At 69.8% G+C, this 56,427-nt stretch carries 51 protein-coding genes, 3 tRNA genes, 1 other RNA gene and 3 pseudogenes (1 of these 58 only partly in view); 26 read left to right on the top strand and 32 right to left on the bottom strand.

Features of this window, described 5'->3' with window-relative positions; all coding sequences use genetic code 11:
- Positions 1 to 44: 44 nt before the first annotated feature.
- Genes ACFFIA_RS36365 through bagB form a run of 3 tightly spaced genes read left to right on the top strand, consistent with a single transcriptional unit; the run spans position 45 to position 3,436 of the window.
- A complete protein-coding gene (locus tag ACFFIA_RS36365) occupies positions 45 to 1,253 on the top strand; it encodes an Rv0361 family membrane protein (protein ID WP_377260265.1) in 1,209 nt (402 codons plus the stop codon).
- A 33-nt stretch (positions 1,254 to 1,286) separates the two neighbouring features.
- Positions 1,287 to 2,264, top strand: coding sequence for an ATPase BagA (gene bagA / locus ACFFIA_RS36360; RefSeq protein WP_377260263.1), 978 nt, complete (start codon positions 1,287 to 1,289; stop codon positions 2,262 to 2,264).
- A gap of 23 nt (positions 2,265 to 2,287) precedes the next feature.
- Positions 2,288 to 3,436, top strand: coding sequence for an ArsA family ATPase (gene bagB, locus ACFFIA_RS36355; protein WP_377260261.1), 1,149 nt, complete (start codon positions 2,288 to 2,290; stop codon positions 3,434 to 3,436).
- On the opposite strand, the gene ACFFIA_RS36350 is transcribed toward bagB, so the two are convergent.
- Positions 3,423 to 3,719, bottom strand: a complete 297-nt coding sequence (locus ACFFIA_RS36350) for a WhiB family transcriptional regulator (protein WP_173078090.1) — start codon at positions 3,717 to 3,719, stop codon at positions 3,423 to 3,425. The two genes, bagB and ACFFIA_RS36350, sit on opposite strands and share 14 nt — an antisense overlap.
- A gap of 434 nt (positions 3,720 to 4,153) precedes the next feature.
- Between ACFFIA_RS36350 and ACFFIA_RS36345 the strand changes: the two genes are divergently transcribed.
- Positions 4,154 to 6,598 (top strand): penicillin-binding protein, encoded by a 2,445-nt coding sequence (locus ACFFIA_RS36345; protein WP_377260259.1) that lies wholly within the window; start codon positions 4,154 to 4,156, stop codon positions 6,596 to 6,598.
- 69 nt (positions 6,599 to 6,667) lie between these two features.
- Here the strand turns inward: ACFFIA_RS36345 and ACFFIA_RS36340 are convergent, their stop codons facing one another.
- Complete coding sequence (locus ACFFIA_RS36340) at positions 6,668 to 7,123, bottom strand: GatB/YqeY domain-containing protein (protein WP_377260257.1); 456 nt, start codon at positions 7,121 to 7,123, stop codon at positions 6,668 to 6,670.
- A gap of 25 nt (positions 7,124 to 7,148) precedes the next feature.
- On the opposite strand from ACFFIA_RS36340, the gene ACFFIA_RS36335 reads away from it, so the two are divergent.
- The 3 genes from ACFFIA_RS36335 to ACFFIA_RS36325 all read left to right on the top strand — a co-directional run bounded on the left by ACFFIA_RS36335 (position 7,149) and on the right by ACFFIA_RS36325 (position 9,442).
- Positions 7,149 to 8,051: a metallophosphoesterase gene (locus ACFFIA_RS36335; RefSeq protein WP_377260255.1), complete on the top strand. Its 903-nt coding sequence runs from the start codon at positions 7,149 to 7,151 to the stop codon at positions 8,049 to 8,051.
- A gap of 58 nt (positions 8,052 to 8,109) precedes the next feature.
- Positions 8,110 to 8,186, top strand: a tRNA-Pro gene (locus ACFFIA_RS36330).
- A gap of 737 nt (positions 8,187 to 8,923) precedes the next feature.
- Entirely contained in the window at positions 8,924 to 9,442 is a 519-nt protein-coding gene (locus ACFFIA_RS36325) for a hypothetical protein (protein ID WP_377260253.1), read from the top strand.
- A 99-nt stretch (positions 9,443 to 9,541) separates the two neighbouring features.
- Here the strand turns inward: ACFFIA_RS36325 and ACFFIA_RS36320 are convergent, their stop codons facing one another.
- Positions 9,542 to 9,991, bottom strand: coding sequence for a hypothetical protein (locus ACFFIA_RS36320; protein WP_377260251.1), 450 nt, complete (start codon positions 9,989 to 9,991; stop codon positions 9,542 to 9,544).
- On the opposite strand from ACFFIA_RS36320, the gene ACFFIA_RS36315 reads away from it, so the two are divergent.
- Positions 9,980 to 10,351: a hypothetical protein gene (locus ACFFIA_RS36315; protein WP_377260250.1), complete on the top strand. Its 372-nt coding sequence runs from the start codon at positions 9,980 to 9,982 to the stop codon at positions 10,349 to 10,351. The genes ACFFIA_RS36320 and ACFFIA_RS36315 overlap by 12 nt on opposite strands.
- A gap of 18 nt (positions 10,352 to 10,369) precedes the next feature.
- Here ACFFIA_RS36315 and ACFFIA_RS36310 read toward each other — a convergent pair whose 3' ends face one another.
- On the bottom strand, positions 10,370 to 11,428 hold the full coding sequence (locus tag ACFFIA_RS36310) for an aspartate-semialdehyde dehydrogenase (protein ID WP_377260248.1): 1,059 nt from the start codon (positions 11,426 to 11,428) through the stop codon (positions 10,370 to 10,372).
- A gap of 2 nt (positions 11,429 to 11,430) precedes the next feature.
- Positions 11,431 to 12,711, bottom strand: coding sequence for an aspartate kinase (locus tag ACFFIA_RS36305; protein ID WP_377260246.1), 1,281 nt, complete (start codon positions 12,709 to 12,711; stop codon positions 11,431 to 11,433).
- A 206-nt stretch (positions 12,712 to 12,917) separates the two neighbouring features.
- Here ACFFIA_RS36305 and ACFFIA_RS36300 point away from each other — a divergent pair, with 206 nt between their 5' ends.
- The 5 genes and pseudogenes from ACFFIA_RS36300 to ACFFIA_RS36280 all read left to right on the top strand — a co-directional run.
- The gene (locus tag ACFFIA_RS36300; RefSeq protein WP_377260244.1) at positions 12,918 to 13,709 is read left to right on the top strand and encodes a hypothetical protein; all 792 of its coding nucleotides are present in this window, start codon (positions 12,918 to 12,920) and stop codon (positions 13,707 to 13,709) included.
- Positions 13,710 to 13,784: 75 nt separating this feature from the next.
- Complete coding sequence (locus ACFFIA_RS36295) at positions 13,785 to 14,333, top strand: nitroreductase family protein (protein ID WP_377260242.1); 549 nt, start codon at positions 13,785 to 13,787, stop codon at positions 14,331 to 14,333.
- 141 nt (positions 14,334 to 14,474) lie between these two features.
- On the top strand, positions 14,475 to 16,220 hold the full coding sequence (leuA, locus tag ACFFIA_RS36290; RefSeq protein WP_377260240.1) for a 2-isopropylmalate synthase: 1,746 nt from the start codon (positions 14,475 to 14,477) through the stop codon (positions 16,218 to 16,220).
- A 31-nt stretch (positions 16,221 to 16,251) separates the two neighbouring features.
- The gene (locus ACFFIA_RS36285) at positions 16,252 to 16,926 is read left to right on the top strand and encodes an HNH endonuclease family protein (protein WP_377260238.1); all 675 of its coding nucleotides are present in this window, start codon (positions 16,252 to 16,254) and stop codon (positions 16,924 to 16,926) included.
- A 30-nt stretch (positions 16,927 to 16,956) separates the two neighbouring features.
- Positions 16,957 to 17,193: pseudogene (locus tag ACFFIA_RS36280) on the top strand (hypothetical protein); the annotation flags it as partial.
- 3 nt (positions 17,194 to 17,196) lie between these two features.
- Here ACFFIA_RS36280 and ACFFIA_RS36275 read toward each other — a convergent pair.
- The 11 genes from ACFFIA_RS36275 to ACFFIA_RS36225 all read right to left on the bottom strand — a co-directional run bounded on the left by ACFFIA_RS36275 (position 17,197) and on the right by ACFFIA_RS36225 (position 29,464).
- Positions 17,197 to 18,282 carry an ABC transporter ATP-binding protein gene (locus ACFFIA_RS36275; protein WP_377260236.1) on the bottom strand — a complete coding sequence of 362 codons (1,086 nt, stop codon included), beginning with the start codon at positions 18,280 to 18,282 and terminating at the stop codon, positions 17,197 to 17,199.
- A 158-nt stretch (positions 18,283 to 18,440) separates the two neighbouring features.
- Positions 18,441 to 19,448: an ABC transporter ATP-binding protein gene (locus tag ACFFIA_RS36270; RefSeq protein ID WP_377260234.1), complete on the bottom strand. Its 1,008-nt coding sequence runs from the start codon at positions 19,446 to 19,448 to the stop codon at positions 18,441 to 18,443.
- Between the two features lie 186 nt (positions 19,449 to 19,634).
- Complete coding sequence (locus ACFFIA_RS36265) at positions 19,635 to 20,606, bottom strand: ABC transporter permease (protein ID WP_377260232.1); 972 nt, start codon at positions 20,604 to 20,606, stop codon at positions 19,635 to 19,637.
- 25 nt (positions 20,607 to 20,631) lie between these two features.
- Positions 20,632 to 21,636 (bottom strand): ABC transporter permease, encoded by a 1,005-nt coding sequence (locus tag ACFFIA_RS36260; RefSeq protein WP_377260230.1) that lies wholly within the window; start codon positions 21,634 to 21,636, stop codon positions 20,632 to 20,634.
- Positions 21,637 to 21,718: 82 nt separating this feature from the next.
- The gene (locus tag ACFFIA_RS36255; protein WP_377260228.1) at positions 21,719 to 23,386 is read right to left on the bottom strand and encodes an ABC transporter substrate-binding protein; all 1,668 of its coding nucleotides are present in this window, start codon (positions 23,384 to 23,386) and stop codon (positions 21,719 to 21,721) included.
- Positions 23,387 to 23,667: 281 nt separating this feature from the next.
- Positions 23,668 to 24,261: a recombination mediator RecR gene (recR, locus tag ACFFIA_RS36250; protein ID WP_377260226.1), complete on the bottom strand. Its 594-nt coding sequence runs from the start codon at positions 24,259 to 24,261 to the stop codon at positions 23,668 to 23,670.
- A gap of 145 nt (positions 24,262 to 24,406) precedes the next feature.
- Positions 24,407 to 24,739, bottom strand: a complete 333-nt coding sequence (locus tag ACFFIA_RS36245; RefSeq protein ID WP_377260224.1) for a YbaB/EbfC family nucleoid-associated protein — start codon at positions 24,737 to 24,739, stop codon at positions 24,407 to 24,409.
- A 33-nt stretch (positions 24,740 to 24,772) separates the two neighbouring features.
- Positions 24,773 to 27,052 (bottom strand): DNA polymerase III subunit gamma and tau, encoded by a 2,280-nt coding sequence (locus ACFFIA_RS36240; RefSeq protein WP_377260222.1) that lies wholly within the window; start codon positions 27,050 to 27,052, stop codon positions 24,773 to 24,775.
- Positions 27,053 to 27,178: 126 nt separating this feature from the next.
- An RNA gene (gene ffs, locus ACFFIA_RS36235) (signal recognition particle sRNA small type) lies at positions 27,179 to 27,273 on the bottom strand.
- A 155-nt stretch (positions 27,274 to 27,428) separates the two neighbouring features.
- Positions 27,429 to 27,809 carry a very short patch repair endonuclease gene (locus ACFFIA_RS36230; RefSeq protein ID WP_377260315.1) on the bottom strand — a complete coding sequence of 127 codons (381 nt, stop codon included), beginning with the start codon at positions 27,807 to 27,809 and terminating at the stop codon, positions 27,429 to 27,431.
- Between the two features lie 392 nt (positions 27,810 to 28,201).
- Positions 28,202 to 29,464, bottom strand: a complete 1,263-nt coding sequence (locus ACFFIA_RS36225; protein WP_377260220.1) for a DNA cytosine methyltransferase — start codon at positions 29,462 to 29,464, stop codon at positions 28,202 to 28,204.
- A 131-nt stretch (positions 29,465 to 29,595) separates the two neighbouring features.
- Between ACFFIA_RS36225 and ACFFIA_RS36220 the strand changes: the two genes are divergently transcribed.
- A complete protein-coding gene (locus ACFFIA_RS36220; protein ID WP_377260218.1) occupies positions 29,596 to 30,015 on the top strand; it encodes a DUF4259 domain-containing protein in 420 nt (139 codons plus the stop codon).
- A gap of 386 nt (positions 30,016 to 30,401) precedes the next feature.
- On the opposite strand, the gene ACFFIA_RS36215 is transcribed toward ACFFIA_RS36220, so the two are convergent.
- Positions 30,402 to 31,169, bottom strand: coding sequence for an Eco29kI family restriction endonuclease (locus ACFFIA_RS36215; RefSeq protein WP_377260216.1), 768 nt, complete (start codon positions 31,167 to 31,169; stop codon positions 30,402 to 30,404).
- Positions 31,170 to 31,501: 332 nt separating this feature from the next.
- Positions 31,502 to 31,741 (bottom strand): annotated as a pseudogene (locus tag ACFFIA_RS36210) (IS1380 family transposase); the annotation flags it as partial.
- A gap of 275 nt (positions 31,742 to 32,016) precedes the next feature.
- Here ACFFIA_RS36210 and ACFFIA_RS36205 point away from each other — a divergent pair.
- A complete protein-coding gene (locus ACFFIA_RS36205) occupies positions 32,017 to 32,865 on the top strand; it encodes a hypothetical protein (protein WP_377260212.1) in 849 nt (282 codons plus the stop codon).
- A gap of 377 nt (positions 32,866 to 33,242) precedes the next feature.
- Positions 33,243 to 33,327: transfer RNA gene (locus tag ACFFIA_RS36200), tRNA-Ser, on the top strand.
- A 311-nt stretch (positions 33,328 to 33,638) separates the two neighbouring features.
- On the opposite strand, the gene ACFFIA_RS36195 is transcribed toward ACFFIA_RS36200, so the two are convergent.
- A tRNA-Ser gene (locus tag ACFFIA_RS36195) sits at positions 33,639 to 33,725 on the bottom strand.
- A gap of 67 nt (positions 33,726 to 33,792) precedes the next feature.
- Between ACFFIA_RS36195 and deoD the strand changes: the two genes are divergently transcribed.
- Positions 33,793 to 34,500, top strand: a complete 708-nt coding sequence (deoD, locus tag ACFFIA_RS36190; protein ID WP_377260210.1) for a purine-nucleoside phosphorylase — start codon at positions 33,793 to 33,795, stop codon at positions 34,498 to 34,500.
- Positions 34,501 to 34,529: 29 nt separating this feature from the next.
- On the opposite strand, the gene ACFFIA_RS36185 is transcribed toward deoD, so the two are convergent.
- From ACFFIA_RS36185 to ACFFIA_RS36170, 4 genes are read right to left on the bottom strand one after another with little or no spacing between them, the layout of a single operon-like run.
- Positions 34,530 to 35,717, bottom strand: a complete 1,188-nt coding sequence (locus ACFFIA_RS36185; protein WP_377260208.1) for an ABC transporter permease — start codon at positions 35,715 to 35,717, stop codon at positions 34,530 to 34,532.
- Positions 35,714 to 36,367: an ABC transporter ATP-binding protein gene (locus tag ACFFIA_RS36180; protein ID WP_377260206.1), complete on the bottom strand. Its 654-nt coding sequence runs from the start codon at positions 36,365 to 36,367 to the stop codon at positions 35,714 to 35,716. Before ACFFIA_RS36180 ends, ACFFIA_RS36185 begins: the two co-directional genes overlap by 4 nt.
- Positions 36,364 to 37,419, bottom strand: coding sequence for a peptidoglycan-binding protein (locus ACFFIA_RS36175; RefSeq protein ID WP_377260204.1), 1,056 nt, complete (start codon positions 37,417 to 37,419; stop codon positions 36,364 to 36,366). The genes ACFFIA_RS36180 and ACFFIA_RS36175 overlap by 4 nt, the downstream gene beginning before the upstream one ends.
- A complete protein-coding gene (locus tag ACFFIA_RS36170) occupies positions 37,416 to 37,949 on the bottom strand; it encodes a hypothetical protein (RefSeq protein ID WP_377260202.1) in 534 nt (177 codons plus the stop codon). Before ACFFIA_RS36170 ends, ACFFIA_RS36175 begins: the two co-directional genes overlap by 4 nt.
- Before the next feature lie 113 nt (positions 37,950 to 38,062).
- Between ACFFIA_RS36170 and ACFFIA_RS36165 the strand changes: the two genes are divergently transcribed.
- From ACFFIA_RS36165 to ACFFIA_RS36150, 4 genes are read left to right on the top strand one after another with little or no spacing between them, the layout of a single operon-like run.
- Positions 38,063 to 38,719 (top strand): response regulator transcription factor, encoded by a 657-nt coding sequence (locus ACFFIA_RS36165; protein WP_377260200.1) that lies wholly within the window; start codon positions 38,063 to 38,065, stop codon positions 38,717 to 38,719.
- Complete coding sequence (locus ACFFIA_RS36160) at positions 38,716 to 39,870, top strand: sensor histidine kinase (RefSeq protein ID WP_377260198.1); 1,155 nt, start codon at positions 38,716 to 38,718, stop codon at positions 39,868 to 39,870. Before ACFFIA_RS36165 ends, ACFFIA_RS36160 begins: the two co-directional genes overlap by 4 nt.
- 40 nt (positions 39,871 to 39,910) lie before the next feature.
- The gene (locus ACFFIA_RS36155) at positions 39,911 to 40,540 is read left to right on the top strand and encodes a TetR/AcrR family transcriptional regulator (RefSeq protein ID WP_377260313.1); all 630 of its coding nucleotides are present in this window, start codon (positions 39,911 to 39,913) and stop codon (positions 40,538 to 40,540) included.
- Positions 40,540 to 41,004, top strand: a complete 465-nt coding sequence (locus tag ACFFIA_RS36150; RefSeq protein ID WP_377260196.1) for an acyl-CoA thioesterase — start codon at positions 40,540 to 40,542, stop codon at positions 41,002 to 41,004. The genes ACFFIA_RS36155 and ACFFIA_RS36150 overlap by 1 nt, the downstream gene beginning before the upstream one ends.
- Here ACFFIA_RS36150 and tadA read toward each other — a convergent pair.
- From tadA to ACFFIA_RS36130, 4 genes are all read right to left on the bottom strand, one after another.
- Positions 40,978 to 41,433 carry a tRNA adenosine(34) deaminase TadA gene (gene tadA / locus ACFFIA_RS36145; RefSeq protein ID WP_377260194.1) on the bottom strand — a complete coding sequence of 152 codons (456 nt, stop codon included), beginning with the start codon at positions 41,431 to 41,433 and terminating at the stop codon, positions 40,978 to 40,980. The genes ACFFIA_RS36150 and tadA overlap by 27 nt on opposite strands.
- On the bottom strand, positions 41,426 to 41,944 hold the full coding sequence (locus ACFFIA_RS36140; protein ID WP_377260192.1) for a tRNA adenosine deaminase-associated protein: 519 nt from the start codon (positions 41,942 to 41,944) through the stop codon (positions 41,426 to 41,428). Before ACFFIA_RS36140 ends, tadA begins: the two co-directional genes overlap by 8 nt.
- A 105-nt stretch (positions 41,945 to 42,049) precedes the next feature.
- Positions 42,050 to 42,217 (bottom strand): hypothetical protein, encoded by a 168-nt coding sequence (locus tag ACFFIA_RS36135; protein WP_377260190.1) that lies wholly within the window; start codon positions 42,215 to 42,217, stop codon positions 42,050 to 42,052.
- A gap of 74 nt (positions 42,218 to 42,291) precedes the next feature.
- Positions 42,292 to 42,558: a hypothetical protein gene (locus tag ACFFIA_RS36130; RefSeq protein ID WP_377260188.1), complete on the bottom strand. Its 267-nt coding sequence runs from the start codon at positions 42,556 to 42,558 to the stop codon at positions 42,292 to 42,294.
- A gap of 281 nt (positions 42,559 to 42,839) precedes the next feature.
- Between ACFFIA_RS36130 and ACFFIA_RS36125 the strand changes: the two genes are divergently transcribed.
- The 3 genes from ACFFIA_RS36125 to ACFFIA_RS36115 all read left to right on the top strand — a co-directional run bounded on the left by ACFFIA_RS36125 (position 42,840) and on the right by ACFFIA_RS36115 (position 45,789).
- Positions 42,840 to 43,574 (top strand): M23 family metallopeptidase, encoded by a 735-nt coding sequence (locus ACFFIA_RS36125; RefSeq protein WP_377260186.1) that lies wholly within the window; start codon positions 42,840 to 42,842, stop codon positions 43,572 to 43,574.
- Between the two features lie 111 nt (positions 43,575 to 43,685).
- Positions 43,686 to 44,666 (top strand): prephenate dehydrogenase, encoded by a 981-nt coding sequence (locus ACFFIA_RS36120; RefSeq protein WP_377260184.1) that lies wholly within the window; start codon positions 43,686 to 43,688, stop codon positions 44,664 to 44,666.
- Positions 44,667 to 44,709: 43 nt separating this feature from the next.
- Positions 44,710 to 45,789 (top strand): PHP domain-containing protein, encoded by a 1,080-nt coding sequence (locus ACFFIA_RS36115; protein ID WP_377260182.1) that lies wholly within the window; start codon positions 44,710 to 44,712, stop codon positions 45,787 to 45,789.
- On the opposite strand, the gene ACFFIA_RS36110 is transcribed toward ACFFIA_RS36115, so the two are convergent.
- Complete coding sequence (locus tag ACFFIA_RS36110; protein ID WP_377260180.1) at positions 45,737 to 46,711, bottom strand: DMT family transporter; 975 nt, start codon at positions 46,709 to 46,711, stop codon at positions 45,737 to 45,739. The two genes, ACFFIA_RS36115 and ACFFIA_RS36110, sit on opposite strands and share 53 nt — an antisense overlap.
- A 133-nt stretch (positions 46,712 to 46,844) precedes the next feature.
- On the opposite strand from ACFFIA_RS36110, the gene ACFFIA_RS36105 reads away from it, so the two are divergent.
- Positions 46,845 to 48,515: a DUF885 domain-containing protein gene (locus ACFFIA_RS36105; RefSeq protein ID WP_377260178.1), complete on the top strand. Its 1,671-nt coding sequence runs from the start codon at positions 46,845 to 46,847 to the stop codon at positions 48,513 to 48,515.
- A 53-nt stretch (positions 48,516 to 48,568) separates the two neighbouring features.
- On the opposite strand, the gene ACFFIA_RS36100 is transcribed toward ACFFIA_RS36105, so the two are convergent.
- The 4 genes and pseudogenes from ACFFIA_RS36100 to ACFFIA_RS36085 all read right to left on the bottom strand — a co-directional run.
- Positions 48,569 to 50,029 carry a DUF6114 domain-containing protein gene (locus ACFFIA_RS36100; RefSeq protein ID WP_377260176.1) on the bottom strand — a complete coding sequence of 487 codons (1,461 nt, stop codon included), beginning with the start codon at positions 50,027 to 50,029 and terminating at the stop codon, positions 48,569 to 48,571.
- A 9-nt stretch (positions 50,030 to 50,038) separates the two neighbouring features.
- Positions 50,039 to 50,581 (bottom strand): DUF6230 family protein, encoded by a 543-nt coding sequence (locus ACFFIA_RS36095; protein ID WP_377260311.1) that lies wholly within the window; start codon positions 50,579 to 50,581, stop codon positions 50,039 to 50,041.
- Positions 50,582 to 51,029: 448 nt separating this feature from the next.
- On the bottom strand, positions 51,030 to 53,351 hold the full coding sequence (lon, locus tag ACFFIA_RS36090) for an endopeptidase La (RefSeq protein ID WP_377260174.1): 2,322 nt from the start codon (positions 53,349 to 53,351) through the stop codon (positions 51,030 to 51,032).
- A 301-nt stretch (positions 53,352 to 53,652) separates the two neighbouring features.
- Positions 53,653 to 53,997 (bottom strand): annotated as a pseudogene (locus tag ACFFIA_RS36085) (DedA family protein); the annotation flags it as partial.
- A 200-nt stretch (positions 53,998 to 54,197) separates the two neighbouring features.
- Between ACFFIA_RS36085 and ACFFIA_RS36080 the strand changes: the two are divergent.
- Positions 54,198 to 56,427 carry the 5' portion of an SWIM zinc finger family protein gene (locus ACFFIA_RS36080; protein WP_377260172.1) on the top strand. The gene runs 629 nt beyond the window's last position, so 2,230 of the gene's 2,859 nt are visible here — the first part of the coding sequence; the start codon lies at positions 54,198 to 54,200; the stop codon falls past the right edge of the window.

The following is a 56,427-nucleotide window of genomic DNA, read 5'->3' as shown; positions in this document are numbered from 1 at the left end:
CTACCCTGACGTGCACACTGCGACCTGCGGGCCTGGGGGAGACCATGACGCAACCGCCAAACGGTGGCGCCGGCGAGCAGCAGGAAGGCCAGGCGCCCGGCTATCCGGCACCGGTCGACCCGTTCGCCTCACCGACCGATCCGTCGCCACCGGAGCAGCCGGCCGTGCCACCGCCGCCGGCGCACCCGATCGTGCCGCCGCCTCCGGCGCAGCCGGTCGTGCCGCCGCAGCAGCCGACGGGCTATGGGCCCCCGGCCTACCCCGCTGCCGGTGCCACGCCGGGCTACCCGCCGGCGCCCGGTTACCAGCCGCCCGCGCAGCCCGGCTACCAGGCGCAGCAGCCCGGCTACGCGGCTCCCCAGCCAGGGGGCTACCCCGCACCTCAGTACGGCGTGCCCGCGCAGCCGGTCTCCGGCCAGCCGACCTCGGGCCAGCCGGTCAGCGGCCAGCCTGGCTACGCCGCGCCCGGCCAGTCGCCTTACGCGGCTCCAGGACAGCCGTCCTATGGCACGCCAGGGCAGCCGTCCTACGCGGCGCCCTACCCCGAGCAGCAGCCGTCGGCGTACCCGCCGGAGCAGCCGGCCGCCTACCCGCCGCCAGCGCCCGAGCAGCCCGGATACGCCGTGCCCGGCCAGCCCTACGGCGCGCCGGTCTCCGGTGGGCCGTACGCGCATCCGACCTCTGGGCAGCCCTTCGCGCCACCGACATCGGCACAGCCCAGCTCAGCCCAGCCGTACGCGCCGACCAGCGGATATCCGCAGGCCGCGCCGGGCTACCCGGCCTACCCCGGTGCCCCGGTCCCGCCGAAGAAGTCCAAGACGCCGGTGCTCATCGCCGGCGTGGTGGCCGCCGCCGTGCTGCTCTGCGGCGGTGGCGTGACCGCGGCGCTGCTGCTCCTGCGCAACACCGAGCCCAATGACGGCGCCGCCGAGCCGGTCGCCGCGGTGCAAGGCTTCCTCAAGGCGGTCTACGAGGAGCAGGACGTCACCAAGGCCAACGATCTGGTGTGCGCCGAGGCCCGCGACGAGGCGGCGCTGACCAAGAAGGTCGACGAGGTCAAGGCCAACGCCACCACGTACAAGAGCCCGCGCTACAAGTGGGACGAGCCGAAGGTCGACAACCAGGACTCGGAGAGCGCCGACGTCTCGGTCAAAGTGACCATGACCACAAGCGACGAAAAGGTCTCCGAGCAGGAGCTCAAGTTCACCGTCGTGCAGAAGACCGGCTGGTTCGTCTGCGAGATCGGCAGCTGACCATCCGTTAGGCGTGCCGACTACGCTCGGAGCGTGCGGGCGAGTGAGCAGGTCCCCGGCCAGGTCAATCCGGCCTGGCCGGCGCGTCTCCATGTCGTGACTGGCAAGGGCGGCACCGGCAAGACCTCGGTGGCCGCCGCGTTGGCCCTCGGGCTGGCCGCCGGCGGGCATCGCACGCTGCTCGTCGAGGTGGAGGGGCGGCAGGGCATCGCCGAGCTGTTCGGGCTCGGCCCGCTCCCCTACGAGGAGCGCCGCGTCGCTGCGACGGTCGACGGTGGCGAGGTGCGCGCGCTCGCCGTCGACCCCGAGCTGGCCCTGCTCGAATACCTCGACATGTTCTACAAGCTCGGTGCGGCCGGGCGGGCGCTGCGCAAGCTCGGCGCGATCGACTTCGCCACCACCATCGCCCCCGGGCTCCGCGATGTGCTGCTCACCGGCAAGGTCAAGGAAGCGACGACGCGTACGGCCGACCACCGCCGGGTCTACCACGCGGTCGTGCTCGACGCCCCGCCCACCGGTCGGATCGGCCGCTTCCTCAACGTGACCGCCGAGACCGCCCGCCTGGCCAAGGTCGGCCCGATCAAGACGCAGAGCGAAAACGTCGCCGCACTCCTCCGCTCGCCGATGACGTCCGTACACGTGGTGACGCTGCTGGAGGAGATGCCGGTCCAGGAGACGGTGGACGCGATCGCCGACCTCACCGGCCTTGGCATCCCGATCGGCAAGGTGATCGTCAACGCGACCCGCGCGCCCCTGCTCACCAGCACCAAGGTGAGCCAGGCGGAGCTGCGCCGCGGGCTCGCCGCCGCCGGGCTGCCCACCGACCGTGCCACCGTCTCCGGGCTGTACGCCGAGGCGAAGGCCCACCTCACCCGCCGCGAGCTGGAGGAGTCGCTGCGGCTGGAGCTGGCCGAGCTGGGTCAGCCGATGGTGGAGCTACCCCTGCTGCCCAGTGGAGTCGACCGCGTCGCGCTGGACACCCTCGCGGCTGAGTTAATGGCCACGCATTGAGGGGTCCCGGATACGCTCGGTCGGTGTCTTCTGATCACGCGGGCCGGCGGCTGGATGTGGATCGCATCCTCGCCGATCCCGGCGTGCGGATCGTCGTCTGCTGCGGTTCGGGCGGGGTCGGCAAGACCACCACGGCGGCGGCACTCGCGCTCCGGGCTGCCGAGCGACACGGGCGCCGCACGGTCGTGCTCACGATCGACCCGGCCCGCCGGCTCGCCCAGTCGCTCGGGCTGACCGAGCTCGACAACACGCCGCGGCAGGTCAAGGGCATCGAAGCGGACGAGAGCGGCGGCGAGCTGCACGCCATGATGCTCGACATGAAGCGGACCTTCGACGAGGTCGTGCTCGCCCACACCGACCCGGCCCGCGCCACCGAGATCTTCGCCAACCCCTTCTACCAGGCCATGAGCTCGACCTTCGCCGGCACGCAGGAGTACATGGCGATGGAGAAGCTGGGCCAGTTGCACGCCAAGGGCGAGTGGGACCTGATCGTGGTGGACACGCCGCCGTCCCGCTCCGCGCTCGACTTCCTGGACGCGCCGGCCCGCCTGTCCCGCTTCCTCGACGGGCGGATGCTGCGCCTGCTGCTGGCGCCCGCCCGAGCCGGTGGGCGGAGCATGTTCAGCCTGGTCACGGCCTCGTTCGGAATGTTCTCCAGGGTCGTCCAGAAGGTGCTCGGCGCACAGCTTCTGACTGATTTGTCCGGATTCGTCGCGGCGCTCGACTCGATGTTCGGCGGCTTCCGGCAGCGCGCCGAGCAGACATACCGCATCCTCCAGGCCCGGGAGACGGCGTTTCTACTGGTCGCGGCGCCGGAGCCAGACGCGGTCCGGGAGGCCGCCTACTTCGCCGGACGCCTGGGCGAGGAGCGCATGCCGCTCGTCGGGCTGGTGCTCAACCGGGTGCACCGCACCACCGTCGACGGGCTCTCCGCCGAGCGCAGCCGCGCGGCGGCCGAGGAGTTGGAACGCACCGGCGGCCACCAGGCGACCGCCGACGCCCTGCGCGTGCACGCCACGCTGGCCGAGCAGGCGACCCGCGAGCGGCGCGTGGCCACCGTCTTCACCGACGCCTACCCCACTGTGCCGACGGTGGAAGTTGCGGCGCAGCCCGCCGACGTACATGACGTCGACGGGCTGCGAACGGTAGGTGACGCTCTCAGCCAGCCGTGACCAAGACCTTCTCCTTGTCGCGCAGCGCCGCTTCGAACATCTTCCGCCAGCTGTCCACATGCGGATGCCGGCGCAACAACGCCCGCCGCTCGCGCTCGGTCATGCCACCCCACACACCGAACTCGATACGGTTGTCGAGTGCGTCGGCGAGGCACTCGTAGCGCACTGGGCAGCTGCGGCAAATCCGCTTCGCCACGTTCTGCTCGGCACCCTGCACAAAGAGTGCGTCAGGGTCGCCGCTCTGACACGCGGCCATGCTCGGCCAGTCTGTGATCATCCCCATCTGTTCACGTCCCCCCTTGCAGTCCGCTTCCCCGACCCGTGCCTGGCCGGATTCCCCCCGGCCACTCGTCGGCACTCCCCCCGAGCCCCAACGAGTGACGTGCAGTACTCGCCGGACCATCATGCTCTGTAGTCATCTGATTACGCAACGTTGTCTGGCAAATCTGGTCAAAACAAAGATGGTCGGCCTGTTCCGGGCGATCCGGATGAGGCTTACCCAGCGACGATCTGCGAAAACGCGCTAAGTGTCCCGCACGTGGGTCAACCTCAACATCGGCAGAACGCATCCGCACGCAGGGGGTCATGCGTCTAGCACAACGAGGCCAGTGCCCGCAGGACATGCCCGAAAGTCCGACAAGTTTCCACGTCGGTCGACCTGTACCACGCGGGACGGCCGATCGTTGCGAGGTCCCGTACCCTGGCGAGGTGACCTGGATGCGGAAGCGTGATCACAACATATTTGCGAACGCCGCATCGCTGCTGATATGCGGGCTCCTGGCGGGCGTGGTGGTGGCCGCCGCGGCCTTTCCCGCGGTTGCGATGTCGGGCCTGGCAGCCAAAGCGGGGGCGGAAACCTTCGACCGGCTGCCCAGCGAGCTGACCGTCAAGCGGTCGCCGCAGATGACCTATGTCTACGCCTCTGATGGCAAGACCCTGATCGCCACGATGTACGACGAGAACCGGCGGGATGTCCCGCTCAAGGACGTCTCGCCACTCATGCAGGAAGCGATCATCGCGGCGGAGGACCACACCTTCCGTACTCACAATGGTGTCGACGCCAAGGGCATCGCCCGCGCGTTCATCGCCAACAACCAGGCCGGCACCACGACCCAGGGCGCCTCCACGCTGACCATGCAGCTCGTCCGCATGCTGATCGCGTACTCGGCGACCCACCCCCAAGACGTCGTCGCCGCCACCGAGGACACCAACGCGCGCAAGATGCGCGAGATGAAGTACGCGCTCCAGCTCGACAAGGAGATGACCAAGGACGAGATCCTGGAGCGCTACCTCAACATCGCACCGTTCGGACGCGGGGCCTACGGCGTCTTCGCCGCCAGCCAGGTCTACTTCGGCAAGCACCCCCGCGACCTCAAGATCGAAGAGGCCGCCCTGCTCGCCGGCATGGTCAAGGCGCCCTCGGCGTTCGACCCGACCACCCCGGCCGGCAAGCCGCAGGCCGAGGTTCGCCGGTCGTACGTCATCGACAACATGGTCGAGATCGGCGCGATCACCGCCGAGCAGGCCGCCGAGGCCAAGAAGGTGCCGCTGAAGGTCAAGGACAAGCGCACCCCCAACGGCTGCGTCGCCACGGCGAAAAACCACTGGGGCTTCTTCTGCGACTACTTCTACCGCTGGTGGATGGAGCAGGAGACCTTCGGCGCCACGTCGTACGACCGGGAGCGGCGGCTCAAGAGCGGCGGCTACCGCATCGTCACGACGATGGACGTGAAGACCCAGCAGGTGGCCCAGGCCAATATCGACAAGCACCTCAAGGCCACCAACAAGAACGCGCTGATGCTCGCCGCCGTCGAGCCTGGCAGCGGGCGGGTGCGCGGCCTCGCGGTCAACCGAGTGTTCAAGCTCGACGACCCGGCCAAGCCGGCAAACCGGATCTCGTCCAACCCCGCGAAGGCGGCGAAGGGCATCCGTGGCACGTACCCCAACACCACCAACCCGCTGCTCACCGGCGGTGGTGACATCCACGGCTACCAGTTCGGCTCGACTTTCAAGATGTTTACGATGGTCGCCGCTCTGGAGCGGGGCTATCCGCTCGACTACCCGATCAACACGGTCTCGCCCTACCAGTCGAAGTACATCATCCAGGCCGGCTCGCCCGCGGCCTGCAAGGGCACCAACAAGTACTGCCCGGAAAACGCGGGTCGCAAGGGCTACGGCGTCATGAACATGTGGAGTGCCTTCGGGCAGTCCATCAACACCTACTTCGTGCCACTCCAGGAGCGCGCCGGCGCGGCCAACGTGGTCGATGCCGCCAAGAAGATGGGCATCCAGTTCCGCGCCAGCGAAGACGCGAAGTTCGCCAACAACAAGGTCGCGGCTGACCAGTGGGGCGCCTTCACGCTCGGCGTCTCCTCGGCCACCCCGCTCGAGATGGCCAACGCGTACGCCACGCTCGCGGCCGACGGCAAGTACTGCGAGCCGATCCCGGTGCAGGAGATCGTCGACCAGGATGGCAACAAGCTCGACATCGCCAACCCCCGCTGTGAGCAGCGGATCAAGACGGAGGCGGCGCGGGCGGCGGTCGACGCGGCGCGGTGCCCGGTGGGCGACAGATCCTCGACCACCAAGTGCAGGGGCGCCACCGCGGGCCGGGCGCACGACATCGTCGACAAGCCGATCATGGGTAAGAGCGGCACCACCGACGGCGCCAAGACCGCCTCGCTGATCGTCGGCACCAAGCAGCTCATGGTCGCCGGCATCATCGCCGACCCCGACTGGGCGCAGACCACGACCAGCTTCACGCACAACGAGGTCAACGACGCCGTCTGGAGCACCGTCCGCGACGCGATGAAGGGCAAACCTTCACAGCAGTTCACACCGCCGACCGGCAAGATCGTCCTTGGCGACCAGCGCTCGATCCCCGACGTCAAGTGCCGGACGATCGACGAGGCCCGCTCGCGCCTTCGCGGAGCCGGCTTCGAGGTGACGGTCGACTCCGTACCCGTCAACTCCACCTGCCCAGCCGGCACCGCTGCCGGCACGAGCCCGAGCGGTCGCACCATCAAGGGCGGCATCGTGGGCATCCAGGTCAGCAACGGCAGAGGTGCCACTCCGCCCGGCAATCCCGGCGGCGGCGACGGGGGCGATACACCGGGCCGAGGCCCAGGCAACCGACCCGGCTTACCGCCACCGCCTGACTAGCGCAGGGCGGGCGCCGTGGGGCTCAGACCCCGCGGCGCCCGCTTTCGTTGTGCGGCTGTTCGCCTGCCGTCAGCCGGCCAGCTGGCGGCGTACCTCAGCGGCCACCCGACCGCCCTCGGCCCGGCCCGCCACCGCGGCCTGGGCCGCCTTCATGGCCGGGCCCATCTGGCCCATCCCGCTGAACCCACCCCCGGCGAGCGCCCCCGCGACCAGATCGGTCAGCTCCGCGTCGCTGAGCTGCTTCGGCAGGTAGCGCGCGAGCACGTCACCCTCGGCGGTCTCCTTGGCGGCCTGGTCGGCGCGCCCCGCGTCGGCGAACGCCACGGCGGCCTCGCGGCGCTTCTTCGCCTCCTTGGTGAGCACCGCGAGCACCTCCTCGTCGGAGAGCTCGCGCTTGGTGTCGCCAGCGACCTCGGCGTTACCGACGGCGGCCAGCGCCATCCGGAGCGTGGAGGTGGTGACCTCGTCGCGCGCCTTCAGCGCGGTTCGCATGTCGGTGGTGAGGGTGTCCTTGAGCGTGCCCATGGTGGGTCAAACTACCCTGGGCGGCATGCGGAAGCGCACATTGTTCGGACTCGCCGCGGGTACGGCCGCCGCCGGCGCCGCCACGCTTGCATACGCCTCGCTCATCGAGCGCAACATGTTCACCCTTCGGCGGTACGACGTGCCGGTGCTCGCGCTCGACGCCGAGCCGCTTCGCGTCCTGCACATCTCCGACCTGCACATGATGCCCAACCAGCGGCGCAAGCAGGAGTGGGTCGCCGCCCTCGCCGGGACCGACCCCGACCTGGTGGTGGTGACCGGCGACAACATGGCCCACCCCGACGCCGTGCCGGGCGTGTTCCGCGCATTGGAGCCGCTGCTCGTCTACCCGGGCGCCTTCGTGTTCGGCTCCAACGACTACACCGGGCCGGTGCTGAAGAGCCCGTTCACGTACTTCGCCAGGCACGAACGCACCGCCGACCGCCGCCACGGCGTCGAACTCCCCACCGAAGACCTACGCGAGGTGCTGGCGGGCGCCGGCTGGGCCGACCTCAACAACGCCCGTACCACCGTCAAGGCCGGTGGCCGCCTCGTCGAGATGGTGGGCGTCGACGACCCCCATGTCGAGCGCGACGACTACAACGCGGTGGCCGGTGGCGCCTCGGCCGACGTCGACGTACGCCTCGGCCTGACCCACTCCCCCGAGCAGTTCATCCTCGACGCGATGGCCGCCGACGGATTCGACCTCCTGCTGGCCGGCCACACTCACGGCGGCCAGGTGCGGGTCCCGTTCGTGGGCGCGCTTGTCACCAACTGCGACCTCCCCCGCTCGATGGCCCGCGGCCTCTTCCGCTGGCCCGGCTCCGACGCGTGGCTGCACGTCTCCGCCGGCCTGGGCACTCATCCGACCGCCCCGGTGCGGTTCGCCTGCCCCCCGGAGGCGTCACTGCTGACGCTGATCCCGCGCTGACCCCGATACCGAGTTTGTCCCACTGAGGGCGTGGGCTACTATTACGCGGGCACTGCCTCGGGGTGTGGCGCAGCTTGGTAGCGCGCTTCGTTCGGGACGAAGAGGTCGTCGGTTCAAATCCGGCCACCCCGACCAGGTCAGGGACCATGTCGCATCGGTGGACATGGTCCCTCTTGCGTTGGTACAGCAGCCGGCTTGTGACGCACCCGCCATCGGCAGACGGCGCCATCGGCCGAGATCAGACGGCTGCCCTTCTTAGGAATCGCCACGATCCTCCATCAGGGTCGACACCATAGGGCCGCCCGGGTCAGGCCGTCAGATGACTTGCACGAAGTCGCGCGTAGTCCGCGAGAGGGTTCAGTCCTCATCGTCAGCGTCTCGTAAGAGGCGATCGAGGTCTTCCGGCCTCTGCGTTTGATCTCAGCTTCCAGCTTACGGCTGTAGCTGCGATCGTTTGGGTCACTGTCGTTGCCGGCCGCGACGCGGCCGTACGCCTTCATGAACTGCCCGATTTCCCGCCGGAGTCGCTCCCGCCGGTGACTCATGAACCGACGGTAGGCCCAGCGCAACACCATCCGCCATCGAATTGGCCCCTAGCGCAAGGGGGCAGTGGCCGTGCCGATCGCGACGGCGGCGGCCACCGCTGAGGACAGGGCGATCACTGCCGCACCGCTTCGCGACTTGCCACCGACGAACGGAGTACCGCCACGCGGCAGACCGCTGAGTTCCCCCTCCAAGGGCAGCAGAGCGCGCTGGCCTTTGACCTCCGGGCTGCCACGACCCCGCCTGCCGCCACCCGCACCGGCCGGATGGGAGGGTAGGCGGGATGTGCTTGGCTGACGGACATGCTCCCACCGCAGCCCCCACTGCCCGTGGGCGACCTCGATGCTCGCCACAACCGCAGGCGGAGAATCGCGCTCGTGGTTGTGGCCGCAGTTGTCGCCACAGGCTGCGTTGGCCTCAGCTGCGCGGGTCTGTGGGTCTACGCGAGCCATGACCCTCCCGAGCTGATCGACAGCGAGGTCGCCGACATCGCGGATCGTGCCTGTGCCACCATGCAAGCCGCCGTCGCCGCGAGGGCGGCACCGCCCAACGCTCCCATCGACGCGAAGGTGCGCTCGATCGGGGACCAGAACGCCGCAGTACGGACCATGGTGGCCCAGGTGCGGGGCTTAGGAGACGAGCGCCTTGAAGATGACCTTCCATCTGCCGCTTGGCTAGTGGACTGGGAGACCCTTGTCGAGGTTCGCGAGCAGTATGCCCAGGACCTCTCCGCCGGTCGGGAGCCGCGCTTTGCCGTGCCGATGGTCGATGGAGTTCCGATCACTGATCGCATGAACGATGTAGGGCTGGACTGTCAGGTACCGCCGCTGCTGCTGGACCTTCGGTAGCAGCCAGTGCGCGAGGCTGGGATCGGCGTGCCGCATGTTGACCGATCGCCTCCTCCGGCCAGCGCCGAGTCTGGTTCTCGCCGGATCGCCAGACAACGATCACGGCAGGTCGGCGAGCGTCACGTCGAAGCCGGAGCCGTCGGCACGCAGCACCGCTGACCACATCTCGACCGCCGCCTCGCAGACCGCCCGCACGATCGCCCAGTCGATGACTCCGGACAGTGAGATCTCCACGAAGGCGTCACACCTGCTCAACGCGTCCGGGCCGCCCTGATCGAGTCCCCATCGGATCATGTCCTTGACCATGTCCGGCCTGGTGTTCACCGCGAGAAAGACCGGCCAGACCTTCACCGGATCGGCGAGCAGGGCGCGTTCCAGGTCGTCCATGCTGGAGGCCACGTCGCGCGACGATGACAACTCACAGGACGCCCATCCCACGCCGTCAGAGCCCGGCGATGAGCTGATGTCCGGATCACGCACGCTCACCGCGTCGACGAGGAACGCGAGCGCCCGCTGGGCAACCGGCTCGCCAGCACGGTGCGCGACCACGGGCTCGACGGCATCGAGGTGCTCACCGGTGACGCGGCCGACACCGCCAACTACGCCGGTGCCGTACCCGCTGATCTGGTTTTGGCCTGTGGGATCTTCGGCAACATCAGCGACGGCGACATCCAGCGCACGATCGCGGGCCTGCCCGGATTCTGCGCGAGCGGCGCGACGGTCGTCTGGACCCGCCATCGCGAGCCGCCCGACCTGGTGCCGGCGATCTGCGCCTGGTTCGAGGCGAGCGGCTTCACGGCGCGCTGGGTCTCCGATCCGCGGGCGGGCTACGGTGCCGGCGCGCACAGGTACGCCGGGCCGGTCGTCGAGCTGCCTCCGGACGAGCGACTGTTCACATTCGACAGATGAGGCGCGCTCTCGGCGGCCTCAGCGGTTAGCCAGCTCGGCGGCGAGCAACTCGGCGATCTGCGCGGTGTTGAGCGCCGCACCCTTGCGCAGGTTGTCGCCGGTGACGAAGAGGTCGAGGGCGCGCGGGTCGTCCATCGAACGGCGCAGCCGCCCGACCCACGACGGATCGGTGCCCACCGCGTCGATCGGCATCGGAAACTCGCCCGCCGCCGGATCGTCGACCAGGATCACGCCTGGTGCGTTACGCAGGGCCTCGCGGGCGCCCTCAGCGTCGACCTCGCTGCCGAAGACAGCGTGTATGGCCACCGAGTGCCCGGTCACCACCGGCACGCGCACGCAGGTCGCGGAGACCTTGAGATCGGGCAGGCCAAGGATCTTGCGAGACTCGTTGCGCATCTTCAGCTCCTCGGAGGACCAGCCGGCCTCCTTGAGCGAACCGGCCCACGGCACCACGTTGAGCGCGAGCGGGGCGGGGAACGGGCCGAGGTCGTCGCCGACCGCCTGCCGCACGTTGCCCGGACGCGAGCCGAGCACGCGGTCTCCGGCGATCTTCGCGAGCTGGTCGTGCAGCGTGTCGACGCCGACCTGGCCGGCACCGGAGACCGCCTGGTACGAGGCGAGGACCAGCTCGCGCAGCCCGTACTCACGGTGGAGCGGGGCGACCGCCACGATCATCGCGAGCGTGGTGCAGTTGGCGTTGGCGATGATGCCCTTGGGCCGGTTGCGGATTTGCTCCGGGTTGATCTCGGGAACGACCAGCGGCACGTCGCGGTCCATGCGGAAGGCGCCGGAGTTGTCGACCGCCACCGCGCCACGCGACACCGCGACCGGCGCCCACTCGGCGGAGATCTCGTCGGGCACGTCGAACATAGCCACGTCGATGCCGTCGAACACCTCGGGCGTGAGCGCCTGGACGGTCAGCTCCTCGCCCCGGCACTGCACCTTGCGGCCGGCCGACCGGGCCGAGGCCACGACGCGGATCTCGCCCCACACGTTGCGGCGGGAGGAGAGCAGATCGCACATGACGGTGCCGACCGCACCGGTGGCGCCGACGACGGCGAGGCTGGGGAGCGGCATGCCTACCTCCCCGTCCCGGCGTACACGACCGCTTCTTCCGCACCACCCAGGTCGAACGCGGCGTGCACAGCGCGCACGGCGGCGTCCAGGTCGGTGTCGCGGCAAACGACGGAAACCCGGATCTCCGATGTGGAGATCATTTCGATGTTGACTCCGGCCTCGCCGAGCGACGCGAAGAACTTCGCCGCGACGCCGGGGTGGGAACGCATCCCGGCGCCGACCAGCGAAACCTTGCCCACGTGCTCGTCGTACAGCAGATCCTCGAAGCCGACGCTCTCCTTGATCTTGCTAAGCGCCGCCATCGCGGTGGGCCCGTCGGCCTTGGGCAGCGTGAACGAGATGTCGGTGCGGCCCGTGCGCTGCGGCCCCACAACCCCGGTCGACACGTTTTGCACGATCATGTCGATATTGGTCTCGGCGTCGGCCACCGTCTGGAAGATGCGGGCGGCGGCGCCCGGCTCATCCGGAACGGCGACGATAGTGATCTTCGCCTCGCTCCGATCGTGAGCGACCCCGGTGATCAGTGCTTGCTCCACGGGAAGGTCCTCCATCGCTCCGGTGACCATGGTGCCGGTGTTCTGGGAGTAGGACGAACGGACGTGGATCGGCAGCCCGGCCCGTCGCGCGTACTCCACGCTGCGCAAGTGCAACACCTTCGCACCGCAGGCGGCCAGTTCCAACATCTCTTCGTACGTGATCTGCTTGATATGACGTGCGTTGGCGACGATCCGCGGGTCTGCGCTGAACACGCCGTCGACGTCGGTGTAGATCTCGCAGACGTCCGCGCGCAGCGCGGCGGCGAGCGCGACCGCGGTGGTGTCGGAACCGCCGCGGCCCAGCGTGGTGATGTCTTTGGTGTCCTGCGAGACGCCCTGGAAGCCGGCGACGATCGTGATCGCGCCCTCGTCGAGCGCGCTGCGCAGCCGGCCCGGCGTGACGTCGATGATCCGCGCCTTGCCGTGCACCGAGGTGGTGATCACACCAGCCTGCGACCCGGTGTAGGACCGCGCCTCGAACCCGAGATTGTGGATCGCCATGGCGAGCAACGCCATCGAGATGCGCTCACCGGATGTCAGCAGCATGTCGAGCTCGCGGCCGGCGGGCACCGGGCTGACCCGGTGTGCCAGGTCGAGCAGCTCGTCGGTCGTGTCACCCATCGCCGAAACGACCACGACAACGTCGTCGCCCGCCTTGCGGCTGGCCACGATCCGCTCCGCGACCCGCTTGATCCGCTCCGCGTCCGAGACCGACGACCCGCCGTACTTCTGCACGATGAGTGCCACGGCAGTGTCGCTCCTTCCCATCGCCCCGCTACGTGCCAACGCCGCCGGTCCGAGGCCGGCGGCGCCACATAAGACGAGACCAGGTTACCGGCGACCTGTGACGACACGGACACGCGATCCCACAATCCGGCCCACAGTTAGTGGTATGGGCGCGCGCGCACGGCGTGTCATCGGCGCGTCGCCGGCCCGGACAAGAGAATGTGAATGTGTATACGCGCGGACTCGCCGGCACCGCAGTCCTCCTCGGGATCGTGGCACTGACCGCGTGCGGCTCCGACGAGCCGGCGCCCGAGCCGGAGGGACCGCCGACCACCGCGCCCGCCGGCGCGCCCGACGCCCGGGTCCAGCTCGCCGGGCTCGCGGCTGCCAACAAGGACCGTAAGGTCACCGCGCTCTACACCTGGTCGGCCGCGGGCCGCTCGGACCGGACGGTGGTGCTGACCACCGCGGCCGACGGCAGTTGGCGTGTGGACGTGCCGCTCGGCGCCCTCGGCGGCACCGCCGACGTCTCGGTCGCGCAGAACGCCGACGGCCTCTTCCAGTGCGCCCTCCCCTCCGCCGAACGACCGGTGCAGCCGGCCTGCGTGCGAGTCGCCGACCCGGACGGCGCACTCGCCCGCGACATCGACCCGCTCGTGCAGCACGTCTTCACCGACTGGCGCAAGGTCCTGACCGACCGCACAGCACCCCTGTCGGTGTCGACGGCCCAGATGCTGCCGGGCGCGAGCGGCGCCTGCTTCTCGGTGGAGATCACTACCGCGTCTGTCGGTGCGCCGCTCGACGCGGGCATCTACTGCTACGCCGCGGACGGCACACTGAGCGCGGCGAAGGTGAGCTTTGGCACGCTGCTGCTCGCCGGTGCGCCCTCCGCCGCACCGCCCGCGATCACGCTGCCCGGACCGGTGGTGGCCCAGGAGCCGCTGGGCATGGCCGCACCGCCACCACCTCCGCCGTCGCCCACTCCCACTCCCACTCCCTCATCCAGCCCGTCCGCATGAACTCTAAGTAGATCAACGGACACGCCGAGTGACCCCGAGTGGTGACGGACGGTCCGATACGGCACACTCGGCGCCATGTCCGAGCTACACCCCTTGCTCGCGACCCGGTGGAGTCCGCTCGCCTTCGACCCGGTCGCCGTCCTGTCCGACGAGGAAGTCAGCTCACTGCTCGAGGCCGCCCGCTGGGCGCCGTCGTTCGCCAACAGCCAGCCGTGGCGGTTTGCCGTCGGCCGGCGTGACGAGGAGACGCACAAGCGGATCCTGGAAAACCTCTCGGCCGAGTGCCAGCAGTGGGCGGGCAACGCCTCGGCGCTGATGGTCGCCGGCCACCTCGACCAGGCGACGCTGCCCCACGCGGCGTACGACCTGGGGCAGGCCGTGGCGCATCTCACGGTGCAGGCGACGGCGCTGCGACTGCACGTGCACCAGATCGCCGACTTCGACGCCGAGGGCCTCCGCGCCGACCTCGACCTCCCCGATGACCTGCGGACATCGGTCGTGATGGCGGTCGGGCGGCTGGGCGATCCGGCCATGCTCCCGCCAGAGCTCCGCCACTGGGAGACCGCGCTCCGCACCCGCCTGCCGATAACCGAGCTACTGGTAAACCCCGCCTCGATCACCTAGAGTGGCGTTTGTCATGTGGCAGGCGCTCCTTCTTCGCCGCCGCGACGAGGCCCTCTAGGCCGGCACCTCGTCGCGGGGTCTTGGCGTGTGCGCCGGCTTCCTGTCCGGATCCACCAGCCCATGACCTCCAGGAGCATCGCAATGTCTGCCGGCAGCACCAGAGATCAAGATCCCATCGCGCGGCAGCGGCCCAGCCGCATGCCCTACCAGCGCTATCAGCCCTACCACCAGCAGTTCTCGATCGAGCTGCCCGACCGCCAGTGGCCGACCCGCCGCATAGAGGTGGCGCCCCGCTGGTGCGCGGTCGACCTGCGTGACGGTAACCAGGCCCTGATCGACCCCATGTCTCCCGAGCGCAAGCGGCGGATGTTCCAGCTGCTGGTGCAGATGGGATACAAGGAGATCGAGGTCGGATTTCCCTCGGCGAGCCAGACCGACTTCGAGTTCGTGCGCCAGCTGATCGAGCAGGACCTGATCCCCGACGACGTCACGATCCAGGTGCTGACCCAGTGCCGCGAGCACCTGATCGACCGCACCTTCGAGTCGCTGCGCGGGGCCCAGCGGGCGATCGTCCACTTCTACAACTCGACCTCCACGCTCCAGCGCCGCGTGGTCTTCGGCCTGGACCGGCCGGGCATCACCGCGATCGCCGTCGACGGCGCGCGGATGTGCCAGAAGTACGCCGAGATCCACACGCCGGACACCGAGATCTTCTACGAGTACTCGCCGGAGTCGTACACCGGCACCGAGCTCGACTACGCGCTGGAGATCTGCGGCGCGGTGATCGACGTCGTCGACCCGACGCCCGACCGTCCGCTGATCGTCAACCTGCCGGCGACCGTCGAGATGGCCACCCCCAACGTGTACGCCGACTCGATCGAGTGGATGCACCGCCACCTGCCCCGCCGCAGCAGCCTGGTGCTGAGCCTGCACCCGCACAACGACCGCGGCACCGGTGTGGCCGCCGCCGAGCTGGGCCTGCTGGCCGGCGCTGACCGGATCGAGGGGTGCCTCTTCGGCAACGGCGAGCGCACCGGCAACGTCGACCTGGTGACGCTGGGGCTCAACCTGTTCGCCCAGGGCGTCGACCCGCAGATCGACTTCACCAACATCGACGAGATCAAGCGCACCGTCGAGTACTGCAACCAGCTGCCCGTGCACGAGCGTCACCCGTACGCCGGCGACCTGGTCTACACCGCCTTCTCCGGCTCCCACCAGGATGCGATCAAGAAGGGCTTCGACGCGCTGGCGGTCGACGCCGCCGCTGCGGGCGTGGAGATCGACAAGCACGAGTGGGCGGTGCCATACCTGCCGATCGACCCCAAGGATCTGGGCCGCAGCTACGAGGCGGTCATCCGGGTCAACTCGCAGTCCGGCAAGGGCGGCGTGGCGTACATCATGAAGGAGGAGCACCACCTCGACCTGCCGCGCCGGCTCCAGATCGAGTTCTCCGGCGTGGTGCAGCAGTTCACCGACACCGAGGGCGGCGAGGTCGAGCCCGGCCGCATGTGGGAGATCTTCGCCACGGAGTACCTGATCGGCCACCAGCGGCAGCCGGCGCTGGCGATGCGGACGTACTCCACCTCCACCGTGGAGGGCAAGGTGGAGATCGAGGCGGACGTGAGCTTCGGCGGTGAGCAGCGGTCGCTGATCGCGGTCGGCAACGGCCCGATCAACGCGTACGTCAACGCGCTCCAGACCGTCGACATCCAGGTACGCGTGCTCGACTACGCCGAGCATGCGATGTCCGCCGGCGGCGACGCCCAGGCCGCCGCGTACGTCGAGTGCGAAGTGGACGGCCGCACGGTGTGGGGCGTGGGCCTCGACGCCAACATCGTCACCGCCTCGATCAAGGCCGTGACCAGCGCGGTCAACCGGGTTCGGTAGGAACGAAACTCCACAGTGCGCGGTGCGCCGGGTGGCGATTGCCCCTGGCGCACCGCAAGCTTTAGGGGTGCGCCTCATCCCCGTACTCTGTGCCGCCGCCCTCGCCCTGACCGGCTGCGTACCGCTCGAAGACGGCACCGGCACCGCCAGCGCCCCGCCCACCGTCGCCGACGACTCGGCCCGCCTGCTCGGGCAGCTCACGGTCGCCAGGGCGAGTTCGATGAAGGGCTACAGCCGAAACCGCTTCCCGCACTGGCGCGACGAGGGGCGCAACTGCGACGTACGCGACACGGTGCTCAAGCGAGACGGCGAGCAGATCCGGCTGACCGGCTGCAACGTGGTGGGCGGCCAGTGGGTCAGCGTGTACGACGATCGCACCTTCGACGACCCGTCCGACGTGGACATCGACCACATGGTGCCGCTGGCCAACGCGTGGCGCTCGGGCGCCGACAAGTGGACCGACGAGGAGCGCGGCGACTTCGCCAACGACCTGACGCGCCCGCAGCTCCGCGCGGTGTCGGCCTCCTCCAACCGATCCAAGGGCGACCAGGACCCGTCACAGTGGAAGCCGCCGAACCGCGACTTCTGGTGTGAGTACGCGGCCGAGTGGATCGCGGTCAAGCACTACTGGAAGCTCCGGATCACCACTGAGGAGAAAGCGGCTTTGTCGGACATGCTGGACACCTGCCCGGCCGCTCGGGAGTAGGGTCCCTACACTGCGGTGATGGCCGAACAGACCACCGACATCACCGCTGGTCCGGGCGGCGTCATGACCGACGAGGTCGGCGTCGTCACCGGTGACCTGACCCTGCGCACGGAGCTTTCCGGCAACGACGTCACGCTCCGCGTGCAGTACAAGGACGCCGACGAGTGGTACACCGTGACCGGCGGCCGGGCCACTCTTGCCGATCCGGCCGACCTGGCCGCGGTACACGCGATCGCCGTCGCACTGCTCAACCGCCCCGAGGGCTGAGCCCTACACGTACGAGCCGGGCTCGCTCGGCGCGGACACCACGCTCGGCGCCTCGCCCTCGTCGCCCGGCCGCACCAGCTGCACCTTCACCTCGTGCGGCCGCAGCTCGCCCGACGCGATCTGCTCGGCCCAGTGACAGGCGACCCGCGTGCCGCCCACGTCGCGCAGCTCCGGCCGCTCGGTCGAGCAGCGCGTCGGCTGCGCCCACGGGCAGCGCGTGTGGAAGCGGCAGCCGGACGGCGGGTTGGCCGGCGACGGCAGGTCACCGGCGAGCAGGATCCGCTCGCGGCGGTCTTCGACCTCCGGGTCGGGCACCGGCACGGCCGACATCAGCGCCCGCGTGTACGGGTGCAGCGGCTCCCGGTAGAGCCGGTCGCTCGGCGCCTCCTCGACCAGCGCGCCCAGGTACATCACGCCGACCACGTCGGAGATGTGCCGCACCACCGCGAGGTCGTGCGCGATCACCAGGTAGGTGAGGCCCAGCTCCTCCTGAAGCTCGTCGAGGAGGTTGATGACCTGCGCCTGGATCGACACGTCGAGCGCGGAGACCGGCTCGTCGGCCACGATCAGCTCGGGCCCGAGCACCAGCGCCCGGGCGATGCCGATCCGCTGCCGCTGGCCGCCGGAGAACTCGTGCGGGTAGCGGGACAGCGCCCAGTGCGGCAGCCCGACCGCGTCGAGTGTCTTGTAGATGATCTGCCGCCGCTCCGAGCGACTGCCGCCGATGTTGTGGGCCGCGAGCCCTTCGGTGAGGATCGACTCGACGTTCTGCCGGGGGTCCAGGCTGGACATCGGGTCCTGGAAGATCATCTGCATCCGCCGCCGCATGCCGCGCAGCTTGCCCGCCGGCAGCCTGGTCAGCTCCACACCGTCGAACCGCACCTCGCCCCCGGTCGGAGCGGTGAGCTGGAGGATCGCCCGCCCAAGCGTGGACTTGCCGCAGCCCGACTCGCCCACCAGGCCGTACGTCTGGCCGCGAGGCACGGTCAGGTCGACCCCGTCGACCGCCTTGACGTGGCCGACCACGCGGTCGAAGAGCACGCCCGTGGTGATCGGGAAGTGCACCTTGAGGTCTCGCACCTCAACCAAAGCCTCGCTCTGTGCCTGCGAGGCTCCGCCGCTCGGCGCTCCACCACCATCGTGGTCAGCGCCCGTAGCCTCACGACTCCCGCCCTCTGCCTGCAACGCTCCGCCGCTCGGCGCTCCACCACCATCGTGGTCAGCCCCCGTAGCCTCGCGACTCCCACTCATACCCGAGCCTCCTCCGGCTGTTCCGGCTGCGCGAGCGGCACCGGGTTGACGCACCGGAACTCGTGCCCGGTGTGCGTGGGCGTCATCGACGGCGGCTGCCCCACGCAGGCGTCGACCCGCCGGTCGCAGCGTGGCGCGAACGCGCAGCCGTCAGCCCACGGCAGCACGTCGCGCACCGAGCCGCGGATCGGCCTGAGCTTTTCACCCCGCCCCGCGTCCAGGCGGGGGATCGAGTTCAGCAGCCCTTCCGTGTACGGATGGCGCCGCTCGGCGAACAGCTCCTTGCGGCGGGCGGTCTCGACCACTCGGCCCGCGTAGAGCACATTGATGGTGTCGCACATGCCGGCGACCACACCGAGATCATGCGTGATCATGATGAGCGCGGTGCCGGAGTCCCGTACCAACTCTTTGAGCAGCTCAAGGATCTGGGCCTGGATGGTCACGTCGAGCGCCGTGGTGGGCTCGTCCGCGATGAGCAGCCGTGGCCGGCAGGCCACGGCCATCGCGATCAGCGCGCGCTGCCGCATGCCGCCGGAGAGCTGGTGCGGATACTCCTTGAGCCGTCGCCGCGGGTCGGGGATGCCGACCCGGTCGAGCAGCTCGGCCGCCTCCTTGCGGGCGGCGTCTTTGCCCATGCCGCGGTGGCGGACCAGCACCTCGGTGACCTGGATGCCGATCGGCACCACCGGGTTGAGCGAGGAGAGCGGGTCCTGAAAGATCATCGCGATGTCGCGGCCACGCACGTCGCGCATCGCGCGTGGGTCGAGCGCGAGCAGCTCGGTGCCGTCGAAGATGGCCGCGCCACCGATCCGCACGCCGCGCTGGCGGGGCAGCAGCCCCATCAGCGCCAGCGAGGTCACGCTCTTGCCACAGCCGGACTCGCCGACCAGACCGACGACCTCACCGGCGTCCACAGTGAACGAGACGCCGTCGACCGCGTGCACCGTGCGCTGCCCCCGCCGCGCGAACGTGACCGACAGATCCTGCACGTCGAGAAGTGCCATTGCTTACCTTCCGTTCGCGACTGCGGGGCTCGCATGCGGACCGCCGCGAATAGCCCCAAGCCGTCGAAGCTCACTCCTCGCGCTCACAATGCTCACCTTCCGTTCGCGACTGCGGGGCTCGCATGCGGACCGCCGCGAATAGCCCCAAGCCGTCGAAGCTCACTCCTCGCGCTCACAATGCCCACCTCACCTTCGCAGCTTCGGGTCGAGAGCCTCGCGCATCGCCTCGCCGAGGAGCGTGAAGCCCAGCGCCGTGATGATGATGGCCACCGCCGGGTAGATCGCCAGCCCGGGACGGATGCCCAGGTACTGCTGCGCGTCCGCCAGCATGAGCCCCCACTCCGGTATGGCGGAGTCGGGGTTGCCGAGGCCGAGGAAGGAGAGTGCCGCCACCTCGATGATCGCCGTGGCCAGCGTCAGCGTGGCCTGCACGATCACCGGGGCGAGCGAGTTGGGCAGGATGTGGCTGATCGCGATCTTCGATTTGCGTACGCCCAGCGAACTCGACGCCAGCACGTAGTCGCGGTTGGCCTGCGCGATCATCGAGCCGCGCAGCAGCCGGGCGAAGATCGGCACCGACACCACACCGACCGCGATCATCACGGTAACGAGGCTGGGCCCGAGCAGCGCCGCCACGCTCACCGCGAGCAGCAGGCTCGGCAGCGAGAGCATCATGTCGACGATCCGCATGATGACGTTGTCGACGGCCCGCCCCCACCGGCCGCCAAGCCCCGCCGCCGCGCCCGCGACGCCACCGAGCAGCACGCCGATGGTCAGGCCGATGAGCGTGGAGACGATGCCCACGATCAGCGTCTGGCGGGCGCCCACCACGAGCCGGCTGAACTCGTCGCGTCCCTGGTGGTCGTAGCCGAGCCAGTGGTCGGCCGACGGGCCAGGGATGATCCCGTGGCCCGACCTGACGACGCCTTCCCGGACGCCGATGGTGTCGGTCGGCGCGTACGGCACGAGGAACGGCCCCACGACCGCGACCAGTACGAACACGGTGAGGATCGCCGCGCCCACGATGGCGGCCGGATTGCGCCGCAGCCGCCCCATCGCCTCCCGCCAGAGGCTGACGCCCCGCTCGTCGTCGTGCACGGCGGAGAGTTCGGCGAGCCGGTCCAGCTTCTCTTTCTTGCGCCCCGGAGCGAGAGTCATGCGAGGCCCCCGAAGTGACGTGGCTTCATCGCACCCTCACCCTCGGGTCGATCAGGCTGTAGGAGACGTCGACCAGCAGGTTCACCAGGGCGAAGATCACCGCAATGATCATGATGAAGCCCATGAGTACGGGGTAGTCGAGGTTGCTGATCGCGTCTCGGATGAACGCGCCGATCCCGCTGAACGCGAAGACCGTCTCGGTGAGCACGGCGCCGGAGAGGAGCAGGCCGGTCAGCAGGCCGATCGACGTGGCCACCGGCAGCATCGCGTTGCGGAGGACGTGACGGCGGCGCACGGTCCGCTCGGTCAGGCCCTTCGCCTCGGCGGTACGTACGAAGTCTTCGCCCAGCACCTCCAGCACGCTCGCGCGGGTGATCCGCACGATGATCGCGAGCGGGATGCTGGCCAGCGCGAAGCCGGGCAGCACCAGGTGCCAGATCGCGTCGGCGGCCGCATCCCACTCCCGGGTCAGGATGCCGTCGAGCACGAAGAAGTTTGTGATGTGCGTGGCGTTGATCGAGGGGTCCTGCCGCCCGATGCTGGGGAACAGGCCGAGGTTTTCCGCGAAGATCGCCTTCAGCACGTACGCCAGGAAGAAGATCGGCACACAGGTGCCGAGCAGCGAGCCGCCCACCGACGCCTGGTCGATGATCGAGCCCCGGCGCCGGGCGGCGAGGTAGCCGAGCGGGATGCCGACCCCGATCGCGATCAGCATGGCCATGATGGTCAGCTCGACCGTGCCGGGGAAGCGCTCCAGGAACTCGGTCGTCACCGCGCGTTTGGTGTTGATCGACGTGCCCAGGTCGAACTGCACGAGCCGCTTGACGAAGCGGCCGTACTGGATAAGTAGTGGCTCGTCCAGCCCCAGGTTTTCCCGGATCTGGGCGCGCATCTCCGGCGTGCCACGCTCACCGAGCAGGGCGGTCTCGGGTCCGCCCGGCAGGCGGTGCAGCCAGGTGAAGAGCAGGATCGACAGGCCGAACAGCGTGGGTATGAGCTGGAGCAGCCGTCTGACGATGAATCGGAACACGGGCGCCTCGGTGGGTCAGAAGACGGCCGCGCGGGCGGGCACCTGGTGAGTGCCCGCCCACGCGTTCCTATCTATATGTGTTTCAGGACTTGAACTCGGCGGTGGCGTACCGCTCGTCCGTGAGCGGGCTTGCCTTGACGCCGGTCACGTCCTTACCGAGGACAAGGGCGGGAGGCGAGTGGGAGATCGGCACACCAGGCAGGAAGTTCATGATGTCCGCGTTGAGCTCCTTGTAGAGCGCCGTGCGGGCAGCCAGGTCAGCCGTCTCGTCGGCCTTCTTGAACTTGGCGAAGAGGTCGGGGTTGTTGTAGCCCCACTCATCCTTCTGCCGGTCGAAGAAGGTGCCGATGAAGTTGTAGCCGTCGCCGTAGTCACCGGTCCAGCCGAGCAGGTGGACGTCGTGGGCGGTGCCGGACGTCGTCGCGTTGAGGTAGTCCGGGCTCCACTTCAGGGGGATGCCCTGCACGTTGATGCCGGCGGCCTTCAGGTCGGCCGAGAGCAGCTCGTAGATGTCCTTGGGGTTGGGCATGTACGGCCGGGTGACCTCGGTCGGGTAGTGGAAGCGCAGCGTCAGGTTGGACGCGCCAGCCTCGGCCAGCAGCTGCTTGGCCTTCTCCACGTTGTATTCGTACTTGGTGACCGAGTCGTTCCAACCCTCCACCGTGGACGGGAAGAACTGCGTCGCCACTTCGGCGCCCGGCGGCAGCTTCGAGTCGACCAGGGCCTGGCGGTTGAGCGCGTACGCGATCGCCTGCCGCACCTTGATGTCGGCGAGCTTCGGGTTGCCCTTCTGGTTGATCGCCAGGTAGAGGATGTTGAACGCCGGCCGGGTCAGCACGTTGAAGCCCTCGCCCTTGAGCGGCTCGACGTCGGCGGGACCGACCAGGTCGTACCCCTGGATGTCACCGGAGCGAAGCGCCTGCTTGCGGGCGTTTTCGTCGGAGATCGTGCGGAAGACCAGCGTCTTGAGCTTTGCCTTGTCGCCCCAGTAGTCCTCGTTGCGCTCGATCGTCAGCGTCTTGTCCGCGATGTTCCACGACTTGAACTTGAACGGACCGGTGCCGGTGGGGTGCTCCATCGCGTACGACGGGTACTTGATGTCGTCGGCGCTGCCGCTGACGTTGCTCGCGTCGTACTGCTGGAGGGCCTGCGGGCTGTGGATCGAGAAGGAGGGAAGCATCAGGGCCGAGGGGATCTTGCTGGAGACCCGTGTGAAGGCGAGGTCGACGGTGGTCGCGTCCTTCGCCGTGCACGACTTGAAGAGGCTCGGGGGCAGCTCGGGGTCCTCGTTTTTGGCGAAGCCGCCCATGACGTCCTGCCAGTATGCGGTGACGTCGGGGCTCTGCATCAGGCCGGTCGCGTTGTACCACCGGTTGAAGTTGACGCAGACGGCCTCGGCGTTGAAGTCCGTACCGTCGTGGAACTTCACACCCGACCGCAGCTTGAAGGTCCAGACCGTGCCGGTGGCGTCCGGCGTCCAGCTCTCGGCCAGACCGGGCGAGACCTTCGTGCCGCCCTCTTCGGGACGGACCAGGGTCTCGAAAACCTGTCGGGCCACGCGCAGCGACTCACCGTCGCTGGCGAGGCTGGGGTCGAGCACCTTGGGGTCTCCGGCGGTGCCGAAAACCAAGGTGTCTCTGGTGCTCTGGCCCGAGCCCTCGTTGTCGCGATCGCTCTCAGCACAGCCGGCTACCGCGAGGGCGGCGACCGCAACGACCGCGATAGCGGCCTTCGGTCTTGCTGCACGCATGGTGCTTCACCTCGTCCTATGGGTACGGACATACGCGGTGACGGAGGTCACCGATGGCGCGACACTAGCGGGCGCTCTTAGTCGCCGGAAACCAGCCGATAAGGGGTTGGTACCGGATCGTGTCCTAGCGGTCGCGGTCCAGTCGTAGAAGGTCGAGGCCAGGCAGGCAAACGAACGCTTTGTCCTAAGTTTGTCGATGCCAAGTTGTTACATCACGACGTTGCTTCGCGGGCATGGTGTCAGACGCTCCACCCCGGATCGGGGCGGGTCTGGTGCTCGGGTCAGATGGCCCGGCGGCCCTCGAAGGCGCGCCCCAGCGTGATCTCGTCCGCGTACTCGAGGTCGCCGCCGACGGGGAGCCCGCTGGCCAGACGGGTCACCGAGATGCCCATCGGCTTGACCATCAGCGCGAGGTAGGTCGCGGTCGCCTCGCCTTCGGTGTTGGGGTCGGTGGCGAGGATCAGCTCCTTCACCTCGCCGCTGCCCAGTCGCGCCATCAGCTCGCGGATGCGCAGGTTGTCAGGGCCGATGCCCTCCAGCGGATTGATCGCCCCGCCGAGCACGTGGTAGCGCCCGCGGAACTCACCGGTCCGCTCGATCGCCACCACGTCCTTGGGCTCCTCGACCACGCACAGCACCTCTTCGCTGCGGCGGGGGTCGCGGCAGATCCGGCACTGCTCCGACTCGGCCACGTTGTAGCAGCTCGTGCAGAACCGCACCAGCTCCTTGACCTTGCGCAGCGCGGTGGCGAGGCGGGTCACGTCGGCCGGGTCGGCGGAGAGGATGTGGAACGCGATCCGCTGGGCACTCTTCGGCCCCACGCCCGGAAGCCGGCCCAGCTCGTCGATCAGATCCTGGATGGCGCCTTCGTACATGCTCTATCTGTTCTTTCCGCGAAGGCGCTGCTTTCCCGTTGGCGGCGCGGCGTGGTCCGGCTTTGTAGTACGCCCGATTGTCGCTGCTGTTTCTGCCTTGGCGCGCGCCGGGCCGCCCTTGATCGAGACGTGGCGGCCGGGCCGGTCAGAAACCAGGCAGGCCGAGGCCGCCCATCCCGCCGGCGACCGGGCCCATCTTCTGCTCGGTCAGCTTGCGCACCGCGTCGTTGGCACTGTGCAGGGCCGCCAGCACCAGGTCTTCGAGCGTCTCGACGTCGTCGGGGTCGACCGCCTTGGGGTCGATCTTCACCGACCGCACCTCGCCCGAACCGGAGATCGTCACGGTCACCAGACCACCGCCGGCCGTGCCCGTCACCTCGGCCTCGGCAAGCTCTGCCTGCGCCTCGGCGAGCTGCTCTTGCATCTTCTGCGCCTGCTTCATGAGCTGCTGCAGGTTGGGCTGTCCACCGGGCCGCATCGCCGTCTCCTCGTTGGTCGATTCCGTGTCAGCCTAGACCTCGCCGATCTTCTCGGCGCCGAAGGTCTGCTGCAACAACTGCATTGCCTGTTGTTCACTGCTCTGCCGGGCGGTGCGCTCGTCGATGACCTCGTCGGTCGGCTCGTCGCCCGGGTCGAAACCCTCGTAGGCGGCCGCCGCCGTGGGCGGGCTGGCTGCCGCCCCTTTCGCCCGCGGCCCGTCGTAGTCGGGGTCGTAGGGAGGCTCACCCGCCCAGCTGCTGTCGGCCGTAGGAGCAGAAGGGGTACGAACGCCACGTCCCGCCGCCGCAGCCCTCGCCGCCGCCAGGCCGTTGGACTCGGAGCTGGCGGCCGGCGGCGCCTCCGGCGCGGTGACCGCTGCTGCGGGCGGCGCCTCGGGCGCGGCCGCCTTCGGCGCGGCTCCGCCAGGGCGGGCCGGCTCGGGCCACTCGTTGGTGACCGGCGGCTTCTTCTCCGCGGCGGGCGGGCTCGGCGCGGGCCGCGCCGGTGGCGCGGCGGACCGGGCCGCGGGCTGTACGGCCGACCGACCGTCGCCGGCCACCTCGCAGCGCAACTCCCAGCGGACGCCGAGCACCTCGTAGATGGCCTCGCCCAGCACGCCGGCTTCCTTGGACATCATCTGCGCGAGCACCGACGACTGGAACGTGAGCACCAGCGCGTCGCCCTCGAGATCCCGCACCGTCGCGTTGCGCGCCAGGGCGGCGATCCGCTTGTTGCGACTGTTGATCATGCTGAGGATCTCGTCCCACGCCCGCCGCACGCCGGCGATGTCGAGCTGGGCCGGCGGGCTGCTGCCCGGACGCTCGGGCTCGGGCGTGACCGGATCGTCCATGACCGCCCGCGGTGGTGGTGCCGCCGCAGGCTGCGCTTGGTGCTGAGCCGGCGCGGCCGGCTGGGCCTGGTGCTGGGCCGGCCCGGCGGGCTGGCCCGGTGGGCTTGGCTGGGCTGGCGTCGCAGGCTGGGCTGACGCCGCGGGCTGGCCTGACGCCGCGGGCTGGCCTGACGCCGCGGGCTGGGCTGAGCCGGCGGGCTGGGCCGGCGCTGCCGGCTGGGCTGGGCTGGCGGGCTGGGCTGGCTGGAAACGCGCCGGCGAGTGCGACCGCGCCGGCTCCCGCTCGTCGCCGGCGGTGCCCGCGATGGCGAACCGCCGCTCGACCCGCTCCAGCCGCTGGAGCAGATCTTCGGACTTTTCGGCGCCGGGGAGCAGCATCCGCGCGGTGATCAGCTCGAGCAGCAGCCGGGGCGCGGTGGTGCCACGCATCTCCACCAGTCCGTTGTGGACGATGTCGGCACACCGGGAGAGCGTCGCCGGCCCCAGCCGCGCGGCCTGCGCGACCATCCGCTCGATCTGGTCGCTGGGCCCGTCGATCAGCCCCTTGGTCGCCGCGTCGGGCACCTGCTGAAGCACGATCAGGTCACGCAGCCGCTCCAGCAAATCGGAGGCGAACCGCCGCGGATCATGCCCCGCCTCGGCCACTCGATCGATCGTGCCGTAGGCCGCGCCGCCATCACCCGCCGCCAGCGCGTCGCACATCTCGTCGATCAGCGCGACGTCGGTCACGCCGAGCAGCGACACCGCCCGCGCGTACGTCACGCCCTCCGAGCCCGCGCCGGCGATCAGCTGGTCGAGCACCGAAAGCGTGTCACGCGCGCTGCCGCCGCCGGCCCGCACCACGAGCGGGAAGACCGCCGACTCGACCTTGACGCTCTCCGCCGCGCACAACTGCTCCAGGTAGGGGCGGAGCACGCCCGGGGGGATCAGCCGGAAGGGGTAGTGATGAGTCCGCGACTTGATCGTGCCGAGCACCTTTTCCGGCTCGGTGGTCGCGAAGATGAACTTGACGTAATCGGGCGGCTCCTCGACCAGCTTGAGCAGCGCGTTGAAGCCCGCCGACGAGACCATGTGCGCCTCGTCGATCACGTAGATCTTGTATCGGCTGCTCACCGGCGCGAAGAAGGCCCGCTCCCGCAGCTCACGCGCGTCGTCGACACCACCGTGGCTGGCCGCGTCGATCTCGATGACGTCGATCGAGCCGGCCCCGTCGTTGGCCAGCGACTTGCACGACTCGCACTGACCGCACGGCTCGGGCGTCGGCCCCTGCGCGCAGTTGAGCGAGCGGGCGAGGATCCGGGCGCTACTGGTCTTGCCACATCCGCGCGGCCCGGAGAAGAGGTAGGCGTGGTGCAAGCGCCCGCTCCGCAGCGCCTGCGACAGCGGCTCGGTGACGTGCTCCTGCCCGATGACCTCTGCGAACGTGCGGGGCCGGTACTTGCGGTAGAGCGCCAGTGCCACTCTCGCCGCCTCCTCTCGACCGCGCCATTCTCCCCGCCTGAGGGGGAGCTTGCCAGCGGGGTACGACACTCGGCCGGACGCTCCTCGGCGGCCCTCGGCACCCGTCGCGGTGGCCCGCCACCACACGAAAAGGCCCCCCGTGCACCCGTCAGAGCCCGCTTATCCTTGCTGCCTTCCGGCCCTGGGGAGGTTCACGGGGTGTACGCCGCACGAGGGGCGTCACCCAGTCTACCTGGTGCCGCAGGATGAGCGGGAAGCCGGGGCATCGTCTTCGCAATGCGCCGTCCTCGCCCTGACTGTCGGGCTAGCGCCAAGCCCCGCCAAGCAGGCGCTGGCGCCTCACTTCGTACTCGTCACCATCTAATGCGTCGGCTAACTATCGGGCAGTCGCGTCGCGAACGGCGCACACCACACGGTGTGTCGCCTTTTCCAGATCCTCGTGCTCCCATATCCTTACCACGGTCCAGCCGGCATCGGCGAGCAACTGATTTGTTTCCCGGTCACGGGCACGATTCTCAGCGATCTTCTCTCGCCAGAAGGCATCATTTATACGGGCTGGGCGATAGTGATCGACACAGCCGTGCCAATAGCACCCGTCAACGAACACCGCGACGCGCCTCGCTGGGAACACCACGTCGGCTGTTCGACGCACGCCAGGCAGCGGCCGTGTGTTAACGCGGTACCGCAGGCCAGCCCTGTGGAGCATCGAACGCAGCCGCCTCTCGGGACCAGTATCACGTGCCTTGTTAGCACGCATCACAGCACGAACTGCCGGATCTTTCGCCCACGACGCTGCGGCATCCGGCTCAATGAGGAGATTCTGGGCCAACGCCAGACGCCAGCCTTCGGCCAAATTCTCTGAGCGCGTGGCCTGATCAACCTCACCAAGGTAACGGGTAGGCGAGCGCCCATTGTCGGACCAACGCAGATAGGCGCGGATCCGCCGAGTCCTCGGGAGGAGCTTGAGGTCGACAGACGCACGGGCTCGGCGACCATCTCCTAAGTCGATCCAGCGTCGGTCAGCCCCACCCGCCGCGCGGTCCTGTTCCCCAGCGGCCGCCCGCCGGCTTCGGCCTTTGCGTCCCCGCCACGCCCTGGACTCTGGAGGCTTGTCAGCCCAACGGTGATCGGATAGGCCGTCAGATGACGTCATCGCCGGCTCTCGGCCTCATCCAGGGCCGCAGCAATCGCCCGGGCGAAGAACTCACCAAGCGCAACTGGTACAGCATTTCCGAGCTGGCGCATCTGCTCGCCCCTCGGACCGGCGAGCTTCCAGTCATCAGGAAAAGTCATCACTCGCGCCGTCTCACGTACGGTCATGTATCGATGTCGGTAGCCGGAAGGCGTACCATCCTCCGACTCGGGTACGCGGTCGTCTGTCAACAGTACAGACTCTCCACCCGGTACGCCATGCACACCGGCCTTGACCGTCTTGGCGGGACGATCAAGCTCGTTCGGCGTATGACCAGGATAGATACGAGCGTCTGGCCATCCGATGTGATCTACAAACCCTCCGAGGCCGTACTCGCGTCGGTCAAGGCGATCCCAAGGCACCCGAGGAAGGCGACGCTGGCCGTCAAGGCCCTTTATAGCATCCCGCAAAGTGCGCCACGGCGGTTTGCCATCGTCGACCGGTAAGACATCCGGTAACCGCGCCATCACGAACCGACGCACATGGTTGGGAACATCCGAGTGACGCTCCCAGTATGAACCGTCCAACATCGAGCGAATCAATGCCATCTCGGAATACTGTGGACGGATGGCAACTTTGAATCGCTCGACGTCGACCCCCAGGTCCGATCGAAACGCCACGATGATGATTCTGTTGCGAATCTGTGGAACACCGTAGTCGGCGGCGTTTACCTTTGTGGTAATGACGTCGTAGCGCTGTTTGGAGTCGGTCGACTCCTCAGCAAGCCTTACACGAAGCACCTCATCATGCTCGCGCCAACTGACCCCTTCTTCGCGCTCCTCGAAGGGCAGGCGTAGCTCTCGTTCGATGTAATCGAAGTACGGTCGGAACGACGGACGTAATAGTCCCTGCACATTTTCACAAATGACGGCCTTGGGCTGGATCTCACGAATGGCTCTGAACATCGCCGGAAACATGTTTCGCTTGTCCTCGTCGCCTTTAGCGACGCCACCCAGACTAAACGGCTGACACGGAGGTCCCCCAGCGAGGAGGTCTACGCGATCCCATAGATAGCCGAAGTCTATGCCGCGTACGTCCCCCTCGATCAAGGGCCAACGTTCGCCTGGCTCCGGAATCCGCTCAACCTCACCTCTCGGTTCCGCAGCATTGATTCTGAGCGTCTCACACGCATGCTTGACGATCTCGTTGACGAGCAGGGGACGGAACCCCGCTCGATGGACCGCCATGGCCAAGCCACCCCCGCCAGCGAACAGCTCCACCGACGTGCGGTCCCTGTTTGGCTCCCGTCGCGGTTCAAGCATTGCGAGATCATACCGCGGAGTTGATGATCTTGGGGGGAGGCGCACGAGGTGTTTCCAGCCGACTTGGTGGTTCAGTGGAGACTAGAGCGATGGCGACATGGCAGGTCGGCCCGTTCGACAACGACGACGCCGTCGAGTGGCTCTCGACGCTTGAGATGACCCAGCCGGATGGACGCCTCAAGCTAACGACCGACACCTTTAGGGCGGTCGCCCTCGCAGGCACCGGCCTCACCGCGACGGATACCGCTCGCGCGATCGCGGCGGCGGCTACCGTACTCCAGTGTCTGACCGGGGCACCCGTATCAAACTCTCCTTACGCCCCACAGTTCCTCGCGCAAGGGAGCATCCACGTCGCCGAGCCGTTGCGCGAACTGGCCATACGAACACTCGACGTGATACTCGTGGATGGATCGCCCTGGCGTCAACAGTGGGCGAATCATGTCGAAGAAGAGGACGCGATAGTCGCCATCCAGAAACTACGCAACGATCTCATCAAACGACTCCCGTAACCACTGCTTCGAACCGCCCGACATCCCCGGACAGTCGCCATAAGACACGAGGACGAACTGAGGGAGCCCGTCCCTCGCCTACAGATTGTTCTTGCATTTGGGTAGCGTGCTGGATAATTCTGATGCAGTTTTGACATAGCCCGGTAAAGCAGAAATTTGCCGCATTTCGGACGGCCTCGCACCGAAGCCTCAAATAGTCGATCGGCGTGGGCGCCTCGCCATCCGGAATGTCAAACCATCGACGCTTCGTAGCGGGCACACCCTCGCATACATCCACTCTCGCCCAGTACCGACAGAGCAGGTTGACAGCACGGCATCAGCGGAAAAGACGACGCCTTTGATCGCGGCGGTACAGCTCATGCTTACGCCTGCACATCGTCTCTCCTTCAGCGCCACTCTTCAGGATCATCGTCGTCCCACTCCGGTATAAGTTTCGCCAGGTCATCCGATTCCAGCTGCATCGCGGTTTCTGGCGTGACTTTGACCCCGCGAGCAAGATGACTTCGAACTCGTTCGCGCAACTCGTGTTCGGTTACTTTGCTCGGCGTGGGCATTTCTTCAGGCGTTGACCACCATCGGCCGGGGTGCAGTTCATCCCACGGCGGACGTTGCCCGTCCTTGCGTCGGTTTGCACCAGGGTCATGGTTGCCGAAGCCATCGACTACCACGTTCCATACCGGCTTCAGTTGCCGAATCATGACTCGCTCTGCGAGCGGAATGAATACGTCAATCGTGACAAGATAACGCACGGCGAAATCGCGCTCATCGAGGTCATGGACCGGTTTTAGTGATTCCTTGTGCTCCTGGAGCCTCTTCCAGAGAGGGGCGGTCTCCTTCGTCTCATCCACTAACCCCTTCCGCCCACCTGCGGGTATGGCTTTCCCGACGTATATGGGAATTTCATACGAGCCACTGCTGATTGGTTCGTAAAGTTCGTGATCGCCGCTGTAGTAAATGGCATAAACGCCAGCGCCAACAAAAATTGGAATGTCTGCAAGGCGTACTGGGTCGCTAGCTAACAACTTCAACTCGACGCTGCGGCCAAGATTTGCTAGATCGAGCGGATTGTAAGGTTCCGGACGTTGCGCGGTCTTAGCCCAGTTGCCAGGTAAGCGGGTCGCCTTCCGCCTTCGAGATTGGTTCGGCTTCGACACGTTTTCTCCAACTCGCTGAATGATTCGATGGGAGAGTGTTGCAGGAATCCCCAGGTGAAACCAGTACCACCGAGCGCGCCGAGATGACCAGTACTGGCCGTGTTCAGGTCGCTACGGATTGCGCTACTCTCGGGGGCCGAGGATAGGGGAGAGATTGGCCTCGGCGATTCGTGCGTCTGATACGGCCGGGTCTGCCCGGTCGCATCGATCGTTGGTGGGCGATTTTTGTGGATGCCGGGCATGGTGGTGGGCCGTCTGTCGCAGCGATGGGCGTGGTCTCCTGGGTTCCTCCGGTCGATGGGATACGGCTGAGGTGGTCAGCCGGGTGCGGGGATGGCCGCGATTTGGTTGAACGCGGCGGTGAGCTGTTTGGCCCGAGGCGGTAGCCGCCGAGGGGCCGGTGTCTTGGCGCAGCCGATGAGATCTTCGACGCGGGCGCGGTGGCAGGCCTGCAGCCATTGCAGGGCGCCGACCTGCGTGTTGGTGACGAAGGCGGTGTAGCGCCAGCCGTCACGCTCCTCAAACAGCGACAACCGGGACGCCGGGATGGGGCGTTCCCGGCGGATGATGACAAGATTCTTAGCCTGGGCGATTCGCGATGATCGTCATGATGCGCCGATGTTCGATATGTGATATGCAGAAGTGCCTGCTGCTGTAACGGAATCTTCGGCGCTGGCGCGCATCAGGCGTCCTTGGCCGGCCGGAGAGCTGGTCAGCTCGCGGACGAGAAGGTGGCGGCGGACGGAACGCATGCTCCCCGTACGATTTACTACGCGATCCTGGTTTTGGAGTACGACGACGCCTCGACCGGCGCGGACATGAGTCAGGACATCGGTGGTGGTGCGTCATGGATGAACGAGGACGGCTGGTGCCTCACGCCGACGTGTTTGCCATCGACCTTTACGCGGCGTTATTGGAACAATTGCCCGGAGCTTTGGATCTACTAACGCCCGTCAGCCTCAACGATGCGAACATCGCGGTACTGGGCTCAGAGCACGGCGTTTACCAACTGTTCCACGCCGGAGAGTCCGTGTACCTTGGCAAGTCCCAGGGCACGTTGCGAGAGCGGCTGAGGCAGCATCGTCGGCGCTGCATGGGCCGGCTCGGTATCGACGTGGCGGACATGTCGTTCCGGTGTCTGTACGTCGACAAGTTCGTTGACGCCGCCGCCCCCGAGGCGATCCTCATCCGCAGGTACCGAAAGGCAGGGCTCGCGCCTTGGAACCTAGCCGTGGGGTTCGCCCCGAAAGATACCGGCCGGGAACGCGGTTCAGGTGCTCCCGGCCGATGGTTCATCGACAGGCCAGTCAACCACATCGTCTCGGTACGGATTTCTGACGCGGGACGGCCGACACCGATAGATCGGGCCTTGGCGAGGCTAAAGGCTGCGGTGCCCTTCGACCTGTTCCGGTACGCGTCAAATCGCAGTCGCCGGGCGGAGGACCGCGCCAGCGTGGCTGACTACAAAGGGCGAGAAGTACAACTGCCGGAGGGCGAAGTTTCTCTGATGTCGCACCTTCGCCTGGTCGCAGAAGCGCTGCCACCTGGTTGGCAGATCACGGTCCTACCGCAGGGTGTGATCGTCTACCGCGAAAGCGTCGACTATTCCTACACCCTGGCCGGGTGGCGTCACGGCGAGGGTGGTGTCGTGGCGCTCCCCCGGGGGAAGGCGCTGCCGTCAACCGCGCCATCCTGACCAGGGCACGTGGTCGTCGGGGTGGCCGCCGGATCACCGCGTACCACTTGAGTTTCATCGGTTTCTACCCGCTGAAGTCGAGCACTACTTGTTCGCCGTCTGCCGGCGAGGACTCGTCCTCTGCGGCGCTTGCGGCGAAGTGGAGGGGTCCAGACTTTCCTCAGCCAGCCGTCTTCCGGTCCAGCACCACCACATGTGGCCTGCCGAGGCGGGCGCCTCAGGTAGAGGACAGGTTTCCCGGTACGCGGTCCCTTACCGGTTGGGAAGCGCGACGACGACCTGCGGTAGGGTGCCGGGTTACTGCGGGTCGGAGTTACCCGAACGCTCGCACCCTGCCCGCTTCGTCCCTCAGGCGGTATGCCTGTACTCTGTCCAGCGGAGGATTCGCCTAGAGGCCTAGGGCGCACGCTTGGAAAGCGTGTTGGGGGCAACCCCTCACGAGTTCGAATCTCGTATCCTCCGCTTCCCCAGAAGGCCCGGTCACCGGTTGGTGCCGGGCCTTCTTGCTGACCATCACAGTCGTACACATGTGCTATCCACAGCCTGTGGATGACACCTGGGGATACCCGACGTGCTTGGCCGTGGACAGCCAGCACGGTGGCGCAGACCCGCTGACTCCCGAACGTGGCGAACCAGACGTACGGTGAGATATCGGCAAGCTGCGTCTCGACATCCGTCACAAGATCGACTGGGCGTACGTCGACTACCACCACGGGACCCACAAAGGCTGAGGCCCGGCGATCGTGTGATCAGCCGGGCCTCGCAACAAAGAGCGGTGGCGGCGGGATTTGAACCCGCGGAGGGCTTGCACCCTCACACGCTTTCGAGGCGTGCTCCTTAGGCCACTCGGACACACCACCGCCGAGAAGGGTACCTGACGGGTGGGGGTCGGGTTGGGGCGGCATGCCGCCTGGCAGGATCGCTGCCATGAGTACGCACATCGGTGCCAAGCCGGGCGAGATCGCGGAGCGGGTCCTCATGCCGGGCGACCCGCTGCGGGCAAAGTGGATCGCGGAGCACTACCTCGAGGACGCCAAGTGCTACTCGACGGTCCGCAACATGTTCGGCTTCACCGGGACGTACCAGGGGGTTCGCCTGTCGGTGCAGGGCTCGGGCATGGGCATGCCCTCCGCGTCGATCTACGCGCACGAGCTCGTCAACGAGTACGGCGTCGACACGCTGATCCGGGTCGGCTCGTGCGGGGCGCTGTCCGAATCGCTCAAGCTGCGGGACGTGGTCGCGGCCATCGGCTCGGCCACCGACTCGAACATGAACCGAGCCCGCTTCGACGGCCTCATCGACTACGCGCCCGTGGCGGACTTCGGGCTCCTGCGCACCGCCGTCGAGGTGGCCGAGCGGCGTGGTGTCCCGATGCGCGTGGGTCCGGTCCTGGCGGCCGACGCGTTCTACACCGACCGCCCCGACCTGTACGACCGCCTGGCCGACTACGGCGTGCTCGCGGTGGAGATGGAGTCGGCCGCCCTGTACACGATCGCCGCGCGGTTCAAGGCCCGCGCCCTGACTGTGCTGACGGTCAGCGACCACATCAAGACCGGCGAACGCACGACCGCCGAGGAGCGCGAGCGCACGTTCGCCGAGATGGTCGAGATCGCCCTGGACACCGCGATCGCCTAGCCGCGGCCGAGCAGAAGAGGCACACACCATCAGGGAGTGGCCAGCGCCTCCGTGGGCGGGAGGGCGCTGGCCCGGACGGCGGGATAGCCACCGGCCAGTACCCCGATGAGCAGCGTCGCGCCAAGGCCGCCGGCGAGCGCCCACGCGGGCACCACCGTGGGCCAGGACTGCGTTGCCGCGTACGCGGTCGTGACCACCACGCCGAGCAGTACCCCCGCCATCCCGCCGAGCGCGGAGAGCAGCAGCGACTCGGCCAGGAACTGAACGCGGATCTGCCCGCGCGTGGCGCCCAGCGAGCGACGCAGGCCGATCTCGGCACGCCGTTCGAGCACCGAGATGACCATGGTGTTGGCCACGCCCACGCCGCCGACCAGCAGGGCCACCGCGCCGAGGCCGAGCAGCAGGCCGTTCAGGGCCTCGTCGGCGGCCTGCTTGGCGGCGAGCGCGTCGGACGGGCGGGAGACCTTGACCTCGTTGGGGTTCTCCGGGTTGGCGGTCGCCGCGAGCACGCCCTGCACCGCCTCCACGGCGGACTCGGCTGTGCGCGTGTAGACGGTGGTGGGGTACCCGTCGAAGTCCAGTTCGGACTCGGCGACCGCCCATCCGACCAGCGCCGCCGTGTCCAGCTCCTCGGCGAGTGGCACCGGATGCAGCACGCCAACGACCGTGAACCACCGCCCGCCCAGCCACACCTGCACCGACGGGCCGGCCAGGGCGACGCCGAGGCGGTCGGCGGCGGTCGCACCGAGCACCACCGCGGGGTACTCGGCGGTCGCCTCGTTGAGCCACGCGCCGCTCGCCACCGTGGCGCCCACCGTCACGGGCAGGTCGACGCGGGCGGCGCGTACCCCGATGCCGCCGGACTGCGTGGCCGGGATCTGGTCGGTGCGGTACACCTGCGCCGCGATATTGCCGGTGGCGCTGACCGACTCCACCGGCCCGATCCGGTCGATCATCTCGATCGCCTCGTCCGGCAGGTGCGACTCCTCGCCGAAGAGGGTCTGGCCGGGGCCGACCGTGAGCAGGTTGGTGCCGAGCCGGTCGAGCGTGCGGTCCAGCTCGGCGCGGGACGAGGTGGAGATGCCCACGACCGAGAGCATCGCCGCGATGCCGATCGCGATCCCGAGGGCGGAGAGGAAGACCCGCAGCGGCCGCGCCCGCAGCCCGGCGGCACCGACGCGCAGCACGTCGGTGAAGGCGAGACGTGCCGGCTTCACGACCGCACCTGCCCGTCCCGCACGGCGATCTGCCTCGGCAGCGAGGCGGCGATGTCGCGGTCGTGGGTGATGACAACCACCGTGGTACCGGCGGCGTGCAGCTCGCGCAGCAGCGCCATCACGGCCGCGCCCGAGGTGGAGTCGAGGTTGCCGGTCGGCTCGTCGGCGAGCAGGATCGCCGGCCCGCCCACCACCGCCCGCGCGATCGCCACGCGCTGCCGCTCGCCGCCGGACAGCTCGTGCGGATCGTGCCGCAGCCGATGCCCCAGCCCCACACGCTCCAGCGCCGCGGCGGCCCGGCGGCGACGCTCGGCGATGCGGGCGCCGCCGTACAGCAGGCCGTCGGCGACGTTGTCCAATGCGGACACTCCGGCCGCCAGGTGGAACTGCTGGAACACGAAGCCGATCCGGGTCGCCCGCAGCGCGGAGAGTTCGCGGTCGGAGAGCGCCGACACCTCGTACCCGTCGATGCGCACAGTGCCCGACGACGGGCGGTCGAGGGTGCCGATCAGGTTGAGCATCGTGGATTTTCCGGACCCGGAGGGTCCGACGATCGCGGCCAGCTCGCCCGCCGCGATGGCGAGCGACACGTCGTGCAGCGCGGTCACACCGCCTGGGTACACCTTGGACACCGACGAGAGCGCGATCACCTGGGTACCCCCACGACCGTGCCCTCGCCGATCCCGTCGCCGCTGACCTCGACCTTGCCGCCGGCGAACATGCCGGTTTCCACCGCGACGTACCGCGTGGTGGAGCCCTCGACCACCTGGAGGCCGTAGCCGCCCTCGGCCAGCGCCACGAGCGCGTTGAGCGGCACGGTGAGCACGTCTTCGCGCTTGTCCGACTCCAGGATCACGTCGACCGGTGCCTGGTCGAGGCTGCCGAACGCCTTCTGGTCGCCGACCGTCACGACGACGTCGAGCGTGGTCTTCTCGTCGCCGGAGCCGCCGGCGGGCGAGACCTTCGCGACCGTACCGACGGAGGAGACGGTACCGGCGACCCGCTTGCCGCCGGGCAGCTCGACCGTCGCGGCCAGGCCCTTCTTGACGAGCTGCTGCTTGTCCACCTCCAGGTCGACGCTGACGACGCGGGTCGTGCCCGTGTAGGTGAGCACTGGACCGCTCGCCTGGTCGCCGGCGCCCAGCGTCACCTCGGCGACCCGTAGCTCGCCGGGCGCCAGCACGACCTGCCCGACCGTCACCGTGCCGGTCTCGTCGAGGCCGAGGTCTTCCTGCCATCGCTCGACCGCGTTCGCCGTCGCCGAGGTGTACTCGCCGTCCACTGTGAAGCCGTCGTAGCCGAGCGCGGCGAGGTTCTTCTCGAACTCGGCCACGTCGGTGCCCTCGACCCCCTCGGCGAGCGTGCGGTAGAGCGGCGTCGTGCCGTAGAGGAGGACGACCGGCTCGTCGTCCACTTTGTACACCGGCTGACCCCGGGCGACCCTGGCTCCCGCGGCGGGGAGCCAGGTGAGCGTGCCGCCCGTGCCGCGCGCCTTGACCACGACCGGATCGCCGTAGCCGAGCGTGCCGTCCACCGTCTCGGTCTGGACGAGCGTGGCGCGGGTGACGGTGGCGGTCGCCAGCGGAAGGGCGCTCCGCGGTGGCGTCGAGGCGTCCGCGCCCCCGAAGCCGATCGCCGCCGCAGTGCCCGACGCCACCACCAGCACCGCTCCCCCGACGGCCAGCAGGGTCCGCCCCCTCACCGGTCACCGCCCCGGAGCGTGAACTTGTCCTGGCACGCCTCCATCGCCGCCTGGAACTTCGGGTCCTCCGGGTCGATCCCCAGCCCTTCCTGGAGCCCGAGGAAGCCGCCAGTGTCGGGGTCGGGGTCGGGGATGTCGATGCCGTTGGCCCGCATGCACTCGGCCCACTCGCGGAGCTGGTCCTGCTGGGCCGGGTCGAGCTGCCCCCGCTCGCCGCCGTTGGGGGCGAGGTCGCGGCACGCCTCCAACGCCTTCTTGCCGGCGTCGGAGAGCAGCTTCTTTCGGTCGAAGTCCTGGCTCATCCGGCCGTCCGGCCCCGGGTCGGGAAAGTCGGGAAGGCCGTTGTCACGCAGGCACTGGGCGAATTGCCGCATCCGCTCCGGGCCGTCGGCGCCGGCACTCCCGCTCGCCGACGGGTTGGCGCCACCACCGCTCACGGACGCCACCTCGCTCGCCTCCGGACCACCGTCGCAGGCAGCCAGCGCGACCAGGACCAGGCTGGCCAGGGCCGTACCGATACGCACTCTCATCGTCATCTCCATCTCGGAAAAGCAACACGAGGAGTGAACCGAGACGGCGGTAACCGGGGCATAACCCGACGAGTTAACGGCCGCGTTATCCCACGCCGAGTGACCATTGGTACGTGCGGATCCTGGTTGTCGAAGACGAGAAGCTGCTGGCCGACGCCATCGCGGAGTGGCTGCGGCGGGAGGCGTTCGCGGTCGACGTGGTGTACGACGGTGCGGCCGCGCTGGAGCGCATCCCGGTCAACGACTACGACGTGGTCGTACTCGATCGGGATCTGCCGCTCGTGCACGGCGACGACGTCTGCCGCACGATCACGGCGAGTGACGCGGCGGCCCGCGTGCTGATGCTGACCGCCGCCGCCGGCGTGCGCGACCGGGTCGCCGGCCTGGGCATCGGCGCGGACGATTACCTGACCAAGCCGTTCGCCTTCGCCGAGCTGTCCGCCCGCGTGCACGCGCTGGGGCGGCGGGCGCGGCCAGCCGTACCGCCGGTGCTGGAGCGGGCCGGCATCCGCCTCGACCCGGCCCGCCGCGAGGTCTTCCGGGACGGGCGCTTCGTGCCGCTGGCCAACAAGGAGTTCGCGGTGCTCGCCGAGTTGCTCCGCGCCGGCGGCACGGTCGTCTCGGCGGAGCAACTGCTGGAGAAGGCCTGGGACGAGAACATCGACCCGTTCACCAACGTCGTACGGGTCACGGTGATGAAGCTCCGCCGCAAGCTGGGCGAGCCGCAGGTGGTGGAGACGGTTCCGGGAGTGGGGTACCGAGTGCCATGAACCGCTGGACGATCCGGGTACGGCTGACGGTGCTCTACGGCGGGCTGTTCTTCCTCGCCGGCGCGCTGCTGCTCGGCGTGACGTACCTGCTGATGGAGCAGCGCCTCGACCGCAACCTGGGCAGCCGCGGCGACCTCGCGGTCCGTAACGAACGGCTGTTCGACATGCTCGGCAGCAACCAGGTCGTGCAGGAGGCGGTCGAGGACGCGCTGGCCGAGCGGCAGGCGATGCGCGACGACGCCCTCAACTCGCTGCTCACCCAGGGCGGTCTGGCGCTGCTGGGCGTGGGGCTGGTGGCGGGCGCGTTCGGCTGGGTCGTCGCCGGGCGGGCGCTCCAGCCGCTGCACCGGATCACCGACACCGCCCGCCGCATCGCCGGCGCGGATGGCCCCCGCACCGGGCTGCACGAACGGATCGCGCTCGACGGGCCACGGGACGAGGTCAAGGAGCTGGCCGACACGTTCGACGTGATGCTGGAGCGGCTCGACCGCTCCTTCGACGGCCAGCGGCGCTTCGTGGCCAACGCCTCGCACGAGCTACGTACACCGCTCGCGCTCAACCGCGCGCTCGTCGAGCTGGCGGTCACCCGGCCCGGCGCCGCGACCGAGACCAGGCAGCTCGGCGAGTCGCTGCTGACTGTCAACGAGCGGCACGAGCGGCTGATCGACGGCCTGCTCACGCTCGCCGACGCGGAGAACGAGGTGGCCGAGCGCTCGCCGGTCGACCTGTGCGAGGTGGCGGGACACGTGCTCGACCTGGCCAAGGCGCCCGATCTGGAGGTCGTGCGCCAACTCGCCCCGGCGCCGACGCGAGGCGACCCGATCCTGCTGGAGCGGCTGGTGCAAAACCTCGTGGAGAACGCCGTACGGCACAACGCACCGGGCGGCTGGCTGGCGGTCACCACGCACACGGCGAACGGATGGGCGGTGCTCACGGTCTCCAACACCGGGCCGGTCGTGCCGGCGTACGAGATCGAGGCGCTCTTCCAGCCGTTCCGGCGGCGGGGCCGGGAGCGGATCGACGGCGGCCGGGGCTTTGGCCTGGGACTCTCCATCGTGCGTGCGGTGGCCCAGGCCCACGGCGGCAGGGTCACGGCGCTCCCGCGGGAGGGCGGCGGCCTGGTGGTACAGGTCACTCTTCCGCCGAGATAGGTTTACGACCGGTCGGTCTTATTTATAGGCTGGCCCGGTGATGGTCGATGGTCGAGTGGCCCGGGGAGAGCGGACGCGCACGGCGGTGCTCGACACCGCGGTCGCGCTCGTCACGCGGGCCGGGCTCGACGGGCTGTCGCTCGGCCAGCTCGCCGAGGCGCTCGGGGTCAGCAAGTCCGGGCTCTTCGCCCACTGGCGCTCCAAGCAGGATCTCCAGCTCGCCACGGTGGATCGGGCCCGGGAGCAGTGGGTCGACCGGATCATCGGGCCGGCCAGCGCGGCGCCCCGGGGCGTGCGCCGGCTGTGGGCGCTGCACGTCACGCGCCTCGACTTCTACGCCGCCAGCACGCTGCCCGGCGGCTGCTTCTTCGCCACGGTCAACTTCGAGTACACCGCCCGGTCCGGCCCGGTCTACGACCGGATCGCGCAGAGCCACGCCGAGTGGATGGAGTACGTGCAGAAGCTCGTCCACCAGGCCGTCGAGCTGGGCGAGTTGCGGGCGGACACCGACGTGGCCGTGCTGGCCTACGAGATCGACGCGGTTGGGGTGGCCGCCGTCATGCAGTTTCGCCTGCTCTCCCGCGAAGTCGCCTATCCGCTCGCCCGCCGGGCCGTGCTCGAGCGGCTGCGCGGTCTGTGCACCGACCCGACCCTGCTGCCGGAGGAATGATGACGCAAGCGGCACTTGTCGAGCCCGCCGTCGACCACGGTCACGTCGAGCCGATCGCCATCTACTTCGACGACCTCGACGCGATGGGCATCGTGCACAACGCCCGCTACGCGGTGCTGCTGGAGCGGGCGGTCACGCCGTACTGGACCGCCCGGGGGCACTACTTCGACCACAACGGACCGTCCACGCCCGACCTGTTCCACGCGGTGCGGGAGTTCGCGATCACGTACCACCGGCCGATCCGGGGCGCGGGCCAGGTGCTGGTGCACTTCTGGCTCGACAAGCTCGGCGAGACCAGCGCGCAGTACCGCTTCCGCTTCCTCTCCCGCGACGGCGCCACCTGCTACGCCGAGGGCCGGCGGGCGATCGTGCGGCTCGACCCGGCGACGCTGCGCCCCACCCCGTGGACCGAGTCGGCCCGCGAGGTGGCCACGTCGCTACTGAAGCCGGAAGAAGTCGCGTAGCAGCGCGGCGCACTCGGCTTCGAGCACGCCGGAGTAGACCTCGGGGCGGTGGTTGAGCCGGCGGTCGCGTACGACGTCCCACAGCGAGCCGACCGCCCCGGTCTTGGGCTCCCAGGCGCCGAAGACCAGCGTGGCGACCCGGGCCAGCACCAGCGCACCGGCGCACATCGTGCAGGGCTCCAGCGTGACCACCAGCGTGCAGCCGTCCAGCCGCCACGAACCGGTCGCGGCGGTGGCCCGGCGCAGCGCGACGACCTCGGCGTGCGCGGTCGGGTCGCCGGTCAGCTCCCGCTCGTTGGGGCCGGCGCCAAGTTCGGTGCCGTCGGGACCGTAGAGGACGGCACCGACCGGGATGTCCGCGCCGGACGAGCCGGCGACGGCCAGCGCCCGCCGCATCCACTCCTCGTGGCGGGCCTGGCGCTCACTCACGCAGCTCTTCGACCTCGTCGGCGCAGCCGAGCACCTGGCAGATCTCCGCCGTCACGTCGGCCGGGAGCAGCCCCTCGTGCGCGCAGAGGCTGAGCAGTTGGTGTGCGGAGACGCCGAGGTCGTTGAGGAGATCGGGGTCGCCCACCGGGTCGACGTCGGGCTCGGCGGCTGGGGGCGTTGGGCCCTCGTCGCCCGCCCCCGACTGGTCGGTCACCACGTCGATCTCCAGCGCGGGCGCCTTCACGTCGCCGAGCAGCAGCGCGCCCAGCCGGGACTCCTCGGCGAACACCGAGTCGGACCCGAAAACGCGCAGATCCTCGCCCTGGTCGAGGCGGAGAATAGCCAGGTACACGTCGTCGGCCTCGACGAACAGCAACGCCACCCCGGCCTCCGGGTCGACGTCACGCAGCCGGTCGGCGACCTCGTCGATGTCGGCGGCACCGGCCAGGTCGAGCTCGGACGCGGCCCAGCCGGACGAGCCACGCACGACCGCAGCAGCGAAGTACGACACGGTCCCCCCAAGTTTCGCGCTACGCGTGACGGTAGCCGCTCTGATCGGCTGCTGGCCGCACAACGCCCCGATGAATCGAGCTCTTAAGGCCGGAGGGGACTCCGATCAGCTGGCCAGGCGGCGGCGCATGGCGATCAGCTCGCGCAGCCGATCACCACGCAGACGCCGAGGGCGGTCTCGATCCCGCACCGACTTCGCGCTGGCGAGCTCCGCGAGGAGCTGGAGCCGGCGGCGGCTTCGGTCGGGGTCGAGCCGCTCCACAGTCCAGGCCATGCCGCGAGGGTGCCCAACGGTGGCGCCCTTCGTCAAGCCCGGGCGCAACCCGCAACGGCGAGTTAACAGAACGCCTACCAGAGCGGCCAGTCGCCGGTCGTCCCCCACCGGACGGCGACCGCGCAGGCCGCCGCTGACCAGGCCACTCCCACGCTGAGCGCGACCCCGGCGGCGACGCCCCGATCACCCTGTTTGGCCAGCACCAACGCGGCCGCCCAGCCCAGTGCCCCGGCGATCAGCGACCACCACGCGTAGCTGCGCAGATCGCTGCCGAGAAGGCCGAGGAAGAGCATCCAGGCGGCGCCCGCGCCCAATCCCGCGCTCAGCGCACCACCTCGCACCCGGTGCGGCTCCCGATAAGTGGGGCGCGGCGGCCGGGATGGGAACAATCCCGACGGAGTGCGCGGAAAGTGGTCCGCCATGGCGGAAGCCTATCGCGCGGCGACCTTGGGTGAGCCTCGAAACAGGCGCGGCCAGCCAGTACGGCGGCCGATGCGCGGAGCCTCGGAGCAGCGCGGTGGCCGGGGCGCGGAGCCGAGTGATCGGCCACAGCCGGCCTGCGGGAACGGGACCCGTCTGCCAGTATGACCGGGTGCTTCGGGGACGACGGACACGAGCTTCGATGATCGTGGTGTTGGCCGGCGCCTTGGTGGCCGGTTGTGCGCAGGATGCGCCGGGGGCAGGTGAGCCGGTCGCCTGGGAGGAGCCACCGGCGACCACGGCGGCGGCCGACCCGACGACCGCCGCGCCCGAGCCGACGCCCACGCCGAGTGCGACGGCCACACCCGCCCCGAAGCCCTCTCCGTCGAAGACCACCGCGGCGCCCAAGCCCGCCACCGGCAAGTGGAAGTACGTCTTTCCGGTGCAGGCGAGCAACGTCTCGTACCATCCGACCCACTCCGCCTACCCGGCGACCGACATCTTCGCCGACTGTGGCGAGCCGGTGGTGGCGGTCACCGACGGCAAGGTGCTCGAGGTGAGCCGCGTGGACAAGTACTCCAAGAGCGGCCCCCAGGGTCCACTCAATGGCGGCTTGGCGGTCTCCCTGCTCGGCGACGACGGCGTGCGCTACTACGGCTCCCACCTGACCGTCGTGCAGTCCGGCATCGAGGCGGGCGTCCGCGTGCGGGCCGGGCAGCGGCTCGGCACGGTCGGCAAGACCGGAAACGCCAACAACGTCTGCCACCTCCACTTCGGCATCTCCCCGGTGTGTGAGCGCACCGGCGACTGGTGGATCCGCCGCGGCGTGGTCTGGCCGGCGCCGTTCCTCAACGACTGGCGCAAGAAGAAGAGCACGTCGCCGGTGAGCAAGGTCGCGTCGTACAAGTCGAGCAACGGCTGCCCGAGCGCGCCCTAGGAGAACTGCGCGAAGTCCGGAAAGTCACGCGATTACGGCAGCTGCCCTTTTCGCACAGCCGGCGGAGATCTCGGTAACCGCTCCGCAGCGGGGTGTGCTTAAGTCACCGGCGTGGACATCGCGGTGATCGGGCTGGGACTCATCGGAGGATCGACGCTGCGGGCGCTTGCCAGAGCCGGGCACCGCGTGCTCGGCTACGACGCCGATCCCGCCACCAGAGCCACCGCGCGCACCGCCGCCGCGAAGGCGCCGCCGGACGGGCGGTGGCAGGTCGCGCCGACCGTACGGGACGCGGTGGCGAAGGCCGAGCTGGTGGTGGTCGCGGTGCCGCTGCCGGCGTTCGAGACCGTGCTCGACGAGCTGGGCAAGGCTGGCTACTCCGGGCTCGTCACCGACGTCACCTCGGTCAAGGGCCCGGTCCGTGACCTGGTCGGGAGGCGCCTGCACCGGCTGGCCGGCTTCGTTGGCGGGCATCCCATGTCCGGCCGGGAGACCTCCGGCTTCACCGCCGCCGACCCCGACCTCTTCACCGGCTGCGCCTGGGTCCTCTGCCTGGAGCCGGAGGAGACCTCGCTCCCCGACTGGCTGGAGCTGGCCTCGCTCGTCACCGGGCTGGGCGCCCGCGTGGTGCCGGCGACCGCCGAGGAGCACGACAAGGCGGTGGCCGTCGTCAGCCACGTACCCCATCTGCTGGCCACGGCGCTCGCGGCCAGTGCGACCGACCCGCTCGCGGCGGCGCTGGCGGCCGGGTCGTTCCGCGACGGCACGCGGGTCGCCGCCGCGCGGCCGGAGCTGGTCGCGGCGATGTGCGGTGGCAACGCCGCGGCGGTGGGCCCCGCGCTGGACGCGGTGCTCGACGCGCTGGGCCGGGCCCGGGCGGCGCTCGACAGCGGCGACCCGATCGGCGAGCTGACGTCGTGGTTCAAGCCCGGCGCGGCCGCCCGCGGCGCGTGGCCGCCGCGGCCGGGATCGTCGCTGGAGCTGCCCGCCCGCACCGACGCGCTGCTCCGCCTCGGTCGGGCCGGCGGCTGGGTGACGGCGGTGGCGCCGGACCGGCGCTTGGTCACGGCTGTCCGCCCCGCGACGGCGTAGCGCCAGGGCTGGCCGGCGCGGCGGGGGCGGTAGGTTCGGGGGCGTGACTACCCGAGACCCGGTCGCCGACCTGCGGCGGATCGCCTTCCTGCTGGAGCGTGCCAACGAGGCGACCTACCGGGTGCGGGCGTTCCGCTCCGCCGCCAAGGCCCTCGCCGCGCTGCCCGCCGACGACGTGGCGAGCCGAGCCGCGGCCGGCACGCTCACCAAGCTCTCCGGCGTGGGCGACGTGACCGCGCGCTGCGTGACCGAGTCGCTCGCCGGCGAGGAGCCGGTCTACCTGCGGCGCCTGCTGGCCACCGAGGGCGTCGACCTGGACGATGCGGCGACCGCCTTGCGCCAGTCGCTGCGCGGCGACTGCCACACGCACTCCGACTGGTCCGACGGTGGCTCACCGATCGAGGAGATGGCGCTCGCGGCGGTCGAGCTGGGCCACGAGTACATGGTGCTGACCGACCACTCGCCCAGCCTCACCGTGGCGCGCGGGCTGACCGCTGACCGCCTGCGCAAGCAGCTCGACTACGTGGCGGCGGTCAACGACGCGCTGCCCGAGGGCTTTCGCATCCTCACCGGCATCGAGGTCGACATCCTCGCCGACGGCTCGCTCGACCAGGACGAGGAGCTGCTGGCCCAGCTCGACGTGGTGGTCGGCTCGGTACACAGCAACCTGCGCGACGAGAGCGCCAAGATGACCAAGCGGATGCTGACCGCGATCGCCAACCCGCACCTCGACATCCTCGGGCACTGCACCGGCCGCATGGTCACCAAGCGGCCGAAGGGCGCCGAGGGCGAGGGCGACCGCGGCCACCGCCGGGCGAGCAGGTCCGGGCGCCCGGAAAGCCAGTTTGACGCCGAGGCCGTCTTCGCCGCCTGCGCCGAGTACGGCAAGGCCGTCGAGATCAACTCACGGCCGGAGCGGCAAGACCCGCCCAAGCGGCTGATCCGCAAGGCGCTGGAGGCCGGCTGCGCCTTCGTCATCGACACCGACGCGCACGCCCCCGGTCAGCTCGACTGGCAGCGCCTCGGCTGCGAGCGGGCCGCCCTCTGCGGCGTGCTCCCCGAGCACGTCGTCAATAGCTGGCCTGCTGAGCGGGTCGTGGCATGGGCTCGCTCGCACGACTGACCGCCCGCCTGCGGGTCAGCAGGCCCTGCGACACGGCCACGCCGGCGAGCACGATCACGGCGCCCACGGGCTGATACCACGACAGCCGCTCGTCGAGTGCGAGCACACCGATCGCGGTGGCCGCGATCGGGATCAGGTAGGTCACCGTCGACGCGGTGCTCGCGCCGGCGAGGCGGATGTTGCGCATGCTGATCACGAAGGCCAGCCCGGTGCCGAGCGCGCCCAGCGCGAGCACGCTCCCGATCACGTCGAGCGAGAGGCTGGTCGGTGCCGGCGGCGCACCGACCAGCAACGGCGTCACCAGGGCCAGCAGCACGGTGGCGGCCAGCAACTGCGCCGCGGAAAGTGCCACGCCCGACTCCGACCGGCTCGCGACAAACCGCTTCATGTACGGGATGGCGAACCCGTAGCAGGCCGCCGCCCCGAAGCACATGAGCTGCCCGGTGAGCTGCGAACCGCCGACGCCCTGCCACACGCCGAGCACCGTGAGCACGCCGGCGAAGCCGATCCCGATGCCCACCGCGCCCCGGGCGGTCAACCGCTCCGTGCGGAACAACAGCACCGCCAGCGGTAGCGCGACCAGCGGCGTCGTCGCATTCCAGATGCCGGCGAGCACCGAGGAGATGCGCTGCTCGCCAAAGCCGAAGAGAGTGAACGGCAGCGCCACACCGATCCCGCCGGCCACGGCCATGTGGGCCCAGAGCCTGGGGTCGCGGGGCAGCCGCACGCGCGTGACCGCGAGCACGACAAGCAGCGTCAGGGCGCCGGTGCCGACCCGGAAGAGGGTGAGGTAGAGCGGATGCAGCTCGCGGATGCCGACCTTGATGAACAGGAAGCTCGCCCCCCAGATAACCGCGAGGGCGAGGTAGCCCGGCAGGAAGGCGCGCAGGTCGAGCCGGTCAGGAGTGGGAGCGGCGGTCACTCCTGACACTCTGCCGCAGGGGTACGACGAAGTCCCGCGCTTTTCGGACCTGGTGATGGCCGTCACGCCACGCCGATTTGTCCCGCTGCCAAACGGAAAGGCACGTGACAGAGGTCTCGCGTAGGGTCGCACCGTGGGACGAATCGATGACCTGGCGGACCGCTACGTAGACGAGTGGGCCGCCCTCAATCCGACCGGCGCCACCTATGCCGGCATCAAGGGCTACGACGACGTGCTGGACGACCTGTCACCAGCCGGTTTCGCCGCCCAGACAGACCTGACCCGGCGCACCCTCGCCACGATCGCCTCGACCGAGCCGGCCAGCGAGCCGGAGCGGGTCGCCAAGGAGGCGATGACCGAGCGGCTGAGCCTGGAGATCGAGCGATACGACGCGGGCGAGACGACCAGCGAGCTCAACGTGATCGCCAGCGCGCTACACGGCCTGCGCATGGTCTTCGACCTCATGCCCACCGAGGGCGAGGAGGCGGTCGCCAATATCGCCGCCCGCCTCGGCCAGTTCGCCAGCGCGCTGGAGCAGTACAAGGTGACGCTCCGCGAGGCGGCCGCGGCGGGCCACATCAGCGCCCGCGCCCAGATCCTCGAGGTCGCCAAGCAGTGCGACACCTGGACCGACCCCGGCGGAGACAACTTCTTCCACGGCCTGGCCGACAACCTCGAAGCCGACGGCACGCTCGCCGCCACGCTCAAGCAGGGCGCCTCCGCGGCCACCGCCGCGACCGCCGCCTTCGGTGAGTTCCTGCGCCGCGACATGGCTCCGCTCGGCCGGGACAAGCAGGCCGCCGGGCGCGACCGCTACCAGCTCGCCTCCCGGTACTTCCTCGGTGCGCGGATCGACCTCGACGAGACGTACGCCTGGGGCTTCGAGGAGTTGGCCCGGCTGGAGGCCGAGATGCGTGTGGTCTCCGCCCGGATCGCCGGCTCGGGCGCCTCGATCGATGACGCCGTCGCCGCGCTCGACGCCGACCCGGCGCGCCGGATCGAGGGCAAGGAGGCGTTTCGCGACTGGATGCAGGCCCTGGCCGACAAGGCCCTCGCCGACCTGCACGGCACTCACTTCGACATCCCCGAAGAAGTGCGCCGCATCGAGTGCTGCCTGGCGCCGACCAGCGACGGCGGCATCTACTACACCGCGCCGAGCGAAGACTTCTCCCGTCCGGGGCGGATGTGGTGGGCGGTGCCGCATGGCATCACCGCGTTCTCCACCTGGCGCGAGGTCACCACGGTCTACCACGAGGGCGTGCCGGGGCATCACCTCCAGATCGCGCAGACGCTCGTGCAGGCCGAGCTGCTCAACCGGTGGCGGCGGCTGCTGAGCTGGTCCTCCGGGCACGGCGAGGGCTGGGCGCTCTACTCCGAGCGCCTCATGGACGACCTCGGCTACCTCGAAGACCCGGGCGACAAGCTGGGCATGCTCGACGGACAGGCGTTCCGGGCCGCCCGCGTGATCGTCGACATCGGCATGCACCTGGAGCTGGAGATCCCGCGCGACAACCCGTTCGGCTTTCATCCCGGTGAGCGGTGGACTCCCGAGCTGGGCTGGGAGTTCCTGCGCGCCCACTGCCGCGTGCCGGACGAAAACCTCCGCTTCGAGCTCAACCGCTACCTCGGCTGGCCGGGACAGGCCCCGGCGTACAAGGTGGGCGAGCGCATCTGGCTCCAGGCCCGCGAGGAGGCCAAGGCGCGCAAGGGGGCCGACTTCGACCTGAAGGAGTTCCACCGCGCCGCGCTCAACCTCGGCTCGCTCGGCCTCGACCCGTTCCGGGCGGCGATGGCCCGCATCTGAGGAGTTGACCGCAGCTCCCGGGGCCGGGTGCGCGACCCCGGGAGCGCGGTGGACTATGGCGTGTTGACCAGGTCCTTGCCATTGAGGACGGCGCAGTCGATGTACGCCAACTGCACCTCGACGTCGGTGAAGACGATCGGCAGCACCGGCACCTCGATGCCCGGCGGCAGCGGCGGCGGGGTCCGCGGTGTGTAGACCTGCTTGATGCCGAACAGGTTGCCTACGAAGCGCGGCGTGAAGAGCCGCACGCCGCCCTCGACGGTCAGCGGCCTCGCCTTGATCGACATACGCCGTCCGTCGGGCGCCACCGGCTTCAGCTCGAAGTCGTCGGTCACCGCCTTGGCGATGTCGAACCAGAGCACCTCCATCGTGCCGCCACCGCGTACGGGAAGGTTGGTCACGCCGACGTACTTGAGGCGCCAGTTTGTCAGCTTCGAGCCCGTCAGGATCGACGGAACGCGGCCGATCCCCGTGATGTCCCGAGGCGGGTCGACCCGCTTGGTAAAGGTTGCCGTCTCCTCGCCGGGATCGCTCGGCTCGCCATCGCCGGGCACGCCCGGTGGGCAGGACGGCGTGGGCACTGGCGCGGCCGGCTCGCCCGGCGCCCGCGTGCCGCTCGGGGTCGGCGCGGGGCTGGCCGGGGCGGCCGGCGCGCCGCCGATGCCGATCAGGTCGCCGATGCCTTCGAGGATGTCCCTGATGATGTTGCCGCCGCCGTCCCGCTCCGCGGCATCGCCGCCCGGTGCCGGCGTCGCCGTGGTGGACGGGGTCGGCGTGGGCGTACCGCCGGGCGCCGGCGTCGCCGGTGGCGGGCATGGCGCCGCGTGCGCCGGCGCCGCGCCCGGTACGCTCACCAGCCCCACGGCGGCCAGGCTCAGCAGCACCACCGTGACGACGTAGAGCTGGGACCGCCGCCCTGGATCGGGCTGCCGCACCGGGATCTCGATCGTCGTGTCCACATCGGACCCGTGCTGGTGGCCACGCTGCGCCGGCACCTCAGCGGGCGCCCGCGTCTCCTCGCCCGCCACCGGCTCCGTCGGTCGCGAGGCCGGCGCAGTCACATGCGCCGCCGCCTCATCCGTGGGCGCCGCCGGCTCCTCCGCGGGCTCTCCCGGCTCGGGCGGCGCGACCGGCGCCCACGCGAAGCCGAGCGCGCCGCCGACCAGGCCGAGCAGCAGGCCGACCAGGAAGCCGCCGAGGTTGACCCCGATGAGCGAGAAGACGGCCGTCATCGCCGCGACGATCGCGTAGAACATGCGCTGGGCCGGCGTGAACCACATCAGCAGCCCGCAGGTGACCAGGATCGTCGGGATCAGCCAGGAGAGGAAGCCGGTCGGTCCCATCTGGAACGTGAGACTGCCAAGGCTCGCCTGAGTGGTCGCGAAGATCTCCAGGCCGGCGACGATCGTGAAGAGCCCGCCCCAGAAGGGTCGGGTCCGCCGCCACCGGCGAAAGGTCCGCCAGGCACGTACCGCCGCGTTCGTCCGTGCGTGCTGCGGCGTCAAGGAAGTCACCAACTCCTCCTACTTGGTGACGAAGCATTCCTTGGCGTCCGCGCCCACGTTGACCTTGAGCTTCAAGCCCTTGAGCGTGAACGTGCCAGCGCTGGTCGAGTGCGCGACCTGCTTGAGGTCGTTGATGACGACGGTGTCCGACCGCTGGCCGAAGGTGCCGGGGTCGCCGCCCACCTCGGAGGCGTCGATGCCGATGTCGATGTTGGTGAACGTCGCGTCGCCTTCGAGCTGCTCGACGTCGAGCAGGAGGTCGGTCGCGGTCGCGGGGTTGCCGCCGCCACCGGCGTTGATGGTCAGCACGATCGGGAGGTTGGGGACCTTCACCGACTGGCAGAGGTCGTAGAGCTTGGCACGGGCGATGCCGGAGATGGCGACCGGATGCTCGGTGCCGTCCTTCGCTCTGGCTACGCCGCCGTACTGCGAGAAGCCCTCCCCCTCCAGCTTGCTGGCGGAGACCTTGAACGTCTGGCCCGATACCGAGAACGACGCGGCGATGGCGCCGTTGGCCATGCCGAAGACGACGGCGCCGGCGAGCGCGGTCGCGGGGAGCATCAGCGCGGCGAAGCGCCGCCAGCTGGTACGCCCGTGCACCGGATTGCCTTGCGGATCCTTCACAAGATCCTCCTTGAGGGGTGGCACCGGCGCTGGAGGGAAGCGCCGGAGTCGTACAGGAGCGTTGGGGGAAACGCGTGTCTGGGTCACCTCGCCGCGATTACCGACCAGTAGCAAACGCATTGCCGATGCTCTCGCGAAGCGACCTCTGTAACAACCCCCGAGCTACCGGTTGGTAACGCCGGTGCCGGAGGACCGATCCTCGACCTGCCGCCTCTCGCCATGTGGCCGTAACTGGATGCTGAGCGACAAAACGGCACCAACCATCCATCAACCACCACGGCACTCACCGTTCGTAGCCGGATTCCCCATCAATCACGATCTCGTAACGACGAAAGACCCCGCCCCGCGGGAGAGCCGCGGGGCGGGGTCCATGGATGGTTGTCGGTCAGGCGGCGGCGAGGGCGGGCGCCCGCTCCTCCGCCGGACGCAGGGCCAGCTCCAGCACGTCGCCCACGTCGCCGAGCGTGTGGATGGTGAGCGCCTCGCGTACCGCCTCAGGCACGTCGTCGAGGTCGGGCTCGTTGCGCGCCGGGATGATCACCTCGGTCAGCCCGGCCCGGTGCGCGGCGAGCAGCTTCTGCTTCACACCGCCGATCGGCAGTACCCGCCCGGCCAGCGTGACCTCACCGGTCATGCCGATCTCCGGGCGCACCGGGCGTCCCGAGGCGAGCGACGCGAGCGCCGTCACCATCGTGATGCCCGCGCTCGGGCCGTCCTTCGGCACCGCGCCGGCCGGGAAGTGCACGTGGATCCGGCGCTTGGCCAGCGAGGCGGCGTCGATCCCGAGTTCCGCGCCGTGCGAGCGCAGGTACGAGAGGGCGATCTGCGCCGACTCCTTCATCACGTCGCCGAGCTGGCCGGTCAGGGTCAGCCCTGGCTCGCCTTCCATGGCCGTGGCCTCGATGAAGAGCACCTCGCCACCGGCGCCGGTCACCGCGAGTCCGGTGGCCACGCCCGGCACCGCCGTACGCTCCGCCGACTCCGGCGTGAACCTCGGCCGCCCCAGGTACCTGCTCAGGTTGCCCCCGTCGACCCGGACCGGCTCGCCGCCGTCGGACAGGGCGACCGCGACCTTGCGCAGCACCTTGGCGAGCGCGCGCTCCAGTTGCCGTACCCCCGCCTCACGCGTGTGCTCGGCGGCGATCTCGCGCAGCGCCTCGTCGGCGATCGTCACCTCGTCGGCGGTGAGACCGGCCCGCTCCAGCTGGCGCGGGAGCAGGTGGTCACGCGCGATGGCGACCTTCTCCTCCTCGGTGTAGCCGTCGAGCGTGACCAGCTCCATCCGGTCCAACAGCGGGCCGGGAACGGTCTCGATCACGTTGGCCGTGGCGAGGAAGAGCACGTCGGACAGGTCGAGGTCGACCTCGAGGTAGTGGTCGCGGAACGTGTGGTTCTGCGCCGGGTCGAGCACTTCGAGCAGGGCCGCGGCCGGGTCGCCGGCGAAGCCGACACTCAGCTTGTCGACCTCGTCGAGCAGCACGACCGGGTTCATCGAGCCCGCCTCGCGCAGCGCGCGGACGATGCGGCCGGGGAGCGCGCCGACGTACGTACGCCGGTGGCCCCGGATCTCCGCCTCGTCCCGGACGCCACCGAGCGAGACCCGCACGAACTTGCGCCCGAGCGCCCGCGCGACCGACTCGCCGAGGCTGGTCTTGCCGACGCCGGGCGGGCCGGCGAGGGCCAGCACCGCGCCCGAACCACGGCCGCCCACCACGTGCAGGCCGCGGGACGCCCGGCGGTTGCGCACCGCCAGGTACTCCAGGATGCGGTCCTTCACGTCGGCCAGGCCGGCGTGGTCGGCGTCGAGCACGGACCGGGCCGCGCCGAGGTCGGTGTTGTCCTCGGTACGCGTGTTCCACGGCATCTCGAGCACGGTGTCCAGCCAGGTGCGGATCCAGCCCGCCTCGGGCGACTGGTCGCTGGCCCGTTCGAGCTTGTTGACCTCGGCGAGCGCGGCCTTGTGCACCTTCTCGGGCAGGTTGGCGGCCTCGACCCGGGAGCGGTAGTCGGCGGAGCCGTCGGGCTCCTCCTCACCGAGTTCCTTACGGATCGCGGCGAGCTGCTGGCGGAGCAGGAACTCCCGCTGAGACTTCTCCAAGCCCTCGCGGACGTCCTCGTTGATCTGCTCGGTGACCTCCTGCTCGGCGATCGTCTCGCGGACCCAGCCGACCAGCAGCTCCAGGCGGGCGGTCACGTCGGTGGCCGCCAGCAGCTCGACCTTCTGCTCGTTGGAGAGCCAGGGAGCGTAGCCGGCGGAGTCGGCCAGTTCGGAGAGGTCGGTCATCCGCTCCACGGCGTCGATGACCTGCCACGCGCCACGGCGCTGGAGGAGCGAGGTGACCAGCGCCTTGTACTCGCGGCCCAGCTCCTTCGCCTTACCGGTCGGCGCCGCCTCGGTCAGCTCGGCGGCCTCGACCCAGAGGGCCGCGCCGGGACCGGGCACGCCAGAGCCGATGCGCGCCCGCGCGAGACCACGGATCACCGCCGCGGGCTCGCCGGTGGGAAGGCGTCCCACCTTCTCGATCGTCGCGATCGTGCCCACCGAGCCGTACTCGCCGTCGAGCCGGGGCACGGCCAGCAGCTTCTTGCCGGCCGACGTGCGGGCGGCGTCGATCGCGGACTGGGTCGTGGTGTCGAGGGTCACCGGGATGACCATGCCGGGCAGCAGCACCGCGTCGGTCAATGGCAGAACCGGAAGTGTCGTCATGAGGTGCGCCCCGTTCCTTAGTTGAGCTTGTACGGCTCAAGTTACGAACAGTGCGCTCTGTTCCATCTAGTACCTCAATTGTGACGGCCGCCACTGTCTCGACGGCCGTGGCGTCCGCGATGGCCAGACGGCGGCGGGCACCGAAGAGGGCGATCCAGCCGAAGGCCAGGCCGATGGCGACCGTGACCACCATCGTGGTCGTGGTGCCGCCGAGCGCGCCGCCGACCGCCTGCCCGATCAGGCCGAGCCCCACGTACAGGCTGCCCCACAGCGCCGCGCCGACCGCCGCCCAGCGGAGAAACCGGCGGTACGGCATCCGGAGCCCACCGGCGGCCAACGGCACCAGAGTGTTCAGTACGGGGAGGAACGGGGCGACCATCACCATCCGGGCACCTTCGAGGTGCAGCGCGCGTTCCGCCGCCGCCCACCTCGACTCGCCGATCCAGGTGCCGATCCGGCTGCTCCGGACCCGGTGGCCGAGGTGCCGCCCGACGAGGAACACCAGCGACCAGCCGGCGAGGCAGCCGGCCACGATCGCGAAGAAGACGCTGCCGCCGCCGAGCGGCCCGCGGGCGCCGAGCGCGGTCAGCACCACGACGTCGCTGGGGACGAGGATGCCCACCACGGGAATCGCGTCGAGCACCATGATCACGCTCAACGCCACAGTGAAGACCACCGTCGGCAGTTCCGCGACCCACCCCAGCCACTCCGTCATGCCAATAGACGCTATGGGCGCATCTATTTCTGGACATCAGGGCCGCAGCCCGGAGCCCACCCCCGGAAACGCCCCTGAGTCGATCTAGGGGTGGTCCCCGAGATGTCGCACGGGGGCTCTAGATTGCTGCCGTGCCGATCGAACGGTGGAGCACCGCGCAGGTGGTCGCGCTCGCTCCGGATGCCAGCTCCGCCCGCGCCGCTCAGGGGGTCAGCGCGGCCACGAAGTGGGAGGCCGCCGGGCGCGACGGCGACGTGCTCTGGGGGCTCTGCCGAGGTAGTGGCAAGAATCCCTACCAGGCGTGTGTCGACCTGACCGAGCCGGCTTACCGGTGCTCCTGCCCGAGCCGCAAGTTCCCCTGCAAGCACGCGCTCGGCCTGATGCTGATGTGGGCCGCGGGCGGCGCGCCCGACACCCCGGCGCCGGAGTGGGTCACCGAGTGGCGGGCGTCCCGCGAGGCCCGCGCCACGCGCGCCGCGGCCGCCACCCCGACGGTGCCCCGCGGCTCGGCCGATCCGGATGCCGCGCGCAAGCGGGCCGAGCAGCGCGCCGACCGGGTCGCGGCCGGCATGGACGAGCTCGACCGCTGGCTCACCGACCAGGTCGCGCAAGGGCTGGCCGGTGCCGAGCGTTTGGGCTACGGCCCGTACGAGGCGATGGCCGCCCGGCTCGTCGACGCGCAGGCGCCCGGCGCGGCCAATGCGGTGCGCCGGCTGGCCCGCATCGCCGGGGTCGGCAAGCACTGGCCCGACCGCCTGCTCGGCGAGCTGGCCATGCTCCGCCTGCTCGTGGCGTCGCACGCCCGGCTCGACGAGCTGCCCGAGCCGCTCGCCGCCACCGTGCGGTCCCGGGTCGGCATCCCGGTGCCCACCGAGGATGTGCTGGCCGGCTCCCGGCTGCGCGACCGTTGGCACGTGCTCGGCCAGGTCGACCTCGCCGACGAGCGGCTGGCGACCCGGCGCACCTGGCTGCACGGCACGGAGTCGGGGCGGTTCGCGCTGCTGCTCTCGTTCGCGCCGATCGGGCAGGCGTTCGCCGCCGACCTGGTGCCGGGCACGCTGGTCGACGCCGACCTGTGCTGGTACCCGGGGAATCTCCCGATGCGCGCCCTGATCGCCGAGCGGCATGGCAGCAGCCAGCCCGACTCCGCGCCGGCCGGCGCGCTCAGCGTCCAGGAGGCACTCGCCGGCTGGTCCGCCGCTATCGCCGCCGAGCCCTGGTGCGAGAGCGTGCCGATGCTGCTCGCCGGCGTGACCCTCACCGACGACCGTCACCTGGTCGACGCCGCCGGCGACGCGCTCCCGCTCAGCGCCGGGCACGACGAGCCCTGGTGGCTGTTCGCCACGACCGGTGGGCGCCCGGTGACCATCGCCGGGGAGTGGGGTCCGGGAGGCTTCCGCCCGCTCGCCGCCTGGCCCGACGGCCGCTTCGTGCCCGCCCCGCTCGGGCCCATCGGCGACCGGCGCGGTCCGCAGCTCCCGCCAGACCTGCTCTCCGCCGCGCTGGTCGGCACCGAGCGCCGGCCGTACACCGGGGCGTCGGTCGGCTCGGTCCGGCTCGACGGGCACGGGGCGGTCGGGCTGCTGGAGGGCGCCGCGGTCGCGCTGGCGTACGCCCGGGCCGGCGTCACGCCCGTCCCCGGCCGGCTGCCGATCGAGGCGTCGCCGGCGGAGAGCGCCCCGCAGGTGCCGGCCGCCGCGGCACACCGGCTGGCGCTGCTGCTCGGCGACGGCGGCGTACCCGGTGGCGCCGAGGTGGCGCTCGGGCTGCTCGGCGACTGGCTCAGGCACGCCGCCGAGCGTGGCTACCGCGTGCCGCCCGAGCTGCTTCCGTCCCTGCTCGACGCCGGCCGCCGGCGCACCGCACTGCGCACCGCGCTCGGTGTCGTGGCGGGCCGCCGCGGCGGCTGGCTCGCGGCCCGCCGCGCCGACTGGCGATACCTGCTGAGCGAGGCGACCGCCGACCCCGACCCGGACGACTGGGCCACCGGCACACCGGGGCAGCGCCTCGCCTACCTGACCGCGCTCCGCGCGAGCGACCCGGCGGCCGGGCTCGCGCTGCTCACCGAGACGTTCGACGCCGAAGACCCGGAAGACCGCGCGCGGCTCCTCGGTGCCCTCGCCACCGGGCTCTCGCCGGCCGACGAGCCGCTGCTGGAGCGGGCCCTCGACGACCGGCGCAAGGAGGTGCGGATCGTCGCGAGCGACCTGCTCACCGCGCTGCCCGGCTCGGCGCTGCGGCAGCGGATGGCCGACCGGGCGCTGGCCTGCGTGCGGCTGGAGCGGCGCGCGCTTGGCCGCGACCGGCTCGTGGTCACGCCGCCCGCCGAGTGCGACGCCGCCATGCGCCGCGACGGCGTCC

The organism is Phytohabitans kaempferiae (genome assembly GCF_042433955.1).
GTDB lineage: Bacteria > Actinomycetota > Actinomycetes > Mycobacteriales > Micromonosporaceae > Phytohabitans > Phytohabitans kaempferiae.
Note: the sequence above shows the minus strand (reverse complement) of the source record. Positions and strands in the feature narration are given on the sequence as shown.

Excerpts from the sequence above, each read along its gene's own strand:
- ACFFIA_RS36365 (WP_377260265.1), top strand. The coding sequence starts at position 45 with ATGACGCAACCGCCAAACGGTGGCGCCGGCGAGCAGCAGGAAGGCCAG.
- ACFFIA_RS36350 (WP_173078090.1), bottom strand. The coding sequence starts at position 3,719 with ATGGGGATGATCACAGACTGGCCGAGCATGGCCGCGTGTCAGAGCGGC.
- ACFFIA_RS36345 (WP_377260259.1), top strand. The coding sequence starts at position 4,154 with ATGCGGAAGCGTGATCACAACATATTTGCGAACGCCGCATCGCTGCTG.
- ACFFIA_RS36340 (WP_377260257.1), bottom strand. The coding sequence starts at position 7,123 with ATGGGCACGCTCAAGGACACCCTCACCACCGACATGCGAACCGCGCTG.
- ACFFIA_RS36335 (WP_377260255.1), top strand. The coding sequence starts at position 7,149 with ATGCGGAAGCGCACATTGTTCGGACTCGCCGCGGGTACGGCCGCCGCC.
- ACFFIA_RS36310 (WP_377260248.1), bottom strand. The coding sequence starts at position 11,428 with ATGCCGCTCCCCAGCCTCGCCGTCGTCGGCGCCACCGGTGCGGTCGGC.
- ACFFIA_RS36295 (WP_377260242.1), top strand. The coding sequence starts at position 13,785 with ATGTCCGAGCTACACCCCTTGCTCGCGACCCGGTGGAGTCCGCTCGCC.
- leuA (WP_377260240.1), top strand. The coding sequence starts at position 14,475 with ATGTCTGCCGGCAGCACCAGAGATCAAGATCCCATCGCGCGGCAGCGG.
- ACFFIA_RS36270 (WP_377260234.1), bottom strand. The coding sequence starts at position 19,448 with ATGGCACTTCTCGACGTGCAGGATCTGTCGGTCACGTTCGCGCGGCGG.
- ACFFIA_RS36265 (WP_377260232.1), bottom strand. The coding sequence starts at position 20,606 with ATGACTCTCGCTCCGGGGCGCAAGAAAGAGAAGCTGGACCGGCTCGCC.
- ACFFIA_RS36255 (WP_377260228.1), bottom strand. The coding sequence starts at position 23,386 with ATGCGTGCAGCAAGACCGAAGGCCGCTATCGCGGTCGTTGCGGTCGCC.
- recR (WP_377260226.1), bottom strand. The coding sequence starts at position 24,261 with ATGTACGAAGGCGCCATCCAGGATCTGATCGACGAGCTGGGCCGGCTT.
- ACFFIA_RS36245 (WP_377260224.1), bottom strand. The coding sequence starts at position 24,739 with ATGCGGCCCGGTGGACAGCCCAACCTGCAGCAGCTCATGAAGCAGGCG.
- ACFFIA_RS36230 (WP_377260315.1), bottom strand. The coding sequence starts at position 27,809 with ATGCGTGCTAACAAGGCACGTGATACTGGTCCCGAGAGGCGGCTGCGT.
- ACFFIA_RS36220 (WP_377260218.1), top strand. The coding sequence starts at position 29,596 with ATGGCGACATGGCAGGTCGGCCCGTTCGACAACGACGACGCCGTCGAG.
- ACFFIA_RS36205 (WP_377260212.1), top strand. The coding sequence starts at position 32,017 with ATGGATGAACGAGGACGGCTGGTGCCTCACGCCGACGTGTTTGCCATC.
- deoD (WP_377260210.1), top strand. The coding sequence starts at position 33,793 with ATGAGTACGCACATCGGTGCCAAGCCGGGCGAGATCGCGGAGCGGGTC.
- ACFFIA_RS36170 (WP_377260202.1), bottom strand. The coding sequence starts at position 37,949 with ATGAGAGTGCGTATCGGTACGGCCCTGGCCAGCCTGGTCCTGGTCGCG.
- ACFFIA_RS36160 (WP_377260198.1), top strand. The coding sequence starts at position 38,716 with ATGAACCGCTGGACGATCCGGGTACGGCTGACGGTGCTCTACGGCGGG.
- ACFFIA_RS36155 (WP_377260313.1), top strand. The coding sequence starts at position 39,911 with ATGGTCGATGGTCGAGTGGCCCGGGGAGAGCGGACGCGCACGGCGGTG.
- ACFFIA_RS36150 (WP_377260196.1), top strand. The coding sequence starts at position 40,540 with ATGACGCAAGCGGCACTTGTCGAGCCCGCCGTCGACCACGGTCACGTC.
- ACFFIA_RS36135 (WP_377260190.1), bottom strand. The coding sequence starts at position 42,217 with ATGGCCTGGACTGTGGAGCGGCTCGACCCCGACCGAAGCCGCCGCCGG.
- ACFFIA_RS36125 (WP_377260186.1), top strand. The coding sequence starts at position 42,840 with ATGATCGTGGTGTTGGCCGGCGCCTTGGTGGCCGGTTGTGCGCAGGAT.
- ACFFIA_RS36095 (WP_377260311.1), bottom strand. The coding sequence starts at position 50,581 with ATGCTCCCCGCGACCGCGCTCGCCGGCGCCGTCGTCTTCGGCATGGCC.
- lon (WP_377260174.1), bottom strand. The coding sequence starts at position 53,351 with ATGACGACACTTCCGGTTCTGCCATTGACCGACGCGGTGCTGCTGCCC.